At 41.3% G+C, this 57,671-nt stretch carries 52 protein-coding genes; 33 read left to right on the top strand and 19 right to left on the bottom strand.

The window, feature by feature from the left end:
• The first annotated feature begins 7 nt into the window (after positions 1-7).
• Both J8L98_RS20645 and J8L98_RS20640 read left to right on the top strand, forming a co-directional pair.
• Complete coding sequence (locus J8L98_RS20645) at positions 8-457, top strand: group II truncated hemoglobin (RefSeq protein ID WP_210997987.1); 450 nt, start codon at positions 8-10, stop codon at positions 455-457.
• Between the two features lie 105 nt (positions 458-562).
• Positions 563-2,170, top strand: a complete 1,608-nt coding sequence (locus tag J8L98_RS20640; RefSeq protein WP_210997986.1) for a methyl-accepting chemotaxis protein — start codon at positions 563-565, stop codon at positions 2,168-2,170.
• 72 nt (positions 2,171-2,242) lie between these two features.
• On the opposite strand, the gene hemF is transcribed toward J8L98_RS20640, so the two are convergent.
• From hemF to J8L98_RS20610, 6 genes are all read right to left on the bottom strand, one after another.
• Positions 2,243-3,163 (bottom strand): oxygen-dependent coproporphyrinogen oxidase, encoded by a 921-nt coding sequence (gene hemF / locus J8L98_RS20635; protein WP_210997985.1) that lies wholly within the window; start codon positions 3,161-3,163, stop codon positions 2,243-2,245.
• Positions 3,164-3,169: 6 nt separating this feature from the next.
• Complete coding sequence (locus J8L98_RS20630; RefSeq protein WP_210997991.1) at positions 3,170-3,730, bottom strand: Sua5/YciO/YrdC/YwlC family protein; 561 nt, start codon at positions 3,728-3,730, stop codon at positions 3,170-3,172.
• A 20-nt stretch (positions 3,731-3,750) separates the two neighbouring features.
• Positions 3,751-4,320, bottom strand: coding sequence for a topoisomerase DNA-binding C4 zinc finger domain-containing protein (locus J8L98_RS20625; protein WP_210997984.1), 570 nt, complete (start codon positions 4,318-4,320; stop codon positions 3,751-3,753).
• 96 nt (positions 4,321-4,416) lie between these two features.
• A complete protein-coding gene (locus J8L98_RS20620; RefSeq protein WP_192509199.1) occupies positions 4,417-4,890 on the bottom strand; it encodes a DUF494 family protein in 474 nt (157 codons plus the stop codon).
• A 2-nt stretch (positions 4,891-4,892) separates the two neighbouring features.
• Positions 4,893-5,984 carry a DNA-processing protein DprA gene (gene dprA / locus J8L98_RS20615; protein ID WP_210997983.1) on the bottom strand — a complete coding sequence of 364 codons (1,092 nt, stop codon included), beginning with the start codon at positions 5,982-5,984 and terminating at the stop codon, positions 4,893-4,895.
• A gap of 28 nt (positions 5,985-6,012) precedes the next feature.
• Positions 6,013-7,134 carry a LysM domain-containing protein gene (locus tag J8L98_RS20610; protein WP_210997982.1) on the bottom strand — a complete coding sequence of 374 codons (1,122 nt, stop codon included), beginning with the start codon at positions 7,132-7,134 and terminating at the stop codon, positions 6,013-6,015.
• A 118-nt stretch (positions 7,135-7,252) separates the two neighbouring features.
• Here J8L98_RS20610 and def point away from each other — a divergent pair, with 118 nt between their 5' ends.
• The 4 genes from def to trkA are packed head-to-tail and all read left to right on the top strand — an operon-like array spanning position 7,253 to position 11,419.
• Positions 7,253-7,762, top strand: a complete 510-nt coding sequence (gene def, locus J8L98_RS20605; protein ID WP_192509196.1) for a peptide deformylase — start codon at positions 7,253-7,255, stop codon at positions 7,760-7,762.
• A gap of 33 nt (positions 7,763-7,795) precedes the next feature.
• Complete coding sequence (gene fmt / locus J8L98_RS20600) at positions 7,796-8,740, top strand: methionyl-tRNA formyltransferase (RefSeq protein WP_210997981.1); 945 nt, start codon at positions 7,796-7,798, stop codon at positions 8,738-8,740.
• A complete protein-coding gene (gene rsmB / locus J8L98_RS20595) occupies positions 8,740-10,026 on the top strand; it encodes a 16S rRNA (cytosine(967)-C(5))-methyltransferase RsmB (RefSeq protein ID WP_210997980.1) in 1,287 nt (428 codons plus the stop codon). Before fmt ends, rsmB begins: the two co-directional genes overlap by 1 nt.
• A gap of 16 nt (positions 10,027-10,042) precedes the next feature.
• The gene (gene trkA / locus J8L98_RS20590) at positions 10,043-11,419 is read left to right on the top strand and encodes a Trk system potassium transporter TrkA (protein WP_210997979.1); all 1,377 of its coding nucleotides are present in this window, start codon (positions 10,043-10,045) and stop codon (positions 11,417-11,419) included.
• A 17-nt stretch (positions 11,420-11,436) separates the two neighbouring features.
• On the opposite strand, the gene J8L98_RS20585 is transcribed toward trkA, so the two are convergent.
• The 5 genes from J8L98_RS20585 to J8L98_RS20565 all read right to left on the bottom strand — a co-directional run bounded on the left by J8L98_RS20585 (position 11,437) and on the right by J8L98_RS20565 (position 17,813).
• Positions 11,437-12,120, bottom strand: coding sequence for a flagellar brake protein (locus tag J8L98_RS20585; RefSeq protein WP_192509192.1), 684 nt, complete (start codon positions 12,118-12,120; stop codon positions 11,437-11,439).
• A gap of 188 nt (positions 12,121-12,308) precedes the next feature.
• Positions 12,309-13,760: a TrkH family potassium uptake protein gene (locus tag J8L98_RS20580; RefSeq protein ID WP_210997978.1), complete on the bottom strand. Its 1,452-nt coding sequence runs from the start codon at positions 13,758-13,760 to the stop codon at positions 12,309-12,311.
• Between the two features lie 50 nt (positions 13,761-13,810).
• Complete coding sequence (locus J8L98_RS20575) at positions 13,811-14,425, bottom strand: YigZ family protein (RefSeq protein ID WP_210997977.1); 615 nt, start codon at positions 14,423-14,425, stop codon at positions 13,811-13,813.
• A gap of 71 nt (positions 14,426-14,496) precedes the next feature.
• Positions 14,497-15,819 (bottom strand): Xaa-Pro dipeptidase, encoded by a 1,323-nt coding sequence (gene pepQ / locus J8L98_RS20570; RefSeq protein WP_210997976.1) that lies wholly within the window; start codon positions 15,817-15,819, stop codon positions 14,497-14,499.
• Positions 15,820-15,926: 107 nt separating this feature from the next.
• Positions 15,927-17,813: a transglycosylase SLT domain-containing protein gene (locus J8L98_RS20565; protein ID WP_210997975.1), complete on the bottom strand. Its 1,887-nt coding sequence runs from the start codon at positions 17,811-17,813 to the stop codon at positions 15,927-15,929.
• A gap of 274 nt (positions 17,814-18,087) precedes the next feature.
• Here J8L98_RS20565 and fadB point away from each other — a divergent pair, with 274 nt between their 5' ends.
• The 3 genes from fadB to tusA all read left to right on the top strand — a co-directional run bounded on the left by fadB (position 18,088) and on the right by tusA (position 21,853).
• Positions 18,088-20,250, top strand: a complete 2,163-nt coding sequence (gene fadB / locus J8L98_RS20560; RefSeq protein WP_210997974.1) for a fatty acid oxidation complex subunit alpha FadB — start codon at positions 18,088-18,090, stop codon at positions 20,248-20,250.
• A 10-nt stretch (positions 20,251-20,260) separates the two neighbouring features.
• Positions 20,261-21,427: an acetyl-CoA C-acyltransferase FadA gene (fadA, locus tag J8L98_RS20555; protein WP_210997990.1), complete on the top strand. Its 1,167-nt coding sequence runs from the start codon at positions 20,261-20,263 to the stop codon at positions 21,425-21,427.
• A 186-nt stretch (positions 21,428-21,613) separates the two neighbouring features.
• Positions 21,614-21,853, top strand: a complete 240-nt coding sequence (gene tusA / locus J8L98_RS20550; protein ID WP_210997973.1) for a sulfurtransferase TusA — start codon at positions 21,614-21,616, stop codon at positions 21,851-21,853.
• Positions 21,854-21,922: 69 nt separating this feature from the next.
• Here tusA and J8L98_RS20545 read toward each other — a convergent pair whose 3' ends face one another.
• The 7 genes from J8L98_RS20545 to dnaA all read right to left on the bottom strand — a co-directional run bounded on the left by J8L98_RS20545 (position 21,923) and on the right by dnaA (position 31,683).
• Positions 21,923-22,366, bottom strand: a complete 444-nt coding sequence (locus tag J8L98_RS20545) for a hypothetical protein (RefSeq protein WP_210997972.1) — start codon at positions 22,364-22,366, stop codon at positions 21,923-21,925.
• 116 nt (positions 22,367-22,482) lie between these two features.
• On the bottom strand, positions 22,483-24,552 hold the full coding sequence (gene glyS / locus J8L98_RS20540) for a glycine--tRNA ligase subunit beta (RefSeq protein WP_210997971.1): 2,070 nt from the start codon (positions 24,550-24,552) through the stop codon (positions 22,483-22,485).
• A 3-nt stretch (positions 24,553-24,555) separates the two neighbouring features.
• Positions 24,556-25,455, bottom strand: coding sequence for a glycine--tRNA ligase subunit alpha (gene glyQ, locus J8L98_RS20535; protein ID WP_010366281.1), 900 nt, complete (start codon positions 25,453-25,455; stop codon positions 24,556-24,558).
• 188 nt (positions 25,456-25,643) lie between these two features.
• A complete protein-coding gene (gene gyrB, locus J8L98_RS20530; protein ID WP_210997970.1) occupies positions 25,644-28,067 on the bottom strand; it encodes a DNA topoisomerase (ATP-hydrolyzing) subunit B in 2,424 nt (807 codons plus the stop codon).
• Between the two features lie 12 nt (positions 28,068-28,079).
• On the bottom strand, positions 28,080-29,168 hold the full coding sequence (gene recF / locus J8L98_RS20525; protein ID WP_210997969.1) for a DNA replication/repair protein RecF: 1,089 nt from the start codon (positions 29,166-29,168) through the stop codon (positions 28,080-28,082).
• Position 29,169: 1 nt separating this feature from the next.
• Positions 29,170-30,273, bottom strand: a complete 1,104-nt coding sequence (dnaN, locus tag J8L98_RS20520; protein WP_210997968.1) for a DNA polymerase III subunit beta — start codon at positions 30,271-30,273, stop codon at positions 29,170-29,172.
• A gap of 15 nt (positions 30,274-30,288) precedes the next feature.
• A complete protein-coding gene (gene dnaA, locus J8L98_RS20515) occupies positions 30,289-31,683 on the bottom strand; it encodes a chromosomal replication initiator protein DnaA (RefSeq protein ID WP_210997967.1) in 1,395 nt (464 codons plus the stop codon).
• A 581-nt stretch (positions 31,684-32,264) separates the two neighbouring features.
• On the opposite strand from dnaA, the gene rpmH reads away from it, so the two are divergent.
• From rpmH to J8L98_RS20480, 7 genes are all read left to right on the top strand, one after another.
• The gene (gene rpmH, locus J8L98_RS20510) at positions 32,265-32,399 is read left to right on the top strand and encodes a 50S ribosomal protein L34 (RefSeq protein WP_004335215.1); all 135 of its coding nucleotides are present in this window, start codon (positions 32,265-32,267) and stop codon (positions 32,397-32,399) included.
• Between the two features lie 5 nt (positions 32,400-32,404).
• A complete protein-coding gene (gene rnpA, locus J8L98_RS20505; RefSeq protein ID WP_192509179.1) occupies positions 32,405-32,854 on the top strand; it encodes a ribonuclease P protein component in 450 nt (149 codons plus the stop codon).
• Positions 32,855-32,912: 58 nt separating this feature from the next.
• On the top strand, positions 32,913-33,206 hold the full coding sequence (gene yidD, locus J8L98_RS20500; RefSeq protein WP_225738488.1) for a membrane protein insertion efficiency factor YidD: 294 nt from the start codon (positions 32,913-32,915) through the stop codon (positions 33,204-33,206).
• A gap of 8 nt (positions 33,207-33,214) precedes the next feature.
• Positions 33,215-34,855 (top strand): membrane protein insertase YidC, encoded by a 1,641-nt coding sequence (gene yidC, locus J8L98_RS20495; protein ID WP_210997966.1) that lies wholly within the window; start codon positions 33,215-33,217, stop codon positions 34,853-34,855.
• 494 nt (positions 34,856-35,349) lie between these two features.
• Positions 35,350-36,045, top strand: coding sequence for a cytochrome c biogenesis protein CcdA (locus tag J8L98_RS20490; protein ID WP_210997965.1), 696 nt, complete (start codon positions 35,350-35,352; stop codon positions 36,043-36,045).
• 18 nt (positions 36,046-36,063) lie between these two features.
• Positions 36,064-36,546, top strand: coding sequence for a TlpA disulfide reductase family protein (locus J8L98_RS20485; RefSeq protein WP_210997964.1), 483 nt, complete (start codon positions 36,064-36,066; stop codon positions 36,544-36,546).
• Positions 36,539-37,351, top strand: a complete 813-nt coding sequence (locus J8L98_RS20480; protein ID WP_210997963.1) for a thioredoxin family protein — start codon at positions 36,539-36,541, stop codon at positions 37,349-37,351. Before J8L98_RS20485 ends, J8L98_RS20480 begins: the two co-directional genes overlap by 8 nt.
• On the opposite strand, the gene J8L98_RS20475 is transcribed toward J8L98_RS20480, so the two are convergent.
• Complete coding sequence (locus J8L98_RS20475) at positions 37,327-39,579, bottom strand: winged helix-turn-helix domain-containing protein (RefSeq protein WP_210997962.1); 2,253 nt, start codon at positions 39,577-39,579, stop codon at positions 37,327-37,329. The genes J8L98_RS20480 and J8L98_RS20475 overlap by 25 nt on opposite strands.
• A gap of 135 nt (positions 39,580-39,714) precedes the next feature.
• Here J8L98_RS20475 and mnmE point away from each other — a divergent pair, with 135 nt between their 5' ends.
• The 17 genes from mnmE (at position 39,715) to J8L98_RS20390 (ending at position 57,640) form a co-directional block, all read left to right on the top strand.
• The gene (gene mnmE / locus J8L98_RS20470) at positions 39,715-41,079 is read left to right on the top strand and encodes a tRNA uridine-5-carboxymethylaminomethyl(34) synthesis GTPase MnmE (protein ID WP_210997961.1); all 1,365 of its coding nucleotides are present in this window, start codon (positions 39,715-39,717) and stop codon (positions 41,077-41,079) included.
• A gap of 752 nt (positions 41,080-41,831) precedes the next feature.
• Positions 41,832-42,278, top strand: coding sequence for an FMN-binding protein MioC (gene mioC, locus J8L98_RS20465; RefSeq protein ID WP_210997960.1), 447 nt, complete (start codon positions 41,832-41,834; stop codon positions 42,276-42,278).
• Positions 42,279-42,710: 432 nt separating this feature from the next.
• Positions 42,711-44,600 (top strand): tRNA uridine-5-carboxymethylaminomethyl(34) synthesis enzyme MnmG, encoded by a 1,890-nt coding sequence (mnmG, locus tag J8L98_RS20460; RefSeq protein WP_210997959.1) that lies wholly within the window; start codon positions 42,711-42,713, stop codon positions 44,598-44,600.
• A 15-nt stretch (positions 44,601-44,615) separates the two neighbouring features.
• Positions 44,616-45,236: a 16S rRNA (guanine(527)-N(7))-methyltransferase RsmG gene (rsmG, locus tag J8L98_RS20455; RefSeq protein ID WP_210997958.1), complete on the top strand. Its 621-nt coding sequence runs from the start codon at positions 44,616-44,618 to the stop codon at positions 45,234-45,236.
• Between the two features lie 16 nt (positions 45,237-45,252).
• The gene (locus J8L98_RS20450) at positions 45,253-46,038 is read left to right on the top strand and encodes a ParA family protein (RefSeq protein WP_192509169.1); all 786 of its coding nucleotides are present in this window, start codon (positions 45,253-45,255) and stop codon (positions 46,036-46,038) included.
• A gap of 15 nt (positions 46,039-46,053) precedes the next feature.
• Positions 46,054-47,007 carry a ParB/RepB/Spo0J family partition protein gene (locus tag J8L98_RS20445; protein ID WP_210997957.1) on the top strand — a complete coding sequence of 318 codons (954 nt, stop codon included), beginning with the start codon at positions 46,054-46,056 and terminating at the stop codon, positions 47,005-47,007.
• Between the two features lie 135 nt (positions 47,008-47,142).
• Entirely contained in the window at positions 47,143-47,523 is a 381-nt protein-coding gene (locus tag J8L98_RS20440) for an ATP synthase subunit I (RefSeq protein WP_010366214.1), read from the top strand.
• A 15-nt stretch (positions 47,524-47,538) separates the two neighbouring features.
• Positions 47,539-48,396 (top strand): F0F1 ATP synthase subunit A, encoded by an 858-nt coding sequence (atpB, locus tag J8L98_RS20435; RefSeq protein WP_192509167.1) that lies wholly within the window; start codon positions 47,539-47,541, stop codon positions 48,394-48,396.
• A gap of 52 nt (positions 48,397-48,448) precedes the next feature.
• The gene (gene atpE, locus J8L98_RS20430; protein WP_004335261.1) at positions 48,449-48,682 is read left to right on the top strand and encodes a F0F1 ATP synthase subunit C; all 234 of its coding nucleotides are present in this window, start codon (positions 48,449-48,451) and stop codon (positions 48,680-48,682) included.
• 39 nt (positions 48,683-48,721) lie between these two features.
• Complete coding sequence (gene atpF, locus J8L98_RS20425) at positions 48,722-49,192, top strand: F0F1 ATP synthase subunit B (RefSeq protein WP_010366190.1); 471 nt, start codon at positions 48,722-48,724, stop codon at positions 49,190-49,192.
• Positions 49,193-49,206: 14 nt separating this feature from the next.
• A complete protein-coding gene (gene atpH / locus J8L98_RS20420; protein WP_010366188.1) occupies positions 49,207-49,740 on the top strand; it encodes a F0F1 ATP synthase subunit delta in 534 nt (177 codons plus the stop codon).
• Positions 49,741-49,754: 14 nt separating this feature from the next.
• A complete protein-coding gene (gene atpA, locus J8L98_RS20415) occupies positions 49,755-51,296 on the top strand; it encodes a F0F1 ATP synthase subunit alpha (RefSeq protein ID WP_010366186.1) in 1,542 nt (513 codons plus the stop codon).
• A gap of 58 nt (positions 51,297-51,354) precedes the next feature.
• Positions 51,355-52,215, top strand: coding sequence for a F0F1 ATP synthase subunit gamma (gene atpG, locus J8L98_RS20410; RefSeq protein ID WP_010366183.1), 861 nt, complete (start codon positions 51,355-51,357; stop codon positions 52,213-52,215).
• 32 nt (positions 52,216-52,247) lie between these two features.
• Positions 52,248-53,633, top strand: a complete 1,386-nt coding sequence (atpD, locus tag J8L98_RS20405) for a F0F1 ATP synthase subunit beta (protein ID WP_010366182.1) — start codon at positions 52,248-52,250, stop codon at positions 53,631-53,633.
• A gap of 11 nt (positions 53,634-53,644) precedes the next feature.
• Positions 53,645-54,064, top strand: coding sequence for a F0F1 ATP synthase subunit epsilon (locus J8L98_RS20400; RefSeq protein WP_040698348.1), 420 nt, complete (start codon positions 53,645-53,647; stop codon positions 54,062-54,064).
• A 221-nt stretch (positions 54,065-54,285) separates the two neighbouring features.
• Positions 54,286-56,409, top strand: a complete 2,124-nt coding sequence (locus tag J8L98_RS20395; protein ID WP_210997956.1) for a winged helix-turn-helix domain-containing protein — start codon at positions 54,286-54,288, stop codon at positions 56,407-56,409.
• Between the two features lie 1,093 nt (positions 56,410-57,502).
• Positions 57,503-57,640, top strand: coding sequence for a hypothetical protein (locus J8L98_RS20390; RefSeq protein ID WP_210997955.1), 138 nt, complete (start codon positions 57,503-57,505; stop codon positions 57,638-57,640).
• The last annotated feature ends 31 nt before the right edge of the window (positions 57,641-57,671 follow it).

Raw genomic sequence — 57,671 nt, 5'->3', positions numbered from 1 at the left:
AACAATCATGAAGCAGTTAATTAAACGCATCTTTAATAAAGATGCAAGTAAAGTTGCAGCGCAACCCGCTCCAACCCCAGAGAAAACCCCTTATGAAATCATTGGTGGTGAACAAGGCGCGCGCGCTTTAGCCAATCGTTTTTACGACATAATGGCATCAGACCCTTACGCAAAGCCACTTTATGATATGCACCCGCAACCTTTAGATAGGATCCGACAGGTATTTTTTGAGTTTCTTTCTGGATGGTTAGGCGGGCCAGATTTGTTTGCTGAGAAATATGGTCACCCAAGATTACGCCAAAGACACATGCCCTTTCCCATTGATACTGCGCTCAAAGACCAATGGATACACTGTATGAACAAAAGTTTGGATATAGAAATAGATAATCCATTATTACGTGAAGGCTTGCGTAATTCGCTCGACCAGCTCGCAGGTCATATGATAAATCAACACTAAACATGCCTAATCAATGTATCAATTAGCGCAAGACTTATTGCGCTAAGTCAAATTTAGCTCGTCATAAAACACGCATAATACCCTTCTGTTTTTCTCGAATGAGTGGTGCGCGTGAAATCTATTCAACATAAAATTTATGCCTTACTGGCAATTACCGGTCTTTTGGTTCTGATCGCCAGTATATTAAGTAATAGCCACCAGCAACAAACCCTTGCTCAAGACACTGTTGAAAACAATATTAGGTTATTAGCAGACAATTATTTCGACTCAATAAATACCATGATGCTCACTGGGACGATGGCAAACAGAGAGATACTCAGCAACAAGCTGCGTGACCACCCTAATATTGAAGATGCCCATATTATTCGCTCTGCAAAGGTCAATAAACTCTATGGGCCGGGCAATAATAATCAATCAGCGAGTAACGCAGCTGAAATTGCAGCACTCAATGGCACGGAAACACTCGTTATTGAACAGCGTAATGATGACCGGATCATGACCTACCTAAAACCCATGATCGCAAGCAGTGATTATAAAGGTACAAATTGCCTTGGTTGCCATCAAGCCAACGAAGGAGACGTTTTAGGAGTAGTGCGTATCAGTTATTCACTTACAGGCATAGACAACACCGTTCACCAAAACACGCTAGTCAGTACAGGTTTACTCTCTGCTATTTTCTTGTTTACCTTTATCATTCTGGGGGGGTTATTCAGAAAGCTATTTATTGTCAGGCTAAAAACCTTAGGTAAAACCATGCGCTTAGCTACTCAAAATAAAGATTTAAGCCTACGTATTAATGATACGATTGATGATGAACTCGGCCGTTTGGCCTGTAACTTTAATAGAATGATGGCATCATTCACTGACAATATTTCGCAAGTATCGCATTCAGCCAAAGTCCTTATTCACTCTGCTGAAACCATTTATACATCTGCTGATACCACTGAACGCGCCATCTTAGATCAAAAGCAAGGCACTGACTCTGTTGCAGCCGCCATTAATGAACTCGAAAGCTCATCCAGTGAAGTTAAAAATACCACACATTTCGCTTCAGAAAAGTCAGAGAGCAGTAATCACCTTGCTGAACAAAGCATGGCAATCGCCAATCATACTGAGCAGAGTATTAATCAACTTGCTATGGATGTTCGCCAAGCTGGTGAGCAGGTGAGCCAACTGCAATCACAAACATTGGAAGTCGGTAAGGTACTAGAAGTGATCAGTAGTATTGCCGAACAAACCAATCTGCTTGCTCTCAATGCTGCGATAGAAGCCGCCCGAGCCGGTGAAGCCGGTCGTGGTTTCGCCGTGGTTGCTGATGAAGTCAGAACCCTTGCAACCCGTACCCATGATTCTACAGATGAAATAAAACGCACCATTGAAAAGTTGCAAAGTGAAGCAGCTGACACAGTAAAAGCAATGAATGCGTCATGTGAAGAAGCTGACGAGCGCGCACAACAAGTCAAACAGGTTGCGCAAGCACTCAAAGACATCTCTGCACAAATGCATGGAATTAATGATCTTAATGTGCAAATAGCGGATGCTACAGAACAGCAAAATTTAGCCGCTGAAGAGATAAACCAAAGTGTGGTTGCTATTCGAGATAATGCTGAACAGTCATTGATTGATGCTCATGCCAGTAAAAATGTCAGTGAAGAGCTGCTAAACCTTGCCCGTTCACTTGATGAGCAAGTACGGAGCTTTAAGCTCGAATAACTCAATTCTGATCTATGTTAAGCAAAAAGGCACCATCACTGGTGCCTTTTTTATCTCTTAGTACAATTGAGTTTAGTTTTGTTGACCCAACCAATCTTGTGGTTTTAAGAAATGATCGTACAACGCAAACTCTGCACTACCTGGTTCTGGGGTAAAGTTATACTCCCAACGTGCTAACGGTGGCATAGACATTAATATAGATTCTGCTCTCCCCCCAGTTTGTAAGCCGAATAAAGTGCCCCTATCCCAAACTAAGTTAAATTCAACATAACGACCACGGCGATACAGTTGGAACTGGCGTTCATGCTCGCCATACGGAGTCTCTTTACGACGTTCAATTAATGGTACATATGCCTCTAAGAAGCCATTACCCACCGCTTGCATAAAGGCAAAGCTCTTATCGAAGCCCCATTTATTTAAATCATCAAAAAACAGGCCGCCCACACCACGAGTTTCTTGGCGATGCTTCAAATAGAAATAATCATCACACCACTTTTTGTAATCATCATAAATCTCGTCACCAAACGGCTGACATAAGTCTTTTGCCACCTGATGCCAATGCTTTACGTCATCAAGGACAGGGTAAAATGGCGTTAAATCAAACCCACCACCAAACCACCAAATAGGCGCTTCACCTTCTTTTTCAGCAATGAAAAATCGCACGTTGGCGTGACTGGTCGGTATATGAGGGTTCTTTGGGTGAATAACCAAAGACACTCCACACGCATGAAAACTTCTACCAGCGAGTTCAGGTCGATGCGCCGTGGCAGATGCTGGCATTGATTTACCAAAAACATGTGAGTAATTAACGCCCCCTTGTTCTATAACTGCGCCATCGCGAATAACCCGCGTTCTTCCACCCCCACCTTCTACTCTCTGCCATTCATCTTCAACAAATTTGGCTTGCCCATCTGCTTGTTCTAAGCCTGCACAAATATGATCTTGTAATGATAATAAAAAAGCTTTTACCGTCTCTAAATTAACATTTGCCATCTACAATTAGCTCCCTCTTAATACCGCACCAGTCAGTGCATGCTTTATTTGACTCGGAGCACCTGCTCCACCTAACGGCGCATCAACATAGAAACCAACTTGCGTGGTAAATACCCGCTTCGCTTCCTCTAAGCTTGCCACAGGTTCTTGGCCTGATAGATTTGCACTTGTTGACACCAGCGGCTTGCCAAATTGCTGACACAGTGCTTTCACTGTCGGGTGAGCTGTGACACGCACAGCAATAGTACTATGCACCCCCGTTAACCATTTAGGTGTACTTGTTTTAGCTGGTAGCACCCATGTTACGGCCCCAGGCCAAGAAGAAAAAATATCAGCACGCATATCCATTGGAATTTTCGTATCATCTACGTACGGTAAGCATTGACTATAGTTATCAGCAATTAAGATCAGCCCCTTAGCAACATCTCTTTGCTTGATGGCTAACAATGCTTCAACAGCATTCTGATTATCAGGATCACAACCCAAGCCAAATACGGCTTCTGTTGGATAACATATCACTTGGCCTTGTGTTAAAGCTTGAACAACATTATTCGGCTCTATTGACATCGCATTTTCAGATGAATTACTCACTGCGGTTTCTCTATTTTGTGCTGGCAGGACTTTTGCGGGCATTGTAACACAGCTTTTCCTGCCCTTTGCTTTTCTAACATGACTCCCCAACCACATTCAGGGCAAGTATGTACGACTGGTTGCTGATTCACGCTATATTTGCATTTGGGGTAGCAATCGCAGGAGTAAAAGAACTTACCAAACTTATTTTTACGTTTAGCTAACTGCCCTTTCTGACATTTAGGGCACCCAACCTCTTCTGGCTGCTCTTCTTGTTCATCGTGCACGATATAATTGCACTGCGGATAGCCAGTACACCCTATAAACATGCCATAGCGACCATTACGGATCACTAAATGATTGCCACATTCAGGGCAAGGCGATTCATCTAGAATTTTAATGTCATGATTATCGTGCTGGGCTAACGGTGTAATATGTTCACAGGTAGGATAACTCGTGCAGCCCAAAAATGGTCCATTTTTACTATGCTTCATGACTAATTCAGAACCACACTCGGGGCAAGGCTCATGTTCTTTGTCCAATGCATGCTGTTGTGCATTGAATAGCGAAGGGTCAATTTTGGTCATAGTACCTACTGAGGCTGCACGTAATTGCGCCTAATATAACTCCATCACATCTTGGGTCAAGGAGTTATAGTCATTCCATCAAGAAACCCTCACATATTAATGTAAATACTCAGTTGGCTCATCAAAAATGAGATCTTCCATTTGCGCATAGGCATGTTCTTTACCTGGCACATTGAACAACACCATTAAAATAACCCATTTTAAGTCATCAAGACCAATATACGGTTTTTCTAAAGCAAATAACCTATCAATAATCATTTCACGTGTAATACTATCAATCACCCCTACACGCTCAACAAACATAATAAACCCTCGACATTGAACATCTAACATTTGACATTCTTTCTCTGTATAAATCCGTACGGCTTGATCTGCCGTAGCATTTAAATAAGGAATCTCATCGCTGTGTTGAAGATCAGCCAGCTGCTCTAACCAATCTAATGCTTTATAAATTTCATCTTGGTTAAACCCAGCTCGTAACAATTCGTCAGTTAATTCATTTTGCTCAACAAAAATATCTGCTTCGCTGTGGATATAGTTTTCAAATAAGTACATTAAAATATCAAACATAACTAACCCCTTGCTAATTTGATATAGCCGTTCAATACACGCTCTACTTTATCTTCTAACTCTAGATCTAATAATCGCGCGACGACTTTTTCAACTGGCCATTGTGTTCTTTGCGTCAAGGTATCTACACTGGTTACCTCAAAGCCTAAGTTTTGTAATACGCGACAATCCTCCTGTGAGATATCATTTTTAGCCATACTCTCTATAGTATATAGACTGTTTTCTGGCAAAAAGCTCACTTCTTCTAGAATATCACTCACATGCTCCGTAAGCTTAGCGCCTTGTTTTAGTAAAAAATGACCCCCTTGTGAGAGTGGGTTTTTAATAGACCCTGGTATAGCAAATACCTCACGGTTTTGTTCCAACGCATAACGCGCAGTGATCAGTGATCCACTCTTAATTTCAGCTTCAACCAAAAGTACACCTAAAGAAAGTCCGGATATAATTCGATTCCTACGAGGGAAGTTACATGCTTTGGCCAGCGTGCCTGGTAAAAACTCACTTACCACTAACCCACGCTCAATGATTTGCTGATAAAGCTGCTGATGTCGTTTGGGATAAATTATATCGGTACCAGTACCCAGCACTGCGATTGTCTCACCCAAATGTGCTAACGCACCTTTGTGTGCAGCACCATCAACACCTCGCGCTAAGCCTGAGGTCACAACCAAGCCTGATTGCGTTAACTGATAAGAAAACTCAGCAGCAATTTCTAACCCAGTAGCAGTCGCACTGCGACTCCCTACAATCGCAATCTGTGGTTGTACGAGTAAATCAATATTTCCACGACAAAATAGAAGTAAAGGCGCGGTGCATATCTGTTTCAATAACGGGGGATAGCGACTATCAAAATATGACACAATCGCTATAGATAAAGTTTCACAATGACTAATAAGTGCATCGATATATTGCCAGTCAACTTTCACAAGTTGTACGGCTACAGACTCTGCTAATCCTAAGTTTTTTAGTTCATCAATATTTAAATTAAACAGGTGATTCAAATCACCATGATCCATTAGGGCCTTAATACTAGATAGACCGAGCCCTTTGCATAAATATAGCGCCATACAGCGCGATAGTGACAATTGCGACATGCTCCCTCCTTAGAGCATTCGAGTAAAGTTATTCTGCGCTAACAGTATCTCCAACTCGAATTGGATGTATCGATTTAATAACCATTGCATAACTAATGTCGTCATACACTTTAAACACCATTAGCTCTCCTACCTTTTCCTTAGGCATAGTCCAAACAACACTATTCTCTGTATTACCTTTTCCAAACAGCTCTCTGACACTTTTCATAAACTTTTCCAAGCTATTCGCATCTTCAACGTAGCGAGGACCATGTTTACCTTCAATAACTGTAGGTGATTGTTTCTTAATATCAAGAATATGCCCTTCTTTAAGCGCGGCATTACGTCCTAGATTGAGCACCACAACAGCCGTCGTACCAAACTCCCGTAACTTATTGGTGCTAGCAATGATCATCCCCGCATCAATATTTTTAGGTTTCGCCATATGAAATTGCGCCGAATAGCTTTGCCCTTTTGAAATAGGTAAAAGCACATCCCCAGGCTTAATTTCTTGTTTGATCATTTCAACTTCCACAGAAGATGGAACACCATTTTGAATATTACCTACCCGTATTACCCGCGCGGAGCCAACCAACCTTGTTTCATAGGCTAATGTAGTGCCCGTCGCTAAATCTATATAAGGTTCGCCTTGACGATAAATACCATAATTTGCCGATAACGGAAGAGAACCTTTAACGTATAAGATATGACCAAGCGTACTCATTTTCACATTACGACTGGCTCCCAAAACAATAGGACTGTTATTCAATGCATCTTGATCTAGAGCTTGTTCATATTCAATAAATGGTTCAATCATCGCCAGCGGTAAAGTCGGTATTGCGGTGCTTTTTTGCACCGCCACTCGACTATGTGGTGAGAGTTTTTTTACCCCTTTATCTAACATGAGCATCGGACGCCCTTGAGCATCATATTGCAATGCTAAAACATCACCTGGGTAGATGCGATCCGGGTTATTCACTTGCGGATTCCATTGCCATAACTGACGCCATTTCCAAGGGGAACGCAAATATAAGTTAGAAATATCCCATAACGTGTCGCCTTTTTTAACAGTATATTGCTCTGGCGCACTCGATTTTAGATTTAAAGTATCTGCCAATATAGAGAATGAGGCACTCATGGCCATGAATAGCGCAGCAATTGGGTATTTCATTACGGCTTCCTTGAGTTATTTTTAGATATTATCAACCAAAACCTGTTAAAGGGGAACGTGAATGGCTAAAATAAGAACATACAATATCGCATTTTTAGCTCAACTGTAAAAGGTAACCATGGCAAAGTTAGAAGTACTTAGATTTCCAGATGAACGCTTACGCACTGTGGCGCAACCTGTGACTGAAGTAAATGACGAAATTCGTCAAATAGTAAAAGACATGATTGAAACCATGTATGACGAAAATGGCATAGGCTTAGCTGCCACTCAGGTTAACATTCATAAGCGTATCGTCGTGATCGATGTTTCTGAAGAACGCGATCAAGCGATGGTGTTAATTAATCCGGAGATCCTTGAAAAAGAAGGTGCTACTATTAGTGAAGAGGGCTGCTTGTCGGTACCTTATTCTTATGCAAAAGTGGACCGTGCAGAAAGTGTCAAAGTTAAGGCTCTGAATGAAAAAGGCGAAGAGTTTCATTACCAAGCCGATGGCTTATTGGCTATTTGTACGCAACATGAACTCGATCACCTAGTGGGCAAATTGTTTATCGATTATTTATCACCACTTAAACGTCAACGTATTCGTAAAAAGCTAGAAAAAGAAGCCAAACTTGCTTCACGTGCTTAACTCTTTTTAATTAAATTTGCATTGGATAACTCAGTGACCTCACCACTACGCATCGTTTTTGCCGGTACGCCCGATTTTGCCGCGCGCCATTTAAATGCCCTTATCAACTCCCAACATAATGTTGTGGGTGTTTATAGTATGCCCGACCGCCCTGCTGGTCGCGGCAAAAAATTAAAAGCAAGTGAAGTAAAGTTACTTGCCATGGAACATGATCTGCCCATATTTCAACCTGAAACGTTTAAGTCTATCGAAGCACAAGCTGAATTGGCAGCGCTTAATGCAGATGTAATGATAGTCGTCGCGTACGGTTTATTATTGCCTAAAGCAGTTTTAGACACACCAAAGCTTGGCTGCCTGAATGTACATGGTTCTATTTTACCCCGCTGGCGTGGTGCTGCACCAATTCAACGAGCGTTATGGGCAGGAGATTCTGAAACGGGTGTCACAATAATGCAAATGGACGAAGGCTTAGATACCGGTGATATGCTGTATATTGCGACTTGCCCAATCACAGCGCAAGACACCAGTGCGAGCCTGTATGATAAATTAGCTGAATTGGGCCCATCGGCATTGCTAGAGACACTTAACTTATTGATAAGCGACACAGCAACACCAATCAAACAAAACGATGACCTTGCTAACTATGCAAAAAAACTCTCTAAAGATGAAGCGAATATAGATTGGACTATACCCGCAGTACAAATCGAACGTAATATCAGAGCATTCAACCCTTGGCCTGTTTGCTTTACTGTCATGCAGGAACAAGCGGTTAAAATTTGGCAAGCAACCGTACTCGATGAACAAGGTGATGCAGGAACAATTCTTCGTAGTGACAAACATGGCGTTGTCATCGCATGTGGCGAACAGGCTTTAGCAATTACTCAGTTACAACCACAAGGTAAAAAACCGATGTCAGCACAAGATTTTCTTAATGGTCGTGCTGAGTGGGTTACCACTGGTACTAAGGTAGGTCAATAATGGCGAACGTACGTGCACTCGCAGCTGAAGTGCTGTATCAAGTTGTCGATAAAGGTCAATCTCTCAATACACAATTACCTTTTGCAGCGCAAAAGGTACACGGGAAAGACAAAGCCCTATTGCAACAAATTTGCTATGGCGTATTAAGATACTTACCCACTCTAGAACACTACTGCCAGCAACTACTAGAGCAACCACTAAAAGGTAAACGCCGTGTTTACCAGTTCGTCTTATATGTAGGAATGTACCAGTTGCAATATATGCGTGTGCCTGAGCATGCAGCAGTAGCAGAAACCGTTGCGGCAGTAGAATCAATGCGAGCACCAGGCTTAAAAGGGTTGATCAATGCCATTTTACGTACCTTTCAGCGTCAGCAGGAAGAGTTAGAAGCCAGTGCCAATTTAATTCCAGTATGCCAATTTAATCACCCAGGCTGGTTTATTAAAAAGCTACAAGCTGCGTACCCAGATACATGGCAAGATATATTAGATGAAAATCAACAACAAGCACCAATGTGGTTGCGCGTAAATCAACAGCACTACACAACTGTTGAGTACAGTGAGATGCTGGATGAGGATGGTATTGAGCACAGTATGAACGCACAGTACCAAGACGGCATACTCCTTGATAAACCGTGTGATGTGTTCACCTTGCCGGGCTTTAGAGAAGGTGCTTGCTCTGTACAAGACGCGGCTGCGCAGCTTGCCGCCAGACTACTAGACCCACAAGATGATGACTTAATTTTAGATGCCTGTGCCGCCCCTGGTGGTAAAACTTGCCACATACTTGAGTTAGCAGATGCTCGCGTGCACGCATTAGATGCCGATGACCAACGTCTAGAAAGAGTGGAACAAAATTTAAAGCGCATCGGACTGCGCGCAGAATGCATTCATGCGGACGCATCCACACCAGATACATGGTGGGATAGCACACAATATGACCGCATCTTGTTGGATGTGCCATGTTCAGCTACGGGGGTTATCCGCCGTCACCCCGACATAAAATGGCTGCGTCGTAAAACCGACATAGATGACCTTGCCGAGTTACAAGCCTCTATCTTGAAAAATATTTGGCCACTGTTAAAGCCCGGAGGCACATTAATTTACGCAACTTGCTCCGTATTGCCTGAAGAAAATGCACAGCAAGTAGCACAGTTTATTACACAAACCAATGATGCAATACATCATCCCTTGCATGATAATGACACACCTGAACAACCAGGTATGCAATTGTTACCCGGCTTAAGTGATGGTTTTTATTATGCCAAACTCACAAAAAAACAATAACAATAAGTCATAAACTATGAAGATCATTATCTTAGGTGCAGGGCAAGTTGGCGGTACACTGGCAGAAAACCTCGTAGGTGAACAAAACGAAATAACCGTTGTGGATATTGACGGCGATAGGCTACGTGAGTTACAAGACAAATATGATTTGCAGGGGGTCACTGGGCACAGTGCCCACCCTGATGTTTTACGTCAAGCAGGAGCCGAAGATGCCGATATGATCATCGCGGTAACCAGCTCAGACGAAGTCAATATGGTTGCTTGTCAGGTTGCTTATAGTATTTTTAATACGCCGACGAAAATTGCCCGGATCCGCTCTGAACAATATTTGAAACACCGAGAAAAGCTCTTTCATAATGACGACTTACCAGTAGATCACTATATTGCACCAGAGCAATTGGTAACCAAGTATATTCGTCGCCTTATTGACTACCCAGGCGCACTACAGGTTCTGCAATTTGCTGAAGGCATGTTGTCGTTGGTTGCCGTAAAAGCCTATTACGGGGGATTATTGGTAGGTTACGCCCTATCCGCTTTAAAAGAGCATATTCCAAATGTTGATACCCGCGTTGCCGCAATTTACCGTCAAGGCAAAGCAATTAAACCTTTGGGCACAACGGTTATCGAGGCAGACGATGAGATATTCTTCATTGCCGCAACGAAGCATATTCGTGCCGTAATGAACGAATTACAAAAATTAGAACAATCATATCGAAAAATTATGATTGCGGGCGGCGGCAATATTGGAGCAGGATTAGCACGTTCACTTGAAAAAAATCACAGTGTAAAACTGATTGAAAGAAACCATAACCGAGCTGCGCAGCTATCTGAAATGTTAGATAATACAGTGGTGTTTTGTGGAGATGCGTCTGATCAAGAGCTATTGTCAGAAGAACATATCGAACAAGTTGATGCGTTTATAGCCGTTACTAATGACGATGAAGCCAATATCATGGCTGCGATGTTAGCTAAGCGTATGGGGGCACAAAAAACCATGGTGTTAATTCAACGTGGTGCCTACGTAGATTTAGTACAAGGCGGCGAAATAGACATCGCGATCTCACCGCAACAAGCCACTATTTCGGCACTACTAACCCATGTGCGTCGTGGCGACATTGTAAATGTATATTCTTTACGTAAAGGTGCTGCAGAAGCAATTGAAGCCGTAGCACATGGGGATGAAACAACCTCGAAAGTTGTGGGTCGCTCTATCAGAGAGATTAAACTTCCTATGGGCACAACCATTGGTGCCATCGTAAGAGATGATGAAGTGCTTATTGCTCACGATGACACCGTCATTATATCAGGTGACCATGTCATCATGTTTTTAATTGATAAGCGTCAAATTAGCGTAGTTGAGAAGTTATTCCAGGTGAGTGCGCTATTCGTCTAGCGCACTCAATTTATTGCCTATTGCTCTTCATGCAATATTGTTAAATCAATCAAGTACTCTTTTAAAATACTTTCCATGGTGTTTTGCTCTCCTGTTAGTCTAATACCAAGGGCAATTGTGTCATCTTGAGGATGCAAGCTACAAATTGAGCCTGATAACGTGATCTGTTGATTATTCTTCCCTTCAAGTAAGACTTTGCAGTCTTGCTCTTTCATATTTTCAGAGTCATTACCATCTTCATGGTGAATATCAAATTGTAACCCAGACAATGAAATATCTTTGATCACCCCAACACAAGAATGATCAGCTAAATTTATCACCGCAGGGATCAAGGTCGGCACACGTGTTTGAGCACGCAAGCAGTACGTTTGTACTTGTTTAGGAGGCATTAAAAAAATCAGTCGCGCAGGGTGAGAAGTCATTGCTTTAATTGTTGTTTTGAAAGCGATGACCTGGCCTTCTCCATGCTCTAATAATGCGCGAACAATGACCTGTGTCCCTTCTTTAATATAATCAACTGCTGCACCGAGGCGTTTAGAGCTAGGAAAATTCAGCACTAAGAATTGTGCATCCAACTGACCGACAAATTCCGTTTTTAAACGCTTTGAGCCTGCCGGCATGATCACTTCAATATCTATCACACTACCAGCTGGGATCTGCGCAATATGGTGTCCGCTTCCTGCGGCGCTGGTTTTTAACATCACTCAACCTTACTAATATAATGACTAAACCACACAGTTCAGTCCAAGAAATAAGTATATACCTATTATATAAGCCTCAATTAAAAACCGATATTTACTTAAATGCAAGCTGAGAACCGCATATTCATGCTTAGAATAACGTAAGAGAAAGACAGGTGATACTGAAGTCCAAGTATCACCTAATACCATTACCCACGCCAAAATGTTGGGGTAAATAAAACTAATAAAGTAAATATTTCCAATCGACCAAATACCATCGCAATCGTCAATATCCACTTTGCAGTGTCTGTTATATCACCATAATGTGCCGCGACTTCGCCTAACCCAGGTCCTAAATTATTCAAGCATGCAGCCGTTGCTGAAAACGCTGTAATGTTATCCATTCCTGTACCAAGTAGTGCAATCATGATAATTACAAATACCAATGCATAGGCTGAAAAGAACCCCCATACGGCCTCAACTACTTTGTCTGGTAATGCTTTTCGACCTAGCTTAATTGAATAAATAGCGCGAGGATGTACCAATCGATTGAGCTCTCTCACGCCTTGAAGGTACAGCAAAAACACCCGTACTACTTTCATCCCTCCGCCAGTAGATCCTGCACATCCACCAATAAAACTAGAAAAAATCAGTAATATTGGTAAAAATAATGGCCAAGCAGAAAAGTTATCGGTCGCAAATCCAGCTGTCGTGCTAATGGATACAGCCTGGAACAACGCCTGATCTAATGTTTCATCGCCATTAACATATACTTGATTTGACGACAGTACCGCAAAACATAACACTACCAATGCCAACTGAATAAAAAGAAATACTTTAAATTCAGGATCGCGCAAATATACCCGTACATTTCGACTTGATACAGCCGCATAATGCAATGAGAAATTTATCGCAGCAATGATTAAAAATACCACGCAAATAAAATTAATTAAGGGGCTATCGAAATATCCCATCGACGCATCATAAGTAGAAAACCCGCCAATCGCTATCGTGGAAAAAGCATGGCAAATCGCATCAAACCACCCCATTCCTGCTGCCCAATATGAAACCGTACATGCAGCAGTAAGCGATACATAAATATACCAAAGGTGCTTTGCTGTATCGGCAATTCGAGGTGTCATTTTCGAATCTTTTACCGGCCCCGGAGTTTCAGCTCGATACAACTGCATACCACCCACGCCGAGCATGGGTAAAACAGCCACAGCCAAAACAATGATCCCCATACCACCAAGCCACTGCAATTGTTGTCGATAAAACAATACCGACTTAGGCAAGTGTTCGATGCCAGTCAGCACCGTTGCGCCTGTCGTGGTAAGCCCTGAAAACGCTTCAAATACCGCATCAGCTAAAGACAAACTCGGTGTTTGTAAAAAGATCAACGGGACTGATGCAAATGACCCTAACACCAACCAAAATAGTACAACGATTAAAAAGCCTTCTCGTGCCTTTAAATCCCCCTTCTCTTTACGGTTAGGATAATATGCCAACATACCTATCACAATGCTAAATACGAAAGCTAAAACGAATGGTACACCACCACCGTCTTTATAGATCAATGACACCAAAGCTGGTGGTACCATAGTAATACTAAACAATGCCACCAGCTGGCCGAGAATTTTAATGATGGTACGAAATTGCATGCTGCTTTTCGCTTTTTCTGATTATTAGAACTAATTTAGCACCAATTGTCTTATTCTTTGATAGTTAACTCAACTACACCGTTACTTAAATCAAAAATTTCTTGTTGGGCTTGGCGCGCCTGACGATGATCAATACTAATTTTCCAGCAAACTGACGCACTATATTCTTTATCTATCGCTAAAATAGTAAAGTGTGACTGTAAGTACTGTTCAATAATACCTTGCAAGGCATAATCAGATTCGCCTTGTAATATAATTGAAGGTATTTTTAAGCGAGTTTCGAGTTGAACAAGGGCATTATTTAGCGACCCACCATACGCACGTACTAGTCCACCGGTACCAAGTTTAATGCCTCCAAAATAGCGTGTCGTCACTGCCGTGATTTCTCCAAGCCCGGAGCCAGTTAGTACATTCAGCATCGGTTTACCTGCGGTCCCATTCGGCTCACCATCATCAGAAAACCCATAAACATGACTACCTCCTGGCTGTCCCGCAACATGCGCCCAACAATTATGTCGCGCATCAGGGTAGTCCTCATTTATTTTTTTGATAAATGCTTTAGCATCGTCAAGCGTTGGCGTATGTGCAATATGCACTATAAACGTACTTTTTTTAATTTCTTCATGGAACTTTAATGTATCACTCGGGATGTAATATTCTGACATACAATAATTGTGTACCTTAACAACAAAAGGGAGCTTTATGCTCCCTCATTCTAATTTAAACTTGCATAACCTTAATCTAAGTTCAAATCTCGTGTCATATTCTCTAGTTGGTCATCATGCACAATGATGTTATCTTCAATTCGAATACCGCCAAAAGGTTTTAACTCTGCCACTTTGTCCCAATTGATGTACTGCTTATTGTCTGTGTCTGCTAAATCTCTCAATAATGAATCAATGAAATATAACCCAGGTTCAATGGTGAATACTTGATTGGCTTCAATTTTACGCGTACAACGCAAGAACGGATGACCTTCAGGTGGATCTTGATGGGTACCACGCTCGTCAGCCATAAACCCACCCATGTCGTGTACTTGCAGACCTAGATGATGACCTAAACCATGAGGGAAAAACGTTGACGTAATACCTTTAGTAACAATGTCTTCTGCTGGTAGCTTTACAATATTAAAGTCAGCTAAAACTTGGGCAACACGATTGTGGCAATCAATATGCAGTTCACCATAGAGTTTGCCTGGTTGTAATGCCTTACCTAATGCGATTTGATGCTCATTCATGACTGACACTAAATCGGCAAACTGTCCTTGTTTAGCATAGTCATAGGTACGTGTGATATCAGATGCATAGCCATGAAAGTTTGCGCCTGCATCAATTAAGAATGATCGATGTTGCGCAGGTGCCTGACGATCAAAGTGGGTATAATGTAAAATTGCACAATTTTCATTTAGTGCCACTATATTGCCATACGGTGTATCATTTTCCATATGTGATGTTGCATTCAAATAAGCTTGCTGAATACCAAACTCGGATGCCCCTGCATAAAAAGCGTTTCTTGCTGCAGTGTGACCAAGTACAGCGATACGGTTTGCTTCACGTAAACACACTAACTCATACTGTGTTTTATAAGCGCGATGAAAATGCAGATAATTCATCACCGGCTCTGGATTCATTTGTGTAAACCCGAGCGCTTGTGCAACTTCTAAGTACTCACCGATATATCCATAACCTGCTTTATCATAAGGTAAAAACTTTTCAACTTGATCAGGCTTTAGTAGTAATTCGATATCGAAATAATCAGCCCAAAAATCGCTCGGCTCATCTGGTACTTTATGCCAAAAATCAACCGGACGATAAAATATCAACTTTGGTTTGTCTGTGCCGTTCACGACTAACCAACAGTGGGGGTTATCTATTACCGGTAGCCACGCCTTAAATTGTGGGTTTACCTTGAACGGATAATACATATCATCTAAGAATTGACGTTTAGCTTGACCTGAATGGATCACAAGCCCTTCCAATCCTTCACGTTCTACGATTGTTTTTGTGCGCTGCTGTAACGTTGCAATATGCTCAGCATAATATTGTGCTAATTGTTCCATGGTGTACCCATTAAGTTTAATCTACCAATAAATCCAGTCTATCATAAGCGCTAAAAGCCAATCCAGCGAAGTCGCTAGATTGACTCTGTGGTAATACTTGATTCGACTCAGCCACCAATTTTCATATCCAAGATTGGTGCCAATACATTACCATCGCGACCCATTTTAGTGTGGTAAACTTGGCGGTAAGCAAAGACATTTTTAACATAATCACGCGTTTCTTTGTATGGGATCAGTTCAATCCACAACTCTGCAGGCATCGCTTCATCTGGCAACCATCTTTTAATACGGTGATATCCCGCATTATAAGACGCAGTAGCCAGTATTTCATTTCCACCATTCTTCTTTTTTAAATACTCTAAGTAGTCAGTCCCTAAGCGGATATTGGTAACTGGCTGAAATAGCTTTGTCTTAGAAACGCGTTGTTTACTTACATAACGCGCAGTGCTAGGTAACAATTGCATTAACCCATAGGCATTAGCATGAGAGCGCGCATCAGGGGCGAAAGAGCTTTCACGACGCGCAACCGCGATACTCCAAGCCACATCAATATGGCTCTTTTCACTGTAACGATTAAATAAATCTTGATACGCAAGTGGGAAACGTAAATCGACATAGTCCCATGCTTTGATTTCTGCCAATGTATAAATAGTACTATCATACCAATCAAGATCAGCGGCCAATGTAGAGGCTGCTAATTTCTCTGGTATACTCGATGTATTCGTCAAATAGTTCCACTCTCTCCTCGCTTCAGTATAACGTTTCATTTCATAGAGTGCTTTTGCACGTTTAAAACCGGGCGCTTCTGACACTTTAGTCAATAATTCAGGAGAAACATCTAAGGGCTTAGCGTTAAGAGATATAGGTAAACCAAGCCGTTCTGCTGCTAAAAAGCCGTAGTAATCCCTTTTAACAGCAAGACTTTGCCACAACTGTTTTGCTTTGGATTCGTTGCCGCGATGAGCATGACTATATGCTAACCAATACGTTTGACCGTTACTTAAGTTTTTCATGGGTGTAAACAAAGCCGTGATCCCTGCCCAATCCTGCTCTTTGAGCATATTACCCATCATCCATTGCTTTAATTTACTATCTTGGTTTTCAGACGGAACTTTATTCAACCAAAATCGCGCTTGTGGGTGGCCTTTCGATGCCAATGCAAGAGCAAAACGATATGCGACGCTGTCTTTTTGTGATTGCGTGAAAGGAAACATTTTTTGCAACTTATCCCAAGCTTTGAGCGCTAACTTCTGATCCCGCCAAATTAATCTGCGTACGCCATAAATTGCAATTTCAGCCTCTTTTATGGAACGCTTTTTAAATCGGTATAACCCCGCAGCAGCACTTGGATCCCGCCTAACAGTCGCATATAAATCAGCTAGGTACGCCTGCTCCTTTGGTAACAAGGTTTTTAGATAACGTAGCAATGATGTTTGCCCCCCTTGCGCAGCTTTGGTAATTCGCTGCCATACCATGTCATCGGTTCTATATCCTGCATTTTGCCATTGCTTGAATAAGCTATTACACGCACGAGGCTGGGATTTACCCACGACCCAAAGTGGTTCGACCTGATTTAAAATGGCTTTTTTTGGCGCGCCTAAATCTAACTGATATTTTAGATAGCTACAGTGCAACTCTGCATCTTTAGTAGGCTGGTAATACTCAACGAATAGCGCTTTTTTACTTCGCCTTTTCAGGTACTTTAGCCAACTAGAACGCACCGGCCACTCTAGGGGAGTACCATCATACACACTCAGAAAATGCGCAATTTCCGCTTGATACTTTAGCTTGCTATTACGTTTATAAAAAGCCAGTTCCACATACGGTTTTAACGGATGATTTAGCGTTTGTAAGGACCGTTTAAACGCCTTGTGCTGTCCAGACCAAGCAATTCGCTCAGCAGCTTTAAATGCTTTATGAGTGTCATCTGCACAAGAAAACCAGCTAAATAGCCCAAGACTGGTAGCAGCAACATTCAAGATCCATGATTTCATAATGACCTAAATTGATTAAGTAAAAATAATATGCGGGCGTACCACACATGCTTTTGTAATACAGTAATTATCTAAAAATTCCACAGTATAGTGACTGCGCACATCTATACTGGAGGTGAATAAAATCAACATCTCCACCTTAGCATCAAAATTTACGCTTTTTAAGGAGATGAGAAATACAGCATAAATTTTTCATTGCAATTTTTATTTAAAGCGGCCAAACTGGGTGAAATAGCAACTCATCGTACCAGTGTTACTACACGGGAGAACAAGCATGTTATATAAGAGTGAGTCCTTTGTTGTTGATTTCTGCAAAGGCAAAATCGCTGAATTTAGGTTTTGTATGCCAGGTTCGGTCAATAAACTATCTCAACAAACCCTATCAGAGTGCGCAAACGCATTTGCCGAATTACGTCAACGTGACGATATAGACGCAATGGTATTTACCAGTGATAAAGATCACTTCATCATTGGTGCTGATATATTTGAATTTTTACCGACCTTCCAGCGCCCAGAAAAAGAACTTATTGGCTGGATAAAAGACGCAACCGATGTATTTGATGCCATCGAAGATTTACCGTTTCCTACTGCATCTGCAATCAATGGTTTAGCGCTTGGTGGTGGGTGTGAGTGGTTACTTGCTACTGACTTTCGTTTAGCCAGTACATCAGCAAAAATTGGCTTACCTGAAGTCAAACTTGGGATCATGCCTGGATTTGGCGGCACAGTACGTTTACCAAGAATTATTGGTGCTGACAACGCCATGACCTGGATAACGACAGGTAAAGAACACCGCGCCAATGATGCCTTAAAGGTTGGTGCGGTAGACGGCGTGGTTGCACCAGAAAAACTATTCGATGCGGCTATTCGCGTACTAGAACAAGCTGTAGCAGGTAAGCTCGACTGGCAATCTAAGCGCCAAGTAAAACTTTCACCATTAAAGCTAAATAAAGTAGAGCAAGGCATGAGCTTTGCGATGGCTGAAGGCATGGTAATGGGTAAAACCAAAGGTCATTACCCAGCGCCAGTTATGGCAGTAAGAACCATTAAAGCTGCCGCAAATAGCACTCGTGATGAAGCAATGGCCATTGAAAATGCCAATTTTGCCAAGCTTGCGAAAACAGCGGAAGCTGCCGCACAAACCGGTATATTTTTAGCAGACCAATACATCAAAGGCGTTGCTAAAAAGCAAGCTAAAGCATCACAGCTTGAGATCAAACAAGCTGCGGTACTCGGTGCGGGCATTATGGGCGGAGGCATTGCTTATCAGTCTGCGTATAAAGGCACACCGATTGTCATGAAAGACATCAACCAAGCGGCGCTTGATTTAGGCATGAATGAAGCGGCCACCATTCTTGGTAAAAAAGTAAAACGTGGTCATATGGCCATGGATAAAATGATCGCAACACTTGGTAAAATAAAACTAACGCTTGACGATCGTGATTTAGCCAATTCTGATATTGTGGTTGAAGCGGTCGTAGAACACCCGAAGGTAAAACAGACGGTGCTAGCCGGTCTTGAAGAACAGCTGCCAGAAGGCACTATATTAACGTCAAACACATCCACAATTTGTATTGACGAATTAGCAACTGCGCTAAAACGTCCAGAAGATTTCTGTGGTATGCACTTTTTCAATCCAGTGCCAAAGATGCCATTGGTTGAAATTATTCGCGGTAGCAAAACCTCTGATGCAACCATTAACGCGGTGGTTGATTATGCCTTAAAGCTTGGTAAATCACCTATTGTTGTAAATGATTGCCCCGGCTTCTTTGTAAACCGGGTTTTATTCCCTTACTTTGCAGGCTTCAGTCAACTTGTGGTTGAAGGCGCCGACTTTAGTAAAATAGATAAAGTGATGGAAAACGTATTTGGTTGGCCGATGGGCCCCGCTTACTTGCTCGATGTGGTAGGTATTGATACTGCTAATCACTGTACTGGTGTTATGGCGGATGGATTCCCACAGCGCATGGCACGCCAAGAAAAAGATCCCGTTGCCGTATTGGCGAATGCAGAACGTTATGGTCAGAAAAATAAAGCCGGCTTTTATCAGTACGCACCAGACAGAAAAGGTCGTCTGAAAAAATCTAAAGATGCTGCAAGCCTTGAATTACTAGCAAGTATCTGTGAATCACCCAAAGAGTTCGACAAACAAACCATCATTGAACGCTGTATGGTGCCGATGCTGAACGAAGTCTTACTATGCTTACAAGAAGAAATTGTTGCCTCTGCACAAGAAGCAGATATGGCACTGATTTACGGTATTGGTTTCCCACCATTTAGAGGCGGTGCATTCCGTTACTTGGATCAAGTGGGACTGGCTAACTTTGTTACAATGGCAGATAAGTATGCGCACCTAGGTGCCATTTACCAAGTGTCTGAACAAACCCGTGAGTGGGCAAAACAAGGTAAAGTGTTCTATTCAGTGGAGGGTCAATAATATGTCTGCAATGCAACAAGCTGTAATCGTCGATTGTCTGCGTACCCCTATGGGTCGGTCTAAAAATGGCGTATTTAAACATCGTCGCGCTGAAGATTTAAGTGCACATTTAATGAAGGGCTTACTTGAACGTAACCCTGCTGTAGACCCTGCATCTATCGATGATATTTATTGGGGCTGTGTCCAGCAAACATTAGAGCAAGGCTTTAATGTTGCCCGTAACGCAGCGTTACTGGCTGGTATTCCTCATTCAGTACCTGCGGTCACCGTAAACCGTTTATGTGGCTCTTCAATGCAAGCTTTGCACGATGCTGCAAGGGCAATTATGACTGGTGCTGGTGACACTTACCTTATTGGTGGCGTTGAGCATATGGGCCATGTTCCTATGACGCATGGTGTTGACTTTCATTCAGGGTTATCAACGTCGATTGCCCAAGCATCTGGTGTAATGGGTCTCACCGCAGAATACTTAGCAACACTGCATGGCATAAGCCGTGAACAGCAAGATAACTTTGCATATCGCTCACACCAACGCGCGCATGCAGCGACGGTTGAAGGCCGCTTTAGCCGTGAAATATTACCAATGCAAGGTCACGATGACGATGGCGTGCCAGTCCTTGTCGAGCATGATGAAGTCATTCGCCCAGAAACAACCGTAGAAGGTTTGGGTCAATTACGCCCTGTTTTCAATCCAGCCTCAGGCACTGTGACAGCGGGTACTTCATCTGCCTTATCTGATGGGGCTTCCGCCATGTTGGTAATGAGCGAAGAAAAAGCCAAAGCACTGGGGTTGCCTATTCGCGCACGAATAAAGTCAATGGCGGTGGCTGGGTGTGATCCATCCATCATGGGTTATGGTCCAGTTCCAGCAAGTAAAAAGGCGCTAAAGCAGGCCGGAATAAGCATTGATGATATTGACGTAGCCGAATTAAACGAAGCATTTGCTGCACAATCATTACCGGTATTAAAAGACTTAGGTTTATTAGACGTCGCGGACGAAAAAGTAAATCTGAATGGCGGCGCCATTGCCTTAGGTCACCCGCTTGGCTGTTCTGGCTCACGCATTAGCACATCCCTAATTCATATTATGGAAGACAAAAACGCAAAGTATGGTTTAGCCACAATGTGTATTGGTTTAGGCCAGGGCATTGCGACCGTATTTGAGCGCGTCGAGTAACTAACTGACAGACCCTTTCAACTTGGTGACAAAGGCAAAGTGAGCACATCGCTTTGCCTTTTTTCGTGCTGATGTAATGGTAAACCCATTTATTTTCAGCTTTTTCTAAGGGGTGGTTTATTTGTCTAAAAACACTGGTTAAAATAGCGCACAAAATCATTCAGCAGCCGCTAAGCGAGTTAACTCATGCCATTTTCAAACCCAGACCATACGTTAGATGCCATTGGCCTGCGCTGCCCTGAGCCTGTGATGATGATCCGCGGTATGGTCAGAAAAATGAATATCGGTGAAACACTATTAATTGTCGCTGATGATCCATCAACAACCCGAGATATTCCCAGCTTTTGTGAATTTATGGACCACACACTGATCACCCAAGATATTACCGCAGCACCCTATCAATACCTTATCAAAAAAGGTAAATGACATTTAGGTTGTATTACCATCCCAGCAAATGGAAAAATACTGTACCGAAATGGGTCAACCAACAGCACCTTAGTTTTTGGTGACCAATACCTTAGGTGATCGATTATCAGAATAGTCTAGCGTGATCTTATACCAACCCTTTTTTTTCGGCATAAAGTTAAAGTAATTATAAACTGTATCGCAGTCTGCTAATTGAGGTTGATTTAACCGCAATGTACCCTGTACTTTATACCCGCAATTAAACCCTTTTGACCATGCGTCATCCGCAAGTTTAAATTCATATACTTTACCAGGCGTCATAAACTTCGCTTTGACTGAATATACACCTTTCTTCGACTCTTGCAGCATGTAATGCGATTCCGCATCCCACAAGGTAAAATCACCTCGTAAGTACATCGGTCTATTTAATTCTTGAGCTACTGTCGTATTTGTTTGCTGAGAGTCTGTAATTTGTACCTGATTTGCGCAAGCTGACAATAACAGCATTAATAAAACTGTACTGAGCTTTTTCATATTACAACTCCAGTGTCTTCGATTTAAACAATAAGTAAGTACACGCTATACCGTATAACAGTGCATATGGTAATAAAAAAGCCAGCTTATTGCTGGCTTTTAACGTAACAAATTACTTATTTTTGTAATACAGAAACATCTGCAGTGTTTAAGAATAAGCGACTAAGCTGGCTGAGTAATGCTAAACGGTTATTTTTAACCGCATCATCATCCGCCATCACCATTACGTTATCAAAGAAGTCATCGACGGCATCGCGCAAGCTTGCAAGACGACTTAATGCATGTTGATAGTCTCCTGCCGCATACACAGGTGCCAACTCAACGGTCAGAGCACTCACTTGTTGTGCTAATACTTGCTCAGCGGGTTCAGCTAATAGTGCATCATTAACTTGTGCATCACTGGTGACGTTGTTTTTAGCCAAGATATTATTCACTCGCTTGTTCGCGGCTGCCAAAGCATCCGCTTCAGAGAGAGCTCTAAAATGACTAACGGCTTTAACACGACGATCAAAATCAATCGGCGATGTTGGTTTGCGAACCAGTACCGCTTGAATAACATCCACACTTATACCTTCGTCTTGGTACCATGCACGAAAACGACCTAGCATAAATTCGAGGACATCTTCTGCCACTTGGTCATTACTTAACTTATCAGCAAAGAGGGTTTTTGCTTTCGCTACGATGTCATTAATATCTAACGACAGCTCTTTTTCAACCATGATGCGCAATGCACCAATGGCTGCACGGCGAAGTGCAAATGGGTCTTTGTCTCCTTTAGGTGCTTGACCTATCCCAAAAATACCCACAAGCGTATCGAACTTATCAGCAAGTGCTACCGCATAGCTAATTGGGTTTGACGGTAATGCATCCCCCGCAAAACGCGGCATATATTGCTCATTCTGTGCTAATGCCACATCTTCCGCTTCGCCGTCAATACGTGCATAATGCATTCCCATCACGCCTTGCACATCCGTAAACTCCATGACCATTTCAGTCATTAAGTCAGTTTTACTCAAAAGACCGGCACGCTCTGCCAACGTTTTATCAGCGCCAACTTGCTCAGCAATATAACCGGCTAAAGCCGCAATACGCTCAGACTTATCTTTAAGCGTACCTAGTTGCTTTTGGAATAATACAGACTCTAACGAAGATAACCTGCTTTCAAGTGTTTTCTTTTTATCCGTCTCAAAGAAGAATTGCGCATCGGCTAAACGAGGGCGAACCACTTTTTCATTACCGGCAATGACGACATTGGGATCTTTACTTTCAATATTAGAAACAAACAGGAACTTATTTATTAGGTTGCCTTCTTGATCTAATAACGGGAAGTATTTTTGGTCGTCTTTCATTGTGTAGATCAGGGCTTCTGATGGTACATCCAAGAAAGCTTCTTCAAATGAGGCTGTTAATGTCACCGGCCACTCAACCAATGATGTCACTTCATCAAGTAAATCTTCATCCATCGCCACTTGCGCATGAACCTCTTTAGCGGCTGCTTCTATCTGCTCACGGATCAGGTTTTTGCGCTTGTCATAGTCAGCTATCACATACGCCCCCTCCAATACCTCAAATGCATCATCGGCATGCTTAATTGATACACGTGCCGGATGGTGAAAACGGTGTCCTTGTAATTCATTGCTAATTGATTTACCCAGTACTTCGCCGCTGACCTGTGTACTACCGAGTAAGGCTGCCACCGTATGTACCGGACGAATGAACTGAGTCTTATTGGCCCCCCAGCGCATGGGTTTTGGAATAGGTAACTTAGCAAGTGCTTTAGCAATAACATCCGCAAGTAGTGCAACTGACTGTTTGCCAGATACGGTCGCACGATGTAATAACCATGCACCTTTATCTGTTTCTAGTGTTTCAGCCTCACTGACGTCAATACCACACCCTCGTGCCCAACCTTGTGCTGCCTTGGTCGGGTTGCCTTCAGCATCAAAAGCAGCCTTAGTCGCAGGGCCACGCTTCTCCACAACTTTGTCTTGCTGCTGGGTTTCTAACGCTGACACTTGCACACCCAAGCGGCGTGGTGACGCGTACCAATTGACCTGATGAAAGCCTAATTCTAAAGATGTCAGTTCTGCTGACATATTATCAGCAAATGCTTGTGCAAGCTTACGCAATGCTTTTGGTGGTAACTCTTCAGTTCCAATTTCTACTAATAGATTTTCAGTCGACATTGCTTAATCCTTACAAAGCGGGAAGCCAAGCGCTTCTCGAGCATCATAATATGCTTGTGCACAGGCTTTAGATAAAGCGCGAACACGTAAAATATAACGTTGGCGCTCAGTCACAGAGATCGCATGACGCGCATCTAATAGATTAAATGCGTGTGATGCCTTCATAACTTGTTCATATGCAGGTAATGGTAAACTTGCTTCAATCAATTTTTGACTCTCTTTCTCACAGTGGTCAAATTGTGCAAATAGAGCATCGACATCTGCATGTTCAAAATTATATTTCGACTGCTCGACTTCGTTTTGATGGAATACATCGCCATAGGTTACTTTACCCATAGGGCCATCAGTCCATACTAGGTCATAAATACTATCTACACCTTGTATATACATGGCTAAACGCTCTAAACCATATGTGATTTCGCCAGTCACCGGCGCACATTCAATACCCCCAACTTGTTGGAAGTAGGTAAACTGGGTCACTTCCATACCATTGAGCCAAATCTCCCAACCCAAACCCCATGCACCAAGTGTTGGAGATTCCCAGTTATCTTCAACAAAGCGTACTTCATGCGTTAACGTATCAATGCCCACAGCTTCCAATGATCCTAAATAAAGCTCTTGAATGTTCTCCGGCGATGGTTTTAGCACAACTTGGAATTGGTAATAGTGCTGTAGTCGGTTCGGGTTTTCACCATAGCGGCCATCAGTTGGACGACGACATGGCTGTACGTACGCACTCGACATTGGCTCTGGGCCAATTGATTTTAAAAACGTCAGCGGGTGAAATGTTCCCGCGCCTACTTCCATATCTAATGGCTGAGCAATGATACAGCCTTGCTGTGCCCAGTAATCCTGTAATGCCAGGATCAACCCTTGAAAGGTTTTAACATCGTATTTTTGCATAGTTGGCTTAATTATATTATTTGGTTCATGACTAAACCCGTATTGCACTGTTTTTACTTACATCAGTGAAGGGTTTCAAATGAGTGAAAATTATGCTCAGTATACCGCGAGCGCAGCATGGTTTTAAGCGTTAGACACAAAAAAAGGAGGGAAAACCCTCCTTTTTTTCATTTTTCTGTCACTTAGAATTATACGTCCAAGTTAACCACTCGCAGTGCATTTGTCTCGATGAACTCTCGGCGAGGTTCTACCTGATCACCCATTAAAGTAGCAAACAACTGATCTGCGGCAATAGCATCTTCAATTGTAACACGTAGCATACGACGGCCACCTGGATCCATGGTTGTTTCCCACAACTGACTTGGGTTCATCTCGCCGAGTCCTTTATATCGTTGTGTATACAAGCCACGCTTAGATTCATTGATCAGCCAGTCTAAGCCTTCGACAAAGTTATCGACTTCAAGCGTTTTCTCGCCACGCTGAACATATCCGCCATCACCGATCAAGTTCGCTATATTTTTACCTGTATTGGCAATACGTACATAGTCTTTAGAAGTAATAAAGCTATGATCTAGCGTATACGCTTTATCTACACCATGCTGGCGAATTTTAATAACGGGGTAATATAAACTGCGCTCTTCATCAAATTTCACATCAGCTTCAAATATAGTGGCATCTTCATCACGCTCAACTAAATCCGCTATGAATGACTCTGTCCATTGCGTTACTTTTGTTTGCTCTGCTAAGTCAGCTTCTGTTAGCTCTGATTGATAAATCAGGCGGTTAGTCACCGGTGACGGGAACTTACGGTTTAATCGCTCAATGATTTTCACGGTATTTTGATAATCATCAACCATGATTGCTAATGGTTCCCCCTCTATCGCAGCTGCACCTTCAGTTGGATACAACGCAGCACCATTAAGCGCTAATGCAGTAAGGTATACCGTTAGGGCTGCGTCATCTTTAATATATTGCTCTTGCTTACCTTTTTTCACTTTATATAAAGGTGGCTGGGCAATATAGACATAGCCACGCTCAATGATTTCAGGCATTTGGCGATAGAAGAACGTCAGAAGCAAGGTACGAATGTGAGAACCATCCACATCCGCATCCGTCATAATGATAATACGATGGTAACGTAACTTTTCAGGGTTATATTCATCACGACCAATACCACAGCCTAGCGCAGTAATCAGTGTTGCTACTTCTTGTGAAGACAACATTTTGTCAAATCGTGCTTTTTCAACATTCAGTATTTTACCTTTCAGCGGTAAAATTGCCTGATTCTTACGATTACGGCCTTGTTTAGCCGATCCACCTGCTGAGTCACCCTCCACTATATATAGTTCAGAAAGTGCAGGATCCCGTTCTTGGCAATCTGCCAATTTGCCAGGTAAGCCAGCTAAATCCATCACACCTTTACGGCGAGTCATCTCTCTTGCTTTGCGTGCCGCCTCTCTTGCACGAGCAGCATCGATGATTTTACTGACAACAATTTTGGCATCTGCAGGGTTCTCAAGTAAGAACTCACCCAATTTTTCACCCATGGCTTGCTCAACTGCCGTCTTCACTTCACTTGAAACAAGTTTGTCTTTTGTTTGTGAAGAGAACTTTGGATCAGGTACTTTTACACTAACAACAGCCGTTAGTCCTTCGCGCGCATCATCGCCGGTTGCATTACTATTGGTTTTCGCTTTCTTGTGAAAGCCTTCTTTTTCCATGTACGTATTCAGTGTACGCGTTAATGCCGAACGAAAACCTGCTAAGTGTGTTCCACCGTCTCGCTGTGGAATATTATTGGTAAAACAATAAATATTTTCTTGGAAACCATCATTCCACTGCATTGATACTTCAACACTTGTGCCATCTTCACGTTCACTCGTGAAATGGAAGACACTTTGATGAACAGGTGTTTTTTTACGATTCAAATAAGCCACAAACGCTTGGATACCACCTTCATATTTAAAGTGGTCTTGTTTATTCTCCTCACGTTCATCATTTAAGATAATGCTAACACCAGAATTCAAAAATGAGAGTTCACGTAATCGCTTAGCTAAAATATCGAAATGGAAGTTTATATCAGTAAAGGTTTCTGAACTTGGCCAAAAGCGTAATTCAGTTCCTGTAGTTTCAGACTCACCTATAACAGCCAATGGCGCATCAGGTACACCCATTGAATATGTTTGTTGATGCACCTTGCCTTCTCGGCGGATTGTTAATTGTAGTTTTTCAGAAAGTGCATTTACAACAGAAACACCTACACCATGTAAGCCACCTGATACTTTATATGAGTTATCATCAAACTTACCACCAGCATGTAGTACAGTCATAATAACTTCTGCGGCAGATACACCTTCTTCTTCATGAATAGAAGTTGGAATACCACGACCATTGTCGCGCACGGATACAGAGCCATCAAGATGAATTGTTACAAAGATATCGTCACAATGACCAGCTAATGCTTCATCAATTGAGTTATCAACAACTTCAAATACCATATGATGCAGACCGGTGCCATCATCTGTATCCCCTATATACATTCCTGGACGCTTTCTTACTGCATCCAATCCTTTCAGTACTTTAATACTGGATGAATCGTAATTTTCAGACATGGTTTCTTCCAATTATTTTGTTATTAAGCTGCCATGTTTCACGTGGAACATTTTTAGTTCACGTTTCATCGGTTCCACAACAGCAGAAATACTTTCAGCGGTGATTGCAGTAATAAACAGTTGAGACTGACACTGCGACAATAATGTCGACACGTACTGCATAGTTTCTTCACCTAATTCTGAAGGTAAGTCGTCGATAAGCAATATCGACTGCTTATCGGTTTCAGATTCAATTAAGCTATTCTGTACAACTTTAAGCGCATATAGAAGTAGTTTTAATTGACCCCGAGATAAAATACTTTCTACACTATGGCCTTGAATATAAAAACTGAAATCAGCTTTGTGTGGCCCTTTGGTTGTATAACCTAGCTTTGTATCGCGGTGAAACTGTTGTTTCAATGTGACAGCTAAGCTTTCTTTCCACCCTTCATCATAGCGCAATTCAAGCCCTGAGAATACGGGTATTTGACTAACTATTTTATCAAAAAAAAGCGTTTTAAACCTACTTATATACGCTTCTCTGTGGTTATTTATTTTCTCTGCCAATCGAACAAACTCTTTGTCCCAATATTGGATTTGTTCAGCGTAGTTATTGGGTCTTAACTTCAAGAGTGCATTTCGTTGTTTAAGTACTTTGTTGAAATCTTTCCACTCTTGAAAAAAACCATGTTCCACGTGGAACACCCCTAAATCCATAAATTTACGACGCTCTTTAGGGCCACCAAAAAATAAATCATAACTTTCTGGCGTAATCACTTGAACAGGTATTAGCTGAGCAAGCTCAGATACTTTTCGACTTGACTGCCCTTGGATCCGTAAAGAGGTTTCTCCCGAAGAATCTTTCCCAATACCAACTGGTATAGACAAGCTAAGATGTTGTTTTTTGGCGTGAACTGAACATCGGGTCTGTTCGTGTCGGATCAATAATTTATGCCTATTCGTACGAAAAGACTTACCGTGGGAGAGAAAATAAATGGCTTCTAACAGGCTCGTTTTACCGCTGCCATTCGCGCCAATAATCACATTAATATCTGGACTGGGCTCTAAAGAAATCGCCTCGATGTTTCGAAAGTCACCGAGGCTCAAATGGGTAAGGCTCATTTTATAAACGCATTGGCATCACGACATACATTGCTTCATCATCTCCAGCGCCCTCAATTAACGCACTGCTATTAGAATCAGCTAAAGTAAATTGTACGTCTTCCGTTTTTATTGTATTTAAAACATCTAATACATAAGAAACATTAAAACCTATTTCCAAATCATCACCTTGATAACCCACTTCGACAACTTCTTCTGCTTGTTCTTGTTCTGGGTTATTAGCACTAATTTTTAAAAGACCACTTGATAAATTGAGGCGAACGCCACGAAACTTTTCATTAGATAAAATAGACACACGTTGAAAAGCACTGCGCAGCCATTCTCTATTGGCAGTAACAAGTTTATCTCCGCCTCGAGGTAGCACGCGCCGATAATCAGGGAAGCGCCCATCAACCAACTTACTGGTAAAGGTAAATTCACTGTCGACAATACGCACATGGTTTGCACCAAACTGAATACTTAATAACTCATCGTCAGCTGGCAACAATCGCATAATTTCTTGAACACCTTTACGCGGTATAATTAACTGCCTTTGCATTTCAACAGATTCGGATAGTTTCTTGTGTGCAATTGCTAAACGATGCCCATCTGTCGCAACCGTTTTAATTTCACTGTTATCAACTTCAAATGACATGCCATTTAAATAATAACGAACATCTTGGTTTGCCATAGAGAAATGAGTACTTTCCAGCAACTTACGTAATTCTAACCGCGTTAGCTGAAATTCAACTTCGCCATCCCATTGCTCAAGATTAGGAAAATCTTCAGCGGCCAACGTTGTTAATGAAAAGCGGCTTTTCCCACTGGTGAGTAACAATTGATGCTCTTGACTTGCCAACTTAATATCAGAGCCATCAGGCAAACTCTTACAAATATCCAGCAACTTTTTTGCGGGTAAAGTGATTTTTGCATCGCTAATTGGCTCATCCAACTGCACTGCTGCGACCAGCTCAATTTCCAAATCGGTCCCTGTCATAGCCAACGTACCATCTTTAATCTCAAGTAGTACATTCGATAAAATAGGTAGCGTATGCTTACGCTCAATTGCACCGGAAACTTGGGTTAGCGGTTTTAAAAACAGCTCTCTAGAAATGGTTATTTGCATAATAAAAACGAGCCCTTAAGACGACAATGTTCTAATCAAATTCTGATAATCTTCTTTTACTTCATGTGATTCATCACGAAGTGCTTTTACTTTACGACAGGCATGTAATACCGTTGTATGATCTCGTCCACCAAAAGCATCGCCTATTTCTGGTAAACTATGATTGGTCAACTCTTTAGATAACGCCATCGCAACTTGGCGTGGACGCGCTACAGAGCGGCTACGGCGCTTTGATAATAAATCAGATACACGTATACGATAATATTCAGCAACAGTACGTTGTATATTATCAATGGTCACTAACTTATCTTGTAGTGCTAATAAGTCACGCAATGCTTCTTTTACGAAGTCAATAGAGATAGGCCTGCCTGTAAAATTTGCATTAGCTATCACACGATTTAACGCACCTTCTAATTCACGTACATTAGAGCGAAGTTTTTTAGCAATAAAGAATGCAACTTCATGTGGTAAGTTAATATTACTCTGCTGCGCCTTTTTCATTAAAATCGCAACTCGAGTTTCCAGTTCAGGGGGCTCTATTGCTATCGTCAAGCCCCAACCAAAACGAGACTTAAGCCTGTCTTCTACTCCCACAATTTCTTTAGGATAACGGTCTGACGTCAAAATGATTTGTTGATTACCTTCAAGCAACGCATTAAAGGTATGAAAAAACTCCTCTTGAGAACGCTCCTTATTGGCAAAAAACTGAATATCATCAATCATCAGGGCGTCAACACTTCGGTAATATCGCTTAAATTCTTCGATTGCATTATTTTGTAATGCTTTAACCATATCTTGTACAAAGCGCTCTGAATGCATATACACAATTTTTGCGTCTGGCTTTTTAGCCAAAATACCATTGCCGACAGCATGCAATAAGTGTGTTTTACCTAGGCCTGTCCCGCCATAAATAAAAACAGGATTAAATGCCGAGCCAGGATTATCAGAAACCTGAGTGGCGGCAGCTTTTGCCAATTGGTTAGATTTACCCTCAACAAAATTATCAAACGTATAATTTTCTTTAATATTAGGGCGATATGCTGATTTTGGTGCTGGTTCAATCTTTTCAACGGCTGGTGCAGCAACGCTCTGTGTACTTGTTGCAGGCTGTGCACTTACCATCGGTACTTGTTGGGTATCAGCACTCGGTTGTTGACCTAAAATAGGTCTACTACCTACGTCAAAGTGTAACTTTGGCGCTTCATCACCGCAGATCTCAATAAGTAATTCATTAATACGATTTAAGTACTTCTCTCTCACCCAATCAAGCACAAAACGGTTAGGTGCATAAATCGTTAAGGTATCATCGGTACTTTCTGCTTGTAGTGGTCTAACCCACATACTAAATTGCTGAGACGGCAATTCATCTTGCAACACATATAAACAACTTTGCCAAACCGACAGATACACGCTGAACTCCAATACATAGTTAATATTCCCGGGCACCTAAAACAGGTTAAAATTCACCCAGAAATTTTCTTTTATTATCATTAAATTAATAATGGAAGCCGAGTATTATGAATGGATCTTATCCACAACTTCAATGTTGACTTTTCAAAAAATGAGGATCCTGTTGATAAAAAACAATAAACAGCTGTTTTAAATGAAATTTTATTTTAGATCCAAGAGTTAGATCATAGCAAAAAATAGACAAGATCTCACTGCTATTTTACGATCATTTTTAGTTTTCCAAAGGTTTTTTCCATATTCCCCCCAAAGCCTGTGGAAAACTCTAATTAGATCAGATCGATCCAGATCTACTGGTGCGATCGAAAGATCACCTTTATAATGCAGCAGCTTTATATAATAGCGACTACTAATAACCAACTACGTAGAGACCTACATAGTATTAGTTAAAAAACCACCAGCGCCAGAGATAGTTATTGACTTTCGAGGCTATGGGCATTACTATTTCGCGCTCGCAATGGCACCTGTGCCAGGATCGCGACCTGCATAGGATGTTTTAACTTAACCGATCGGACGGAATTGTTATGAAAAGAACTTTTCAACCTAGCGTTTTAAAACGCAAACGTGCTCACGGTTTCCGTGCTCGCATGGCAACTGTAAATGGCCGTAAAGTACTAGCACGTCGTCGTGCTAAAGGCCGTAAAGTACTTTCTGCTTAATATAAGTGGAAAGCTTTAGCTTTGGCAGGGAGTTACGTCTGTTAACTCCCTCGCATTACTCTCGAATATTTCAAGAACCTGCTCGCGCAGCGACACCTTATTTTACTCTTCTAGCAAAACCTAATGATATTGGACGTCCTCGTTTAGGGCTTACTGTTGCTAAAAAACGCTGTAAACTGGCTTGCCAACGCAACCGCATCAAACGGCTTGCTCGCGAAAGTTTTCGTTTAAATCAGCATAAACTTGATAACATTGATATTGTATTAATGGTTAAAAGCGGTGTGGATGAACAAAGTAATGCCGAGTTAACGCAACAACTTAATAAAATGTGGCGAAAACTCAATGAACGTTGTAAACCGGGAGCACCAAAGCCTAAACCGTTTAAAAAGCGCCCAGCAAAGAATGTAAAAAAAGCAAACTCGCCGCAAAAGCGCGATAATACACCCCGTTCGTAGCTTTAGCCCTTGATTTAGGGTATCTTTAGCTCACCTTTTGAACATTAATAGTATGGCAATGATAATTAAAGTGCTAAAGCCTTGGTTCACCATATTACTTGATGCCCCGAAGCGTATCTTTATTCTATTGATTAAAGGTTACCAACACTTTATTAGTCCTATGTTAGGTCCACATTGTCGTTTTAATCCAACTTGCTCTAGCTATGCCATACAAGCAATTAATTGTCATGGTTTGTTAAAAGGGAGTTGGTTCGCGGTCAAACGCATATTAAAATGTCACCCTTTAAGTGCAGGCGGGGATGACCCCGTACCTGAGAAATCAACCCAAGTTAAACATCAACACGAGAAATAAGAGCTGTTATGGAATCACAACGCACGTTTTTATTTATCGGTTTATTGCTTGTGTCGTATTTATTATTCCAAGAGTGGAATAATGACTACAACCAACCAAAAATCGATACCAGTGCCACAACACAAGTAACTACCCCAAATGTATCATCGGCTGCATCACAAAATGATGTACCTGTATCAAGCCAAGGCGACGTGCCTGTAGCCGCGACTAGAGCAATTCGTTCAGTGATCACAGTAACAACTGACGTTTTAGCGGTACAAATTGATACCAAAGGGGGCGACATTGTTGAAGCTAAACTTCTAAAGCATGCTGAAACGCATGGTAGTGAAGACCCTTACTTACTACTAGGTGAGTTTGAAGGTAAGCAATATATCTCGCAAAGTGGCTTAATTGGCTTAAATGGGCCTGATGCATCACAAGATGGTCGTCCTGTATATACAAGTTCTAATACGCAATACCAATTGAATGGTGATGAGTTGCGTGTGCCTTTAACTTTTGTTGATGCCAAAGGTGTTGAGTTTACCAAAACGTATGTATTTAAAGCTGGTAAATACGATGTAAACCTTGAATATAGCGTTAACAACGCAACAGCAGATCCTATACAAGTGCAATTGTATACTCAGGTTAAACGTACAATTCAGGCCAAAGGCAGCATGGTTGATCAAACCTACCTTGGTACGGCATACGGTACAGCTGAAGAGCCCTATGAAAAATACAGCTTTGATGACATGATTGAAGCGAATCTTAACAAGAATACGTTAGGTGGCTATGTCGCATTTATTCAGCACTACTTTGTAAGTGCATGGGTACCAATGCAAGAGTCAAATAACACCATTTATACCGCAGTGCGTAATGGCCAAGGTATTATGGGGTTAAAAGGCGAGCCGGTGAATGTACAAGCGAATAGTACAGTTAACCTTTCCGCCACTTACTACATGGGGCCTAAAGATGGGGATGCACTAGAAACTATCCACACAGACTTAGACTTAACGGTAGACTATGGTTGGCTATGGTTTATTTCTCAGCCTCTATTCGTATTGCTTAAAATCCTATATGGCTTCATTGGCAACTGGGGTTTAGCCATTATTGCTATCACTATTTTAGTAAAATCGGCACTTTACCCACTGACTAAAGCACAATATACGTCAATGGCTAAAATGCGTATGCTACAACCAAAAATGCAAGCATTAAAAGAGCGCTACGGTGATGACCGCCAAAAGTTTGGTCAAGCAACGATGGAACTATATCGCAAAGAGAAAGTTAACCCGATGGGTGGCTGTTTACCTCTATTACTACAAATGCCAATTTTCTTAGCCTTGTTCTATGTATTCTTAGAATCGACAGAGTTACGTCACGCAGAATTCATTTTGTGGCTAACCGATTTATCTGCGGCAGATCCATACTATGTGTTACCAATTTTATTTGGTGCGAGTATGTTTTTAACGCAAAAGCTGCAACCAATGACCGTAACTGACCCAATGCAGCAAAAGATGATGACGTACATGCCTGTGGTATTTACGATATTCTTCTTAATCTTCCCTTTCCCATCAGGCCTCGTTTTATACTGGTTGGTATCGAACCTGATCACCATTGCACAGATGCTTATCATCTACCGCGGGATGGAAAAGAAAGGATTAAAGGTAAGATAAAGCCATTGTAAAACAGCTTTTTGTTATCGATCAAACGCCTGCTAACTTGCAGGCGTTTTCAATTATTTCCCCCCGCTAGCATAGATGCTTTACCCCTCTTATTTATACAACCCCCCATTTATGTACTACGCCACTTAAATATAAGTAACCTGAGATCTGTATAAGAACTAAAGCCGAGTTACCTTTATGCTCAGGTTAAGTAATAACCCTTCAAATTATTACCCCATAAAATACGATTATTAGTTCAGCACAAACAGAGGTTTCTCGTGTAATGCAATGAATACGTAACTGCTGAACAGTATGCGATAGCGCTTATCTTCATTTCCCATATTCAACGGCTAATCCCCCTCGCCTTTCATTCACTTTTTTGAGTTTATATTTATATATATCAATTATTTAATGTTTTTTTATCTCTATTTTATGTCTATTTGATAGGCTTTACTGAGACCTTATAAAATACTCATCGACACTTTCAAGATTTCATAGAGTTTGTCATGGTTGTTGAATTAGAAACATTGCTATTAAGCCAACTTAATGTACTGCAATTAAGCTGGTGGTTACTTCTGGGTGCTTTTTTTAGTGGCGTATTAGCCAGTTTATCCCCTTGCATTTACCCTCTACTCCCCATCACAATTGCTTCATTAGCACCTAGAAATTCCGAACAGCAGTACAAAAAACGCAGAGCCGCGTACTACTGCTTAGGTTTTGCATTAGTCTATGCCTCGTTAGGTTGGTTAGCTGCTCTGTCCGGTAAAATGTTTGGATCTGTCGCCAGTGATCCATGGGTTCAAATTGGTTTTGCTAATTTACTTCTCTATTTTGCTGCTATTCTCAAAGGTTGGTTAGCACTTCCAAACTTACTTTCAAACGTCTCCATATCGAGTCAAAAGCCTTTTTTCATGGGTGCGGCCAGTGGATTAGTCGCAGCCCCTTGTACCTCTCCTATACTGGCAGGCTTATTACTTTTTGTCGCAGAGCAACAACAGAGTGGCTTTGGTGCTGCTCTGCTTTTTTGCTTTGCATTAGGGATGAGCGCTTTGCTATTTGTACTGGGCGTATTTAGTCATTTATTCAATGTTCTTCCCAAGTCCGGACGTTGGTTAACGCTCCCACCCACTATTTTTGCACTACTGATGCTATTCATGGCGCAGTACTACTTAATACGCGCCGGACAAGCGCTATTCTTTTAATACAATAACGGAAACATCATGAAACGATATCACGCAGTCATATACTCACTACTTTTAATAGGTCTAACACACAATGCCTGTTATGCATCACAACTCATCAAACCACTCGTTTTAAACACAATACAGGGGAAGACAATTCACACTCAAAACAAAATTACTTACCTAAAGTTTTGGGCCACTTGGTGTCGCTACTGTATAGAAGAGATGCCCCACTTACAAAAAACAGCCAATACAAAGCGGGAACAGACACAGGTTGTCTCGATTAACGTGGGTTTAAATCAATCACCTCAATTGGTCAGTCGCTTTCTATCTCAATATAACTATACCTTTCCCACCGTATTTGATGATGGCTCACTCGTGGAGCGATTTAAAATTACAGGCACACCGACTCATATCATTATTGATAAACAAGGGAACATCATCCATCGCAGCGCACTATTAACAGATGAGCTCAAAGCCAAACTCCTCGACTTAACGACACAAGGACAACATCATGAATAAACCCCTACTATGGTTCCTTTTTAACATATTGATGATCTGTAATATAAAAATCACTGAAGCTCAAACGGCAATGGCCCATGAAGAAGTCGTCTTTATTGATATATGGAGTGAATATGCCGCATTAAGCAACCTTCCAAAATCACACCTTCCACGTCGTTATTTTCAAATAGACATGAACGTAAATACCGTTGACCTGGCACGTTTCATACAAGCATACCCACAATTTAAGACGCTCAAAATAGACAAAAACAACCGCTTAGCAAAACACTTTTCGGTACAAAAAACACCAACAGTGATTAGCTTAAAACAGGGGAAAGTCGTTAATACATATACACCAAATACACTCGTTAGTTTACCAAACAAAGAGCACCTAGTTATCACTGCAGAGCAATTGCGATTAACTAGCTTGCAAAATAGCCATTTTGATTTTAATCAGTCCGACAAGCACCCTACTCGATTATTATTTTTTAGTGATGCGCTTTGCCCTAAACACCACTTACCCGATTGTGTAGAAAAGATTAAAGCGCATAACCACCTTGATTTAAACAGCAAAATAGAAAAGCTCACTATCATTAAGCCTTTTTACGTCTCTATTGCAGATGCACATACTTATAAGCAACAATTTTACATCACTCACCCAGTGATATTTGATAAACATAATGTGCTTTTTAGGCAATTCTCAGTCTCTGAACTGCCCTATTGGGTATTACTTAATAACCAAGGAAGCGTGATGTATCGAGGCAATACACCACCAAGTAAAACTTTGCTGCATACACCCCACTACTCAAACACCCATTCAGATTGACAATACACACTGTAAGGTGGTGGCAATAATTGAGGGAGCGAATCCAATTTAACTCCCTCATTTCTTGCTTCTATAAAATGGTGTAATAGATTTTGATCCGTACTTTGCCACTGTAAATGAAAACGCACTTTAGTTTCAGTCATAGATTTGATAGCACGATCAAAATGGCCTAATTGCCACTGCGCCGCACTTTTATAAATAGCCGTTAATTTATGTTTTGGTTTTTCCGTAGCAAATGACAGTGAGTGCTCAAACTGTTCTTGCTGAAGCAAAATATACATTTTAGTGTAGTGTGCATACGCTAGGCTATCGACAAACTTATACGCTTTATACGTCGTAATTGCCTGATCCGTTAATGACATAGCAGCGGTATAGTCTTGTTGATGAACTAATAACCAAGCTAGCAACAATTGCGCATTCGCCTGAGTAATATGGCCACTTTTATTATCCGAAATTAACTTTTCAAACCCTCGCTTTGCATTAATAAAAGATGTTTTATCAAATATATCTGCTCGTAACACATTATCCATGTACGCCATCGATATTAAAAACTCAGCTTGTATTGCAATATTAGCTGAGAGAGCATTCATACTTTCTAACTTCCAAAGGGTCGTCAATGCAGCATTCCCCTCGTGTAACTGAATATGAAAAAATCCCAAATAGAGTAGTATTTGTTGCTGTAAATACACATTGCCTTGGGTTTTAGCCATATTCAAACTCTTGTATAACGCTTCTTTTCTCAGCTCTAACGGTGCTTGATAATTTTGCCCTAATGCAAAGTAGCTTTTCATTAACGGGGCGAGTTGCTTTTGTTGTTGATAATAATGAATCGCGCGATTTATCACCTTTAAATTATCTTCAATGTCTAATTCGGTGTTTTGTTCCAGACCTGCTTCAGGGGGGTTTGCAATATAAAATGCACGTTGAGATTCCAATAAACTCACCGACAGTCCCCCATTTATTAATTTCATATTTTGCACCGCTCGATGGTGGCGAGGCCAATCAAACTTCAGCCAAGCCAAATCAGCTTCTAATTGGTACACTTGACCAAGTAAACTGCGATGCTTTAATTCGTTGGCAAACTGCATACTTTTTGCTAATGATACCTCTACAGAATCAAAGCGGCCTTCATGTAATAAAAATTGGCCATAATAAAGGTGATATCGAACCGTTAAAAACTCATCACTTTCATCCAAATCAATGCCATCAAAATAATGCTGTGCTAAAGAATATTGCCCCGTTTTCCATAGTAAATTGGCAAGTTCTAACCGTGCAGCTTGATTATCATCATCATGTAATAAAGCGGCCTGAAAAAAGGGGCTTGCCGCGGAGATACCATAATGAGTTAACGCATGTAACCCACTTAAATAGCTGATCCTTGAATCATGATTTGCTGAAACAACTTCTGTTGATACCGGCTGTACGACACCATTTAATTGTTGCACCAACTTAGTGACCATACTATCTAGCGGTGCAGTCAGATTCTCACTGAATAGCTGACCGTATACCGGTACTTGATTATTACGTGTTATTTGATAATTCAATACATATCGCTGCTGTTGCTGGGTTAAAGACGCTGAAAATACGGTTGTTTTGTCTGGCTTGTGTGTATCGTTTTGTTGATCAATGAATGTGGCTTCATTCCCAATACTAAAAGCATGCCCTGCACCCTTTTTTAATTGTTGCTGCAGCGTAAAGCCCCACCAATCAAATTCAACCTTCCCTGTTAAATTCTCGATATCCATCACAATAAGTGTCGGTAATGATACCGTTACATGAGCACCTTGTTGCTGCTTTTTAACAAAGAAATTTGGTAGAGAAAGCGATAATACAACCCCGATCATCGTAATAAACAACATCATGATAGAGACAAAGTTCGATCGAAAAAAGTTAATCCTATTTAAGAATCGAGCTATTTTATACTTTCTATGTACCGGACTGATCCAAATATATCCTTTCTGCGGGTAAGTTTTAATAAAGCGCGGGTTCTGGGCGTTATCACCAAGGTGTTTTCGTAACTCCTGGATACTCTGCGTTAAAGCTGCATCACGATATTCACTATGAAGCCATAGCTGTGAAAGTATCTCCTCTCGGCTCAATAATTTACCAGGCTGATCTAAAAATAATAAGAGTAATTGTGCGACTTTAGGTCGTAGAGTTACGATCTGCTCATCAACATGCAACTGCTCTAAAACAGGTTCAAATGTAAACTGTTTAAATTGATACACGTTTTCTTATATTCCCTATATACGCTAGTGCCCCTAATATACAAAAGCGAATGCAATATGTCATGGTTGTTAATAGCCCAGTTTGCCCCTTTGCTGTACAATTAAAAGTAATATAAACGCTTCATTAACGGCCTTATGAATACACAAGACACCATCGTTGCTCAAGCGACTGCACCAGGACGCGGCGGCGTAGGTATTATCCGCATATCAGGTGCATTAGCTTCTGACGTTGCGCAGCATATTACTGGAAAATGCCCAAAAACGCGCTATGCCGAATATTTACCTTTCAATACCTTAAAAGGTGAACAATTAGATCAAGGGATCGCACTCTATTTTGCGGGCCCTAATTCTTTTACTGGCGAAGATGTTTTAGAACTACAAGGCCATGGTGGCCCTGTTGTCATTGATATGCTACTCAAAGAAATTTGCCAAATATCTGGCGTGCGCTTAGCGCAGCCCGGTGAGTTTTCAGAACGCGCATTCTTAAACGACAAAATGGACTTAACACAAGCAGAAGCGATTGCTGATCTAATTAATGCCACTAGTGAACAAGCAGCAAAAAGTGCCCTTCACTCTTTACAAGGCGATTTCTCTAATCATATTAATACGCTGGTGGAGAAAGTTATCCATTTACGTATGTATGTTGAAGCGGCTATCGACTTTCCAGATGAAGAAATCGACTTTTTATCTGATGGAAAAGTGAGTGGTGATTTAAACGCAATCATCGAACAACTTAATGAAGTCCGTAAACAAGCAAAGCAAGGCAGCATCATGCGCGAAGGTATGCGTGTCGTGATCGCAGGTCGCCCAAACGCAGGTAAATCTAGCTTACTTAATGCATTAGCTGGCCGCGAAGCCGCTATCGTGACAGACATTGCGGGTACCACCCGAGACGTACTGCGTGAGCATATTCATATAGATGGTATGCCACTGCACATAATTGATACCGCAGGACTGCGTGATAGCCCTGATAAAGTAGAGCAAATTGGTATTGAACGTGCCTGGGATGAAATAATCCAAGCCGACCATGTATTGTTTATGGTCGATGGAACCGACACCGTTCACACTGATCCTATGCAAATTTGGCCTGAATTTATGGCGCGTCTCCCTCAAGGTATGGCAGTCACCGTCGTTCGCAATAAAATAGATTTATCGCAAGAAGCGGTCGGTATGTGTCAGCAAGATAACTACCCGGTATTACGTTTAAGTGCAAAAAATACTGACGGTATCGATTTGCTACGCGATCACTTAAAAGCCTGTATTGGCTTCCAGGGAGCTACAGAAGGTGGCTTTATGGCACGCCGTCGGCACTTAGATGCGTTAGAACGCTCAGCAGAACACCTAGATATAGGTAAAACGCAGTTAGAAATGCACATAGCAGGCGAAATTCTTGCTGAAGAACTGCGTCTGACTCAGCAATATTTAAACGAAATCACCGGTGAATTCACCTCAGACGACTTACTAGGTAAGATCTTCAGCTCATTTTGTATCGGAAAATAATACGTACACCGCAATTAAAACCTTAAAAGATCTAGCCTCTTTAAGGTTTTAATTAAGGCTTTTCTATACCCATAGGTATTCTAATAACTCATCGTTTAGTATATTTACCATACTAGTGAGAAATATCACAGGCTAAAAATCGAGCGTTATTTATCGGACATAACATCATAAGTAACAATAGATTAAAGACAGAAAATAGATTTTGATCCGAATATAAGCATACCTATTTTATAATTTGTAAACAATTCCAACACAGACAACCCCGCTGACTACTCAATTCCACAGCTCATGCCAAACCATTAGTTCAAATAGCTAGCAAATCAGTCAAAATCTAACCGTTCAAATAACAGCTCCGATCTAATTTAAATATTTTTAGACTTTTTTAATATATAGATCTAACTTAATAGATCTAAAAAAACAGATCTAAATCAAAGACTTGATCGTTATACACATTCAATTTGTCCACATCATGAAAATCATCCTCATTCAACCCTAATTTAGTCAAAATCATCATATAATGCATTCATTGAATAAAACTTATCGAAAAGATATTCTCAGTTTATCCACATAAATTTCACTTAATAAACGTGTGGAATATTTTATTTACAACTTAAAATTCAATAACATAAAGTGAAAAAATTCATTTTGAACAATAAACACACGTCATTTTTTATCCAATCAAACTCCCCTCCTCTTTACTTCTTCCACAGGCACGATATTATGACGGCATTAAAAAGACTTGATCAATTACAATGCCACAAATAGAGATCGTCGTAGGTAGTCAAATGGGATCAGCTGAATATGTTGCAGATCAAATAAAAGAAGACTTAGATAATCAAGGGTTTACTGTAAATTTACAAGAACAACCGGACCTCACTCAGTGTGGATATAATGTATGGCTGGTCGTTACGTCAACTTACGGTGCGGGTGACTACCCGGAAAACTTATTGCCTTTTATTGATCAAATAAATCAACAAGATAATTTGGATGGTATTCAGTTTGCTGTTATCGGCATTGGTGATACAAGCTATGACACTTACAATTATGCAGCTAAAAACATCGCTAAACTATTGATTAATAAAGGAGCGAGTGAAATATTGCCGACTTTAGAGATCAATATACTCGATGAATCTCTACCAGAAGACACTGCGCTGGCTTGGCTACCACGATTCAGTGATAGGCTTACGGTATATTCATAGGCACCAACAGATCTTTTACACAGATGTTATTCACATTTTTGCTTTTTTTTAGATCGTATTGTGGATAACCTTTGATCTACCTGCTGATCTAGCCATAGTTATCCTTGGGATAATTATAAGTTGATCTGACCCTGTGTATAAATCGTTGTTTTGATCAGAGCTTATTAGATGCTTGATCCGATCCTATTCACATCAATTGATCTGATCTAAGTTATTGCTATTAAATAGATATTAAACCTTACTCACAGATATTGAGTTCAGTAGTAATAAGATCTAATAAAGATCTTTAAAAAGATCTTATTTATATTAAAAGATCTCTTTTTGGGTTTTTTCTTGTTGGTTACTATTTAGTCATTTCACTTCTGAGTATTTCTAGGTAGAATACGCATCCTTTCAAAATCTAACCGGTAATTTTTAAGTAGGATCCCGTAAATGATTTATCATGAACATTTTGACGTTATTGTAGTTGGTGGCGGACACGCAGGTACTGAAGCTGCGCTTGCTGCTGCTAGAATGGGTATGAACACTTTATTGTTAACACACAATATGGATACTCTGGGTCAGATGTCATGTAATCCCGCAATTGGTGGCATCGGCAAAGGACATTTAGTTAAAGAAATTGACGCGCTTGGTGGTGCAATGGCAAAAGCCATAGACAAAGGTGGCATTCAATTTAGAACACTCAACTCTTCGAAAGGTCCAGCGGTTAGAGCAACACGAGCACAAGCAGATCGTGTTTTATACAAAGCTGAAATTCAAAGTATTTTACAAAATCAAGAGAACCTGAAAATCTTTCAACAATCTTGTGATGATTTAATTGTTGAGCAAGACCAAGTAAAAGGGGTTGTAACTCAAATGGGGTTACGTTTTAGTGCTAATTCTGTAGTACTGACAGTAGGAACATTCTTGGGTGGACAAATTCACATTGGCATGGAAAATTTCAAAGGGGGAAGAGCTGGCGATCCGCCTTCAATTGCACTTGCTGAGCGTTTGCGTGAACTTCCATTTCGTGTTGATAGATTAAAAACCGGTACACCACCGCGTATTGACGCCAGAACAGTTGATTTCTCTGTGATGCAAACACAGCCTGGCGATACGCCCACACCCACTTTTTCATTTATGGGTAAACATTCAGATCACCCACAACAGATCCCTTGTTATATCACTTATACCAATGAAAAAACGCATGATGTGATCCGTGATAATTTACATCGTTCTCCTATGTATGCTGGTGTTATTGAGGGGATTGGCCCGAGATACTGTCCTTCAATTGAAGATAAAATAGTGCGTTTTGCAGATAAAGATAAACATCAGATCTTTGTTGAACCCGAAGGACTTACTTCTTATGAACTATATCCTAATGGCATTTCCACCAGCTTACCCTTCGATGTGCAGTTGCAAATAGTACAGTCAATTAAAGGATTTGAAAGTGCACATATTTGTAGGCCCGGTTATGCGATTGAATATGACTTTTTTGATCCGAGAGATTTAAAACAATCTTTAGAAACTAAATTTATCAGCGGCTTATTTTTCGCTGGACAAATAAATGGGACTACCGGTTATGAAGAGGCTGGTGCACAAGGTCTTATTGCTGGTATGAATGCTGCGTTACAAGTGCAAGGCAAAGATGCATGGACACCACGTCGAGATCAAGCATATACCGGCGTTCTAATTGATGACTTAGCGACTCTTGGTACCAAAGAACCGTACCGTATGTTTACTAGCCGTGCTGAATACCGATTGTTATTACGTGAAGATAACGCCGATTTACGTTTAACAGAGAAAGGCCGAGAGCTTGGCTTAGTTGATGATGAACGATGGGCTGCATTTAATGATAAACTAGAGGTTATGGAACAAGAATCACAACGTTTAAAAGCAACGTGGATCCATAAAGATCACCCATCAATTGATCAAGTTAATGAGTTACTTAAAACACCATTAACTCGTGAAGCCAGTTTAGAAGATCTGATCCGTCGCCCAGAGATCAACTATCATGATCTTATGGCTATTGAAGGTTTAGGATCTGATGCGATGAATATTCAAGCACTTGAACAAGTAGAGATCCAAACGAAATATGCTGGATACATTGCACGTCAACAAGATGAGATCAATAAACAATTGCGGCATGAAGAATCATCGCTACCAAAAGAGTTTGATTATAGTCAGGTAAGTGGTTTATCAAATGAGGTTGTTGCAAAGTTAACTGATGCTCGACCTGACACTATTGGTCAAGCTTCTCGTATTTCTGGTATCACCCCGGCGGCGATTTCGCTATTATTAGTGTATCTGAAAAAGCAAGGGCTGTTGCGCAAATCAGCGTAACGGCAATGGGATCTCGTGTTACATCAACAACTATCTTCTTTATTAGCACAAACGGATATTGTGCTAACTGAACGCCAACAACAGCAACTTGTGCAGTATGTTGAATTATTAGACAAATGGAATAAAGCTTACAATTTAACCTCTGTACGCAATCCGAGTGAAATGGTTGTTAAACACATCATGGATTCACTTATGGTTGCACCTCATCTAACAGGTGAACATTATATCGATGTTGGGACGGGCCCTGGATTACCGGGTATCGTATTAGCAATCGCTTTGCCTGACACGCAATTTGTGTTACTTGATAGCTTAGGCAAACGAGTACGTTTTTTAATGCAGGTAAAACACGCACTTGGGTTAGATAATGTCACTCCGGTTCAGTCTCGTGTTGAAGATTATCAGCCAAGTGTTAAATTAGATGGTGTGCTTAGCCGCGCTTTTGCATCTTTACAAGATATGGTGCAGTGGTGTGAGCATTTAATTGATAATTCTGGTCGCTTTATTGCGCTAAAAGGTCAATTTCCTGAGCAAGAGTTAGAAAGCTTGCCAACAGGTGTGCACTTTGAGCAAAAGATTAGCTTAGAAGTTCCAGAACTGGATGCTGAGCGACATTTAATTATTCTTTCTAAAGATTGAGCTTTTTGAGGGCACTGTGGCAAAAGTTATTGCAATTGCAAACCAAAAGGGTGGCGTTGGCAAAACCACCACGGCTGTAAATTTAGCCGCATCGATGGCTGCGACCAAACGTAAAGTCCTACTTATTGACTTGGACCCGCAAGGGAATGCGACAATGGGAAGTGGCGTTGATAAATATAGTGATGTACCCACAATTTATGATTTGTTAATTGAAGAATTAGCTATTTCTGAAGTGATCAGTACAGAAACGTCTGGAGAATATCACTTAATTGCAGCAAATGGGGATGTTACGGCTGCTGAAGTTAAATTGATGGAATTATTTGCGCGTGAGGTGCGTTTAAGAAATGCACTGGAGTCCATCCAAGATCAATATGAGTTTATATTTATTGACTGTCCACCCTCATTGAATATGTTGACGGTGAATGCGATGGCCGCTGCAGATTCAATTCTTGTGCCGATGCAGTGTGAATATTATGCATTGGAAGGGTTAACTGCCTTGATGGATACCATTACCCAATTAGCTAAATTAGTAAATCCAAATTTACAGATTGAGGGGATTTTACGTACCATGTATGATCCACGTAATCGTTTAGCCAATGATGTTTCTGAACAATTAAAACAGCATTTTGGTGAAAAAGTATATCGTACTGTGATCCCACGTAATGTACGATTAGCCGAAGCGCCGAGTTTTGGTGCACCAGCAATGTACTACGATAGGGCATCAAGTGGTGCAAAAGCGTATTTGGCGTTAGCTGGGGAAATGTTGCGTCGAAAAGAAAAGCAATCTGCTGCGGTTGCCTAAGAGGATAATAATAACATGTCGGTTAAAAAACGTGGTTTAGGCCGAGGTTTGGACGCTTTATTGAGCTCTGCAAAACCGGCTCCTTCATCTGAGCCTGTTGCCATTGATATCGTGGAAGATGTCAAAAGCGATGTTACCGAAAAGCACATTGACAGTAAAATTGAACATACTGATGGTGAGTTGCAACGGTTGCCGATTGAATATTTACGGCCAGGAAAATATCAACCTCGTAAAGACATGTCGGAACAAGCGCTTGAAGAACTGGCTGGTTCAATTCGCTCACAAGGCATATTACAGCCTATTGTTGTGCGCCATATCAGTGATACGGATTATGAAATTATTGCTGGTGAACGACGTTGGCGAGCTGCGCAATTAGCACAATTAAATGTTGTGCCTTGTATTTTGAAACAGGTGGCTGATGAAGCTGCGGTTGCTATCGCATTAATAGAGAATATTCAGCGTGAAGACCTCAACGCGATGGAAGAAGCGGTTGCATTGCATCGCTTGCTTACAGAGTTTGAATTAACGCATCAACAAGTGGCTGAAGCGGTTGGTAAATCACGTACCACAGTGACAAATCTACTACGTCTCAATAATCTCAATGATGATGTTAAAATTTTGTTGGAGCATGGTGACATCGAAATGGGTCATGCTCGGTGCTTATTGGCACTCTCTGGAGAAGCGCAATCTGAGGTTGCCCGTACCGCTGTTGCAAAAGCCCTGACAGTCCGTGAAACAGAGAAACTGGTACGTAGTATTTTAACCCCAGTGGATAAAAAAGAAACAAAGGAAAAGGACCCAGATGTCAAATTGTTAGAACAACAATTAGGCGAAAATCTAGGTGCTAAAGTGGAAATTAATTATAATAATCGAGGTAAAGGCAAGCTGGTGATTTCTTATACTAGCTTAGATGAACTCGATGGCATTTTGGGCCGCATTCATCCAGACATGCAACAACCGCCTGAATGACCAATAAATAAACAATGGTGGTGCTGAAAAAGCGCCACTATTCGTCTCTTCAAGTTGCAAAATCACCAAAAATAAGTATAATTTCGCCAGTTTTCATACCCTGATTAAGTTTAAGGTCATAAAGGTTAATAAAAAGTGACTCATTCGTTAGCTGGCCCGTATAGACGAGCCGCATTAAAAGGCGTATTACTTCAGGGTATCGTAGCAATCGTCGCTGCAGTAATAGTTTTAATAGCTTGGGGAGTGCATGCGGGGGCATCTGCAATAGCCGGTGGCCTAGTTTCAGTACTTCCTAGCTTAGTGTTCGCTTTATACGCCTTTAGATATATGGGCGCGAGTAAAGCAGAGCAAGTATTTGACTCGATAAAACGAGGCAATGGATTAAAGTTTTTGCTGACTGTGTGTTTGTTCGCACTGGTATTTAAGTATTTTTCAGTCATGGCATTGCCATTTTTTTGCTGTTATATACTGGTGATGTTCACGCAATGGTTGGCACCGATTTTTTTTAATCATTAACTTTTGGGATAAAACATGGCTGCAGAAGAAGTTACTCTATCAAGCCATATTCAGCATCACTTGACCAATGCCAAGATGTGTTCGACCGACGCCGGTCTTGCCTTCAATAAAGCATGCGCGGACAGTGGTTTCTGGACATGGCACGTAGATACCCTCGCATGGTCAATCGGTTTAGGTCTGATATTTTTATGGATCTTCCGTAGTGCCGCTACTAAATCTACCACAGGTGTACCGGGTAAATTTCAGTGTTTCATTGAAATGATCGTGGAGTTCGTTGGTGACAACGTACGTGACACTTATCATGGTAGTAGCAAGCTTATAGCTCCATTAGCTCTAACAATTTTTGTTTGGGTGTTCTTAATGAACCTAATGGACTTAATACCTGTAGATTTCTTACCTGCATTCGCTGGTGTTGTTGGTGAAACCGCATTTGGTATGGACTCTCACGATGTGTACATGAAGATTGTACCAACCACTGATATCAACTTGACCGCAGCGCTTGCAATTGGTGTGTTCTTATTGATGATCGGGTACTCAATTAAAATCAAAGGCATCGGTGGCTTTATTAAAGAGCTTACGTTGCACCCGTTCAGTTCAGATAACAAACTGGTTCAAGTACTTTTGATCCCGTTTAACTTGCTACTAGAGACGATAGCATTGGTTGCTAAGCCGTTCTCGTTAGCGCTTCGTTTGTTTGGTAACTTATACGCTGGTGAGTTGATTTTCATCTTGATCGGCGCAGTTGGTTTAATGCAACTACCGTTGCACTTTATTTGGGCTGTATTCCACATCTTAGTAATCGTTCTGCAAGCATTCGTATTTATGATGCTTACAATCGTATACCTAAGCATGGCGAGCTCAGATAATCATTAATTTTTATTTTATATTTTAACTTTAATTTACAATTGAAACTTTGGAGAAAAAAATGGAACTAGTATTAGGTCTTAAGTACATCGCAGTTGCTTTACTTATCGGCTTCGGTGCTATCGGTACAGCGATCGGCTTCGGTAACATGGGTGGTAAATTCCTTGAAGCATGTGCTCGTCAGCCTGAACTTGCGCCTTCACTACAGGTTAAGATGTTCATCCTAGCTGGTCTAATCGATGCTGTTGCAATGATCGGTGTTGGTATCGCGATGGTATTGTTGTTCGTACTTTAATTTAACTTTGAACAGCTTACTATTTAAGGAGGAGCGGTTGTGAACTTAAACGCCACTCTTATCGGTGAATTAATTGCGTTTACGGTCTTCGTATTATTTTGTATGAAGTTCGTATGGCCACCACTAAATGGTGCAATTGAAGCTCGCCAGAAAAAAATCGAAGATGGTTTAGCTGCCTCTGATAAAGCCGAAAAAGAACTTGAACGTGTGCGTCTAGAGGCTGCAGAGCAGTTGACAGAAGCAAAAACTCAAGCGGCTGATATCATTGATCAAGCTAAAAAGCGTGCAGCGTTAATTGTTGACGAAGAGACAACTCGTGGTCAGCAAGAGCGTGAGAAAATTATTGCTCAAGGACACTCTGAAGTTGAATCAGAGCGTAGCCGTGTGACAGAGGACCTGCGTAAGCAAGTTGCTACTCTGGCAGTGGTTGGCGCTGAGAAGATTTTAGAGCGTGAAATCAATCAAGCCGCACACAGTGACATCGTTGAAAAACTTGTCGCTGAGCTGTAACGGAGGGTATGAGCATGTCTGAATTGACTACTATCGCTCGCCCATACGCTAAAGCGGCTTTTGAACTTGCTGTTGAAAAAGGCAATGTTGACGCTTGGAATGACATGTTGTTCTTCGCTGGCCAAGTGGCCAGCGATGAGCAAGTGGCTTCTTTGCTTGCAAGCATGCCAACTGCTGCAGAACAAACTGATGTATTACTGAAAGTGTGTTCTGAGCAACTCAACGAACAGGGTCAGAATCTTATCAAGCTGATGGCCGAAAATGAGCGTTTAGCCGCCATTCCAGCAGTTGCTGATATTTTTGCTGAATTTAAAGCAGAGTATGACAAAGAAATCGACGTTGACGTGATTTCGGCAACTGAACTTGCTGGTGAACAGCAAGACAAATTGGTCGCGGCACTTGAAAAACGTTTCGCACGCAAAGTTAAGCTGAATTGTAGCATCGACGAAGCCGTAGTTAGCGGCCTTGTGATCAAAGCTGGTGACACCGTTATTGACGGAACTGTCCGTGGCAAACTTGACCGCCTAGCGGCCTCGCTACAATCGTAATTGGGAAAATGAGCATGCAACTTAATTCCACAGAAATTTCTGCGCTGATCAAACAACGTATTGAGCAGTTTGAAGTTGTAAGTGAAGCACGTAACGAAGGTACAATTGTATCTGTTACAGATGGTATCATCCGCATCCACGGTCTAGCTGACTGTATGCAAGGTGAGATGATCGAGCTTCCTGGCAACCGTTATGCTATCGCACTAAACCTTGAGCGTGACTCAGTAGGTGCAGTAGTAATGGGTCCTTACGCCGACCTTAAAGAAGGCGTAAAAGTACAATCTACTGGTCGTATCCTAGAAGTACCTGTTGGTCGTGGTCTACTTGGTCGTGTTGTAAACACACTTGGTCAGCCTATCGATGGTAAAGGCGCACTAGATAACGACGGTTTTGAACCTGTTGAGAAAATTGCACCAGGCGTAATTGAGCGTCAATCAGTAGACGAGCCAGTACAAACTGGTTATAAGTCTATCGATGCAATGATCCCAGTTGGTCGTGGTCAGCGTGAGCTGGTTATCGGTGACCGTCAGACTGGTAAAACTGCACTTGCAATCGATGCAATCATCAACCAAAAAGGCACAGGCGTTAAGTGTGTGTACGTAGCGGTTGGTCAAAAAGCATCTACGATTGCAAACGTAGTACGTAAACTTGAAGAACATGGTGCACTTGAAAACACAATCGTTGTTGTTGCATCAGCTTCAGAATCAGCAGCGCTACAATTCCTAGCGCCATTCGCTGGTTGTACTATGGGTGAATACTTCCGTGACCGCGGTGAAGATGCACTAATCGTATATGATGACCTGTCTAAGCAAGCTGTTGCTTACCGTCAGATCTCATTGCTATTGAAGCGTCCACCAGGTCGTGAAGCATACCCAGGTGACGTATTCTACCTTCACTCGCGTCTTCTAGAGCGTGCATCGCGTGTAAACGCTGATTACGTAGAGAAGTTCACTAACGGTGAAGTGAAAGGTAAAACAGGTTCATTGACAGCATTGCCTATCATTGAAACTCAAGGTGGTGATGTTTCTGCATTCGTACCTACTAACGTTATCTCAATCACCGATGGTCAGATCTTCCTAGAAACTGACTTATTCAACGCAGGTATCCGTCCGGCAGTAAATGCTGGTATCTCGGTATCTCGTGTTGGTGGTGCTGCGCAAACGAAAATCGTTAAGAAACTAGGTGGTGGTATCCGTCTAGCGCTAGCTCAATACCGTGAACTAGCGGCGTTCTCTCAGTTCGCTTCTGACCTTGACGATGCAACTCGTGCTCAACTTGAGCATGGTGAGCGCGTAACTGAGCTAATGAAGCAGAAACAATACGCACCAATGTCTGTTGCTGAAATGTCTCTGTCTCTATTTGCAGCTGAGAAAGGCTTCCTACAAGACATCGAAATCGCGAAAATCGGTGACTTCGAAGAAGGCCTAATTGGTTTTGCAAACAGCACATACGCAGAGCTAATGGCTCAAATCAATGAAACAGGTAACTACAACGCCGAGATCGAAGCGCAGTTGAAAGAACTTCTTGAGAAGTTCAAGTCAACGCAAACTTGGTAATTTAGTTATGCATGGTGGGTGTTATCGCTAACACTCACCTTGATTCGGAGAGAGAGTCATGGCCAGCGGAAAAGAGATTAAAAGCAAGATCGGGAGTATTAAAAATACTCAGAAGATCACCAGCGCAATGGAAATGGTTGCCGCTTCTAAAATGAAGCGTGCGCAAGACCGTGTGGCATCAAGCCGTCCATATGCTGAGAACTTACGCAAAGTGATCGGTCGTGTTGCTCAAGCTAATCTTGACTTCCATCATCCGTTCTTAGAAGAACGTGATGTGAAGCGAGTTGGTTATATTGTTATCTCTACTGACCGTGGTCTGTGTGGCGGTTTGAACACGAATGAGTTCAAAAAAGTGACACAAGACGTACAAGCTTGGAAAGAAAAAGGCGTAGATGCAGAATATGCAACGCTAGGCGGTAAAGCTGCTGGTTTCTTCCAACGCTTCGGTGGTCAACTACTCGCTAAAAAAGCGGGTCTTGGAGATGCACCTTCAATTCAGGACGTAATTGGTCCTGTTAAAGTAATGCTTGATGCATTCGCTGAAGGAAAAATTGACCGTTTATTCGTGGTATACAACAACTTTGTAAATACCATGAAGCAAGAGCCAGTAATCGATCAGTTATTACCTTTGCCAAAAGCTGAAGAAGAAGTATCAGCTCACGCTTGGGACTACTTGTACGAGCCAAACCCAGAGGCTATTTTAGAGACTCTGTTAGTACGCTTCATTGAATCACAAGTGTACCAAGGTGTAGTTGAGAATGCTGCCTCTGAACAGGCTGCCCGTATGGTTGCAATGAAAGCCGCAACTGATAATGCTGGTGACCTAATTGATGAGCTGCAACTGATTTATAACAAAGCACGTCAAGCTGCAATCACACAAGAGATCAGTGAGATTGTTAGTGGTTCGGCTGCGGTATAACGCTTCGGCAAAGTTTAACGAGAGGAATAGACATGAGTTTAGGTAAGGTCGTCCAAATTATCGGCGCCGTTGTGGACATCGAGTTCCCACAAGATAGCGTGCCAGCTGTATATGAAGCAGTAAAAATTACAGAAGGCGACTTAGTTGGTTTGACTCTAGAAGTTCAACAACAACTAGGTGGCGGCGTAGTTCGTGCAATCGCACTAGGTACTACTGACGGTTTACGTCGTAGCACTGCAGTAGAAGGTACAGGCGAGCCAATTAAAGTTCCAGTAGGTACAAAGACCCTTGGTCGTATCATGGACGTATTGGGTCAGCCAATCGATGAAGCAGGTCCAATTGGTGAAGACGAGCGTATGTCAATTCACCGTGCAGCCCCTTCATATGAAGAGCAATCAAGTTCAATCGAACTACTAGAAACAGGTATCAAGGTAATCGACCTTGTATGTCCGTTCGCTAAAGGTGGTAAAGTTGGACTATTCGGTGGTGCCGGTGTAGGTAAAACCGTAAACATGATGGAACTTATCCGTAACATCGCAATCGAGCACAGTGGTTATTCTGTATTCGCTGGTGTTGGTGAGCGTACTCGTGAGGGTAACGATTTCTATCATGAAATGAACGATTCAAACGTACTTGATAAAGTATCGCTTGTATACGGTCAGATGAACGAGCCTCCAGGTAACCGTTTACGTGTTGCACTGACAGGCCTTACTATGGCAGAGAAGTTCCGTGACGAAGGTCGTGACGTACTTTTCTTCGTAGATAACATTTACCGTTATACACTTGCAGGTACTGAAGTATCAGCACTTCTAGGTCGTATGCCATCAGCGGTAGGTTACCAGCCTACACTCGCTGAAGAAATGGGTGTACTTCAGGAGCGTATCGCGTCGACTAAAGCTGGTTCAATCACATCAATCCAAGCGGTATACGTACCTGCGGATGACTTGACGGATCCATCTCCTGCTACAACCTTTGCTCACTTAGATGCAACAGTTGTACTTTCACGTGATATCGCATCTCTTGGTATTTACCCAGCGGTAGATCCACTAGATTCATCATCTCGTCAGCTTGACCCACAAGTAATTGGTCAAGAGCACTATGATACTGCACGTGGCGTTCAGACAGTTCTTCAGCGTTATAAAGAGCTTAAAGACATCATTGCAATTCTAGGTATGGACGAGCTTTCTGATGAAGATAAGCAAGTTGTATCTCGTGCACGTAAAATCCAACGTTTCCTATCTCAGCCGTTCTTCGTTGCTGAAGTATTCACGGGTGCGTCAGGTAAATACGTTTCACTGAAAGACACTATCGCAGGCTTCAACGGCATCTTAAACGGTGAGTATGATGATCTGCCAGAGCAAGCTTTCTACATGGTTGGTTCTATCGACGAAGCAGTTGATAAAGCAAAAAACATGTAATTTAGGGGGTTATTATGGCAATGACAGTACAACTTGACGTAGTAAGTGCAGAGCAGAGTGTATTCTCTGGTAGCGTCGCTACAATTCAAGTGACAGGTAGTGAAGGTGAGTTGGGTATTCACCCAGGTCACGCCCCACTCCTGACTGGCCTAAAACCTGGTATGGTACGTTTAGTTAAAGCAGACAGCAGCGAAGAGATCATCTACGTTGCTGGCGGCACATTAGAAGTTCAACCACAGACAGTAACCGTCCTTGCTGACGTTGCTATCCGTGGTGAAGACCTAGATGAGCAAGCCGCTGAAGAAGCTAAGCGTGAAGCGCAAACTCAAATGGCATCAGGGGCAGCTTCAGAGCTTGACCACCAAGCTGCCGCGGCACAACTGGCTGAAGCGATTGCTCAGCTACGCGTTATCCGTCAATTGCGCAAATAAGTACAAACCTATCTGGTTTAAAAGCCCACACCAAATGGTGTGGGCTTTTTGTTTACAACCATTATACATAAATAGATAAATATATTTTATTCCCTTCAATTTTCACAGTTTAAAAAATTATTATTGTTACTAATACACTAACAACTTTGTAATAAAAAGTTGTGTTCACTGTACCATTCGATAGAATAAACAGATTACTCATAATTATATTGCTTTGAACAATGAATGAAGTTAGCTTTTCCAGGAAGGTCAAAGAGGTTAAATTTGGCGAGTGGAGTCTAGATCCAAAACGTCAAACTATTCATGACGGAGAAGTAGAACGAGAGCTTGAACCTTTATTGTTTAACATACTATGCTATCTGGCGATCAATTGTGAGCAGATTATTACCAGACAAGATCTTGTTGATGATGTTTGGAAGCAAAATTATGTAGATGATAATGCCATTAATAGAGCGATGTCTGAACTTAGAAAGGTGCTTAAGTCTGAGCGGCAAAAAGGCATTATCGTAAAAACACACTATCGAAAAGGGTATAGTTTCTTTCTTGAACCAATTATTATTTATCATCAATCCAGCACGGATAAAAATCAAGAAACAAACAAAAAAGAAAGTGTAGGTAGAGAGCAAAATAATGCGATAGAGCTTGAAAAATCAACATCAAAACGTGGTTCTTCCAGTGTAAAGAAAGCGGTAATTATGACTTTTTTTACCGTCGTGCTTTCGGCAGCTGCATATCAAGGATACCGCTTTAAAACCGATGTTAAAGTACAACAAAAAAGTATCGAAGAAAGTGTACTGTCTTGGTTACCAGGACGATATACCTTACTCACATTATCTCCAGATAAAAAGCAGGTGGCTTTTTCATTCATTCCAAACGATAGCCAACATTATTCATTGGTGGTTAAAGGGCTTAATGGCGGCCAAGAAAAGCGGCTAGGAGAGGAAGGGGTTAATTACCTTCCGCTGGGGTGGTCGGTAGACTCCAATGCTATTTTTTATCGCGCAACAACAAAAGATAAGTGCCAAGTCTGGCGTTTGAATGCTGACTTTAATTCAGATAATCAGTTTTTATTTGATTGTAACTTAAATGACAGTATGACGGGGGGCGGTGCCGGCAATAATCGGTTTATTTATTCCAAAACAGGGTACAGAAATAGAGATGAATTAGCCGCATTGGTTAATCGGAGCTTAGCGACTGGCGATGAATTTCAAATTACATCACCAAACCTCAACTCGTATGGTGACCGTTTCTTATCGTATATTCCAGGTAAAGAGCTCATTCTATTTGAACGACGCCAATATGATATCAATGAGTTATATGTGACAGACCCTGATGGTGGAAATCAAGAGAAATTATTTGAGACATCGCACCGAATATGGGCTGTTACTTATGATGAGCCATCAGGAATGTTGGTTTGGTTAGATAATACTGAAAATATCGTCTATGAATATGATTTATTTAATCGCAAGATACATAGTATTGTTGAATTAGAAACAGATAAAACCTATGCCAGCTTTCAAGCGTTCGATAAAGATTCGTTATTGCTAGTCAGTTATCCTTTTTTGAGAGATATCCATCAATTTAATTTGCAAACTAATGACGTTAGTATTGTGGATGAAAGTGATTATGAAGATCGCTCAGGAATAGAAGTTGATGATGGGTACTTATTTTTAACTCGACGAGGCAGTGAGAGCTTCATTAGCTTTACACAAAAAAGCAGCAATGAACGACAACCACTTCAAATCCCCAAAGGGCGTCTTAGCGCAATTCGTTATAATTACGATACGGAACAACTTTTGTTGCAACACGCTGAAAAAATAGAGCTGTATGATTACAAAACATTACGTTTAGTCGATACTATTCGTACTGAAGGCACCGTTATTTCTGCCGAGTTTCTTGGCAAAGAACAAATAGGTTTTGTTGTTGTTAGTGATAAAAAAATAAAAAGCAAAACATTTAGGTATTCAATTAATGATAAAAAGAAAGTAGAGGTTCCAGCCTTAACTTCTTTATGGATTGGCCATTTAGATGAGTCTACTTTGGTTTCGCTCTCATCGAATGATAAAGTTGTGCTCTATGATGTATTCTCTGGAGAGCAAATAGAGCAATATGAATTACCTCAGGCAAAGTACAAGCATTCTATTACCGTAGGTCACGGCAATATTTATTATTCTGATGGGGAAAAGGTATATAAAATCAACCGTGATGACTCTGAGAGTATAGAGGAGTTATATAATCCCGGTTCAGTCATCGGTGGTGTTCAATACTCTGAGATAAATGGCAATATCCTATTGGATATTATTACGGTATCAGAGAACCAGTTACTAAAAATAGCGCTTAAGTAAAATAACCTTTTTGGTATCTAGATGACTTAAAAATTACCGATTTGATTTATTGGTATCTTTAACATTTCCTACTAGTGAGATCACCTATAATAAACTTCAACCTTTGGCTGCTTACTTTCAATATGTTAAGAGAAGGAGGTTGTGCTCACGGGTAGGTAACATAGTGCTTTGTTTGTTGTAGCATCGATTTATATTCATTCCCTTCGATAAATTCTTGTCTACATGTTTCTGGATCAATACTCTGCTTTCGCTTAGTGTCGAGCGTGTTTATTACTGGTTGGCAAAGCATGAGATTTGCGGTGTTTTATTTTAGTGTTTTTTGTAGAGTCAAACTGAAGAATACCTATTTGCAAATAGCTCCGAGTTTGAATAACTCTATTTTAAGTGCTGACTTATTGAGTTTATACGATGCTTATTTGCAAGGTCTATGACGTAATACTTGATATGGTGTGTGAAAGCCTAACCCATTGGCATACTAAATAGCATCAAATAACGATTCTTTGCCAGATAGTTTGGTCAATCTGACACCCCTTTTTAAACGAAAATATGTGACAGGGAATATGACATACTTACTATTGCCCCCTTACTACTGCACCGAGTAAATCTACACTTCATTACTTTGTTATTAAACAGTCATTGGACTTGTGACTGAGTGACAGCCTTTGTGAGTGGCATGAAAGTCATTGCGCTGCTTAAAAGCAACTCATGATAATTGATTTACACTTATACGGTCATCAGTTTGCACTTTTCCTCTATACGTACTCGTTAATTTCATGCTGTACATCGCTTTATTTTAGCAAGCGTTTTGAGTTTTCTACTGGTTGATGCTCAGTCGTAACTTATTAAGCGCTTTGCAGTTGTGGTAAGGCATATAAATAAGGGCAATTTTTAAAGTTGATAGGAATAATTTTAGGTGTGAAATGAAGTTTCAATATTATCAAAAGCGAACTTTATTATTTAAGTTTACATATCAACAACTTGAGTGAAATATTATGGGTAATATATAAGGTTTTATAATTACCTAAAAACAGTGGAATTGTTTAATCTGTAGTTACTCACAAAGCAGCAGTATATAAATTACGAGAATAAAAATATGATGAAACTGACACTGAAAACGAAAAAGATAAAGAAGCTACTTATTGAACCGACCTTAGATGCAAAGCAAACACAGCGTATCGCCGGTGGTACGAATACCGACACTATTACACGGACGGTACAAAACCCGAACTAAATTTTAATACCAATACCAATAACAATAACAA

The organism is Pseudoalteromonas sp. MMG013, from assembly GCF_018100885.1.
Classification (GTDB): domain Bacteria; phylum Pseudomonadota; class Gammaproteobacteria; order Enterobacterales; family Alteromonadaceae; genus Pseudoalteromonas; species Pseudoalteromonas aurantia.
This window is presented reverse-complemented; position numbering and strand designations above follow the sequence as displayed.

Excerpts from the sequence above, each read along its gene's own strand:
- J8L98_RS20645 (WP_210997987.1), top strand. The coding sequence starts at position 8 with ATGAAGCAGTTAATTAAACGCATCTTTAATAAAGATGCAAGTAAAGTT.
- hemF (WP_210997985.1), bottom strand. The coding sequence starts at position 3,163 with ATGGCAAATGTTAATTTAGAGACGGTAAAAGCTTTTTTATTATCATTA.
- J8L98_RS20630 (WP_210997991.1), bottom strand. The coding sequence starts at position 3,730 with ATGTCAATAGAGCCGAATAATGTTGTTCAAGCTTTAACACAAGGCCAA.
- J8L98_RS20625 (WP_210997984.1), bottom strand. The coding sequence starts at position 4,320 with ATGACCAAAATTGACCCTTCGCTATTCAATGCACAACAGCATGCATTG.
- J8L98_RS20620 (WP_192509199.1), bottom strand. The coding sequence starts at position 4,890 with ATGTTTGATATTTTAATGTACTTATTTGAAAACTATATCCACAGCGAA.
- dprA (WP_210997983.1), bottom strand. The coding sequence starts at position 5,984 with ATGTCGCAATTGTCACTATCGCGCTGTATGGCGCTATATTTATGCAAA.
- J8L98_RS20610 (WP_210997982.1), bottom strand. The coding sequence starts at position 7,134 with ATGAAATACCCAATTGCTGCGCTATTCATGGCCATGAGTGCCTCATTC.
- def (WP_192509196.1), top strand. The coding sequence starts at position 7,253 with ATGGCAAAGTTAGAAGTACTTAGATTTCCAGATGAACGCTTACGCACT.
- rsmB (WP_210997980.1), top strand. The coding sequence starts at position 8,740 with ATGGCGAACGTACGTGCACTCGCAGCTGAAGTGCTGTATCAAGTTGTC.
- trkA (WP_210997979.1), top strand. The coding sequence starts at position 10,043 with ATGAAGATCATTATCTTAGGTGCAGGGCAAGTTGGCGGTACACTGGCA.
- J8L98_RS20585 (WP_192509192.1), bottom strand. The coding sequence starts at position 12,120 with ATGTTAAAAACCAGCGCCGCAGGAAGCGGACACCATATTGCGCAGATC.
- J8L98_RS20580 (WP_210997978.1), bottom strand. The coding sequence starts at position 13,760 with ATGCAATTTCGTACCATCATTAAAATTCTCGGCCAGCTGGTGGCATTG.
- J8L98_RS20575 (WP_210997977.1), bottom strand. The coding sequence starts at position 14,425 with ATGTCAGAATATTACATCCCGAGTGATACATTAAAGTTCCATGAAGAA.
- pepQ (WP_210997976.1), bottom strand. The coding sequence starts at position 15,819 with ATGGAACAATTAGCACAATATTATGCTGAGCATATTGCAACGTTACAG.
- J8L98_RS20565 (WP_210997975.1), bottom strand. The coding sequence starts at position 17,813 with ATGAAATCATGGATCTTGAATGTTGCTGCTACCAGTCTTGGGCTATTT.
- fadB (WP_210997974.1), top strand. The coding sequence starts at position 18,088 with ATGTTATATAAGAGTGAGTCCTTTGTTGTTGATTTCTGCAAAGGCAAA.
- fadA (WP_210997990.1), top strand. The coding sequence starts at position 20,261 with ATGCAACAAGCTGTAATCGTCGATTGTCTGCGTACCCCTATGGGTCGG.
- tusA (WP_210997973.1), top strand. The coding sequence starts at position 21,614 with ATGCCATTTTCAAACCCAGACCATACGTTAGATGCCATTGGCCTGCGC.
- J8L98_RS20545 (WP_210997972.1), bottom strand. The coding sequence starts at position 22,366 with ATGAAAAAGCTCAGTACAGTTTTATTAATGCTGTTATTGTCAGCTTGC.
- glyS (WP_210997971.1), bottom strand. The coding sequence starts at position 24,552 with ATGTCGACTGAAAATCTATTAGTAGAAATTGGAACTGAAGAGTTACCA.
- glyQ (WP_010366281.1), bottom strand. The coding sequence starts at position 25,455 with ATGCAAAAATACGATGTTAAAACCTTTCAAGGGTTGATCCTGGCATTA.
- gyrB (WP_210997970.1), bottom strand. The coding sequence starts at position 28,067 with ATGTCTGAAAATTACGATTCATCCAGTATTAAAGTACTGAAAGGATTG.
- recF (WP_210997969.1), bottom strand. The coding sequence starts at position 29,168 with ATGAGCCTTACCCATTTGAGCCTCGGTGACTTTCGAAACATCGAGGCG.
- dnaN (WP_210997968.1), bottom strand. The coding sequence starts at position 30,273 with ATGCAAATAACCATTTCTAGAGAGCTGTTTTTAAAACCGCTAACCCAA.
- rpmH (WP_004335215.1), top strand. The coding sequence starts at position 32,265 with ATGAAAAGAACTTTTCAACCTAGCGTTTTAAAACGCAAACGTGCTCAC.
- yidD (WP_225738488.1), top strand. The coding sequence starts at position 32,913 with ATGATAATTAAAGTGCTAAAGCCTTGGTTCACCATATTACTTGATGCC.
- yidC (WP_210997966.1), top strand. The coding sequence starts at position 33,215 with ATGGAATCACAACGCACGTTTTTATTTATCGGTTTATTGCTTGTGTCG.
- J8L98_RS20490 (WP_210997965.1), top strand. The coding sequence starts at position 35,350 with ATGGTTGTTGAATTAGAAACATTGCTATTAAGCCAACTTAATGTACTG.
- J8L98_RS20485 (WP_210997964.1), top strand. The coding sequence starts at position 36,064 with ATGAAACGATATCACGCAGTCATATACTCACTACTTTTAATAGGTCTA.
- J8L98_RS20480 (WP_210997963.1), top strand. The coding sequence starts at position 36,539 with ATGAATAAACCCCTACTATGGTTCCTTTTTAACATATTGATGATCTGT.
- mnmE (WP_210997961.1), top strand. The coding sequence starts at position 39,715 with ATGAATACACAAGACACCATCGTTGCTCAAGCGACTGCACCAGGACGC.
- mioC (WP_210997960.1), top strand. The coding sequence starts at position 41,832 with ATGCCACAAATAGAGATCGTCGTAGGTAGTCAAATGGGATCAGCTGAA.
- mnmG (WP_210997959.1), top strand. The coding sequence starts at position 42,711 with ATGATTTATCATGAACATTTTGACGTTATTGTAGTTGGTGGCGGACAC.
- J8L98_RS20445 (WP_210997957.1), top strand. The coding sequence starts at position 46,054 with ATGTCGGTTAAAAAACGTGGTTTAGGCCGAGGTTTGGACGCTTTATTG.
- atpB (WP_192509167.1), top strand. The coding sequence starts at position 47,539 with ATGGCTGCAGAAGAAGTTACTCTATCAAGCCATATTCAGCATCACTTG.
- atpE (WP_004335261.1), top strand. The coding sequence starts at position 48,449 with ATGGAACTAGTATTAGGTCTTAAGTACATCGCAGTTGCTTTACTTATC.
- atpH (WP_010366188.1), top strand. The coding sequence starts at position 49,207 with ATGTCTGAATTGACTACTATCGCTCGCCCATACGCTAAAGCGGCTTTT.
- atpA (WP_010366186.1), top strand. The coding sequence starts at position 49,755 with ATGCAACTTAATTCCACAGAAATTTCTGCGCTGATCAAACAACGTATT.
- atpG (WP_010366183.1), top strand. The coding sequence starts at position 51,355 with ATGGCCAGCGGAAAAGAGATTAAAAGCAAGATCGGGAGTATTAAAAAT.
- atpD (WP_010366182.1), top strand. The coding sequence starts at position 52,248 with ATGAGTTTAGGTAAGGTCGTCCAAATTATCGGCGCCGTTGTGGACATC.
- J8L98_RS20395 (WP_210997956.1), top strand. The coding sequence starts at position 54,286 with ATGAATGAAGTTAGCTTTTCCAGGAAGGTCAAAGAGGTTAAATTTGGC.
- J8L98_RS20390 (WP_210997955.1), top strand. The coding sequence starts at position 57,503 with ATGATGAAACTGACACTGAAAACGAAAAAGATAAAGAAGCTACTTATT.